This window comes from Qipengyuania sp. CAU 1752, assembly GCF_054482615.1.
Window position 1 is genome coordinate 783,674 of the sequence record NZ_JBTLRE010000001.1, and the last position, 56,101, is coordinate 839,774.

The 56,101-nt window shown below is 59.8% G+C and carries 55 protein-coding genes and 3 tRNA genes (2 of these 58 cut by a window edge); 25 read left to right on the forward strand and 33 right to left on the reverse strand.

What is annotated here, in order from left to right:
• Positions 1-460, reverse strand: the 5' portion of a protein-coding gene (locus tag ACXYL9_RS03775; RefSeq protein WP_459039852.1) for a prephenate dehydratase. It extends 434 nt beyond the left edge of the window; the window shows 460 of its 894 coding nt (coding positions 1-460); the start codon lies at positions 458-460; the stop codon falls past the left edge of the window.
• 180 nt (positions 461-640) lie between these two features.
• Here ACXYL9_RS03775 and ACXYL9_RS03780 point away from each other — a divergent pair, with 180 nt between their 5' ends.
• Positions 641-1,324 carry a c-type cytochrome gene (locus ACXYL9_RS03780; RefSeq protein WP_459038253.1) on the forward strand — a complete coding sequence of 228 codons (684 nt, stop codon included), beginning with the start codon at positions 641-643 and terminating at the stop codon, positions 1,322-1,324.
• A gap of 30 nt (positions 1,325-1,354) precedes the next feature.
• Here the strand turns inward: ACXYL9_RS03780 and ACXYL9_RS03785 are convergent, their stop codons facing one another.
• Positions 1,355-2,020 carry an RlmE family RNA methyltransferase gene (locus ACXYL9_RS03785; RefSeq protein WP_459038254.1) on the reverse strand — a complete coding sequence of 222 codons (666 nt, stop codon included), beginning with the start codon at positions 2,018-2,020 and terminating at the stop codon, positions 1,355-1,357.
• Positions 2,017-3,288: a Ppx/GppA phosphatase family protein gene (locus ACXYL9_RS03790; protein ID WP_459039853.1), complete on the reverse strand. Its 1,272-nt coding sequence runs from the start codon at positions 3,286-3,288 to the stop codon at positions 2,017-2,019. Before ACXYL9_RS03790 ends, ACXYL9_RS03785 begins: the two co-directional genes overlap by 4 nt.
• Before the next feature lie 201 nt (positions 3,289-3,489).
• On the opposite strand from ACXYL9_RS03790, the gene ACXYL9_RS03795 reads away from it, so the two are divergent.
• The 3 genes from ACXYL9_RS03795 (at position 3,490) to ACXYL9_RS03805 (ending at position 5,185) form a co-directional block, all read left to right on the forward strand.
• Positions 3,490-3,563, forward strand: a tRNA-Gln gene (locus tag ACXYL9_RS03795).
• Between the two features lie 129 nt (positions 3,564-3,692).
• A complete protein-coding gene (locus tag ACXYL9_RS03800; RefSeq protein WP_459038255.1) occupies positions 3,693-4,250 on the forward strand; it encodes a hypothetical protein in 558 nt (185 codons plus the stop codon).
• Between the two features lie 56 nt (positions 4,251-4,306).
• Positions 4,307-5,185, forward strand: coding sequence for an LOG family protein (locus tag ACXYL9_RS03805; protein ID WP_459038256.1), 879 nt, complete (start codon positions 4,307-4,309; stop codon positions 5,183-5,185).
• Between the two features lie 6 nt (positions 5,186-5,191).
• On the opposite strand, the gene thiD is transcribed toward ACXYL9_RS03805, so the two are convergent.
• The 3 genes from thiD to glmM are packed head-to-tail and all read right to left on the reverse strand — an operon-like array spanning position 5,192 to position 7,553.
• The gene (gene thiD, locus ACXYL9_RS03810; RefSeq protein WP_459038257.1) at positions 5,192-5,995 is read right to left on the reverse strand and encodes a bifunctional hydroxymethylpyrimidine kinase/phosphomethylpyrimidine kinase; all 804 of its coding nucleotides are present in this window, start codon (positions 5,993-5,995) and stop codon (positions 5,192-5,194) included.
• Entirely contained in the window at positions 5,992-6,216 is a 225-nt protein-coding gene (locus tag ACXYL9_RS03815; RefSeq protein WP_459038258.1) for a DUF1272 domain-containing protein, read from the reverse strand. Before ACXYL9_RS03815 ends, thiD begins: the two co-directional genes overlap by 4 nt.
• Complete coding sequence (gene glmM / locus ACXYL9_RS03820; RefSeq protein WP_459038259.1) at positions 6,216-7,553, reverse strand: phosphoglucosamine mutase; 1,338 nt, start codon at positions 7,551-7,553, stop codon at positions 6,216-6,218. Before glmM ends, ACXYL9_RS03815 begins: the two co-directional genes overlap by 1 nt.
• Before the next feature lie 105 nt (positions 7,554-7,658).
• Here glmM and ACXYL9_RS03825 point away from each other — a divergent pair, with 105 nt between their 5' ends.
• Complete coding sequence (locus ACXYL9_RS03825) at positions 7,659-8,948, forward strand: dicarboxylate/amino acid:cation symporter (protein WP_459038260.1); 1,290 nt, start codon at positions 7,659-7,661, stop codon at positions 8,946-8,948.
• A gap of 51 nt (positions 8,949-8,999) precedes the next feature.
• On the forward strand, positions 9,000-9,614 hold the full coding sequence (locus ACXYL9_RS03830) for a superoxide dismutase (RefSeq protein ID WP_459038261.1): 615 nt from the start codon (positions 9,000-9,002) through the stop codon (positions 9,612-9,614).
• A 92-nt stretch (positions 9,615-9,706) separates the two neighbouring features.
• On the opposite strand, the gene ACXYL9_RS03835 is transcribed toward ACXYL9_RS03830, so the two are convergent.
• Entirely contained in the window at positions 9,707-10,336 is a 630-nt protein-coding gene (locus ACXYL9_RS03835; RefSeq protein ID WP_459038262.1) for a sigma-70 family RNA polymerase sigma factor, read from the reverse strand.
• Complete coding sequence (locus ACXYL9_RS03840) at positions 10,329-10,523, reverse strand: NepR family anti-sigma factor (protein WP_459038263.1); 195 nt, start codon at positions 10,521-10,523, stop codon at positions 10,329-10,331. Before ACXYL9_RS03840 ends, ACXYL9_RS03835 begins: the two co-directional genes overlap by 8 nt.
• Positions 10,524-10,663: 140 nt before the next feature.
• Between ACXYL9_RS03840 and ACXYL9_RS03845 the strand changes: the two genes are divergently transcribed.
• Positions 10,664-12,322 carry a CHASE domain-containing protein gene (locus ACXYL9_RS03845; protein ID WP_459038264.1) on the forward strand — a complete coding sequence of 553 codons (1,659 nt, stop codon included), beginning with the start codon at positions 10,664-10,666 and terminating at the stop codon, positions 12,320-12,322.
• Between the two features lie 21 nt (positions 12,323-12,343).
• Here the strand turns inward: ACXYL9_RS03845 and ACXYL9_RS03850 are convergent, their stop codons facing one another.
• Both ACXYL9_RS03850 and ACXYL9_RS03855 read right to left on the reverse strand, forming a co-directional pair.
• Positions 12,344-13,135 carry a response regulator gene (locus ACXYL9_RS03850; RefSeq protein ID WP_459038265.1) on the reverse strand — a complete coding sequence of 264 codons (792 nt, stop codon included), beginning with the start codon at positions 13,133-13,135 and terminating at the stop codon, positions 12,344-12,346.
• A gap of 268 nt (positions 13,136-13,403) precedes the next feature.
• On the reverse strand, positions 13,404-14,558 hold the full coding sequence (locus ACXYL9_RS03855; RefSeq protein ID WP_459038266.1) for an N-acetyltransferase: 1,155 nt from the start codon (positions 14,556-14,558) through the stop codon (positions 13,404-13,406).
• A 150-nt stretch (positions 14,559-14,708) separates the two neighbouring features.
• Between ACXYL9_RS03855 and ACXYL9_RS03860 the strand changes: the two genes are divergently transcribed.
• Complete coding sequence (locus tag ACXYL9_RS03860; protein ID WP_459038267.1) at positions 14,709-15,806, forward strand: fatty acid desaturase family protein; 1,098 nt, start codon at positions 14,709-14,711, stop codon at positions 15,804-15,806.
• Positions 15,807-15,875: 69 nt separating this feature from the next.
• Here the strand turns inward: ACXYL9_RS03860 and ACXYL9_RS03865 are convergent, their stop codons facing one another.
• The 7 genes from ACXYL9_RS03865 to ACXYL9_RS03895 all read right to left on the reverse strand — a co-directional run bounded on the left by ACXYL9_RS03865 (position 15,876) and on the right by ACXYL9_RS03895 (position 22,603).
• Positions 15,876-16,127 carry a hypothetical protein gene (locus ACXYL9_RS03865; RefSeq protein ID WP_459038268.1) on the reverse strand — a complete coding sequence of 84 codons (252 nt, stop codon included), beginning with the start codon at positions 16,125-16,127 and terminating at the stop codon, positions 15,876-15,878.
• 68 nt (positions 16,128-16,195) lie between these two features.
• Complete coding sequence (locus ACXYL9_RS03870; RefSeq protein WP_459038269.1) at positions 16,196-16,714, reverse strand: GNAT family N-acetyltransferase; 519 nt, start codon at positions 16,712-16,714, stop codon at positions 16,196-16,198.
• Positions 16,711-17,808, reverse strand: coding sequence for an LPS export ABC transporter permease LptG (gene lptG / locus ACXYL9_RS03875; RefSeq protein WP_459038270.1), 1,098 nt, complete (start codon positions 17,806-17,808; stop codon positions 16,711-16,713). The genes ACXYL9_RS03870 and lptG overlap by 4 nt, the downstream gene beginning before the upstream one ends.
• Positions 17,809-17,814: 6 nt before the next feature.
• The gene (locus ACXYL9_RS03880) at positions 17,815-19,068 is read right to left on the reverse strand and encodes an LptF/LptG family permease (RefSeq protein ID WP_459038271.1); all 1,254 of its coding nucleotides are present in this window, start codon (positions 19,066-19,068) and stop codon (positions 17,815-17,817) included.
• Positions 19,069-19,187: 119 nt separating this feature from the next.
• Positions 19,188-19,520, reverse strand: a complete 333-nt coding sequence (clpS, locus tag ACXYL9_RS03885) for an ATP-dependent Clp protease adapter ClpS (protein WP_459039854.1) — start codon at positions 19,518-19,520, stop codon at positions 19,188-19,190.
• Positions 19,521-19,796: 276 nt separating this feature from the next.
• Positions 19,797-20,582, reverse strand: coding sequence for a phasin family protein (locus ACXYL9_RS03890; RefSeq protein ID WP_459038272.1), 786 nt, complete (start codon positions 20,580-20,582; stop codon positions 19,797-19,799).
• A gap of 155 nt (positions 20,583-20,737) precedes the next feature.
• Positions 20,738-22,603: a PHA/PHB synthase family protein gene (locus tag ACXYL9_RS03895; RefSeq protein WP_459038273.1), complete on the reverse strand. Its 1,866-nt coding sequence runs from the start codon at positions 22,601-22,603 to the stop codon at positions 20,738-20,740.
• 171 nt (positions 22,604-22,774) lie between these two features.
• On the opposite strand from ACXYL9_RS03895, the gene ACXYL9_RS03900 reads away from it, so the two are divergent.
• From ACXYL9_RS03900 to ACXYL9_RS03925, 6 genes are all read left to right on the forward strand, one after another.
• A complete protein-coding gene (locus ACXYL9_RS03900) occupies positions 22,775-23,953 on the forward strand; it encodes an LL-diaminopimelate aminotransferase (RefSeq protein ID WP_459038274.1) in 1,179 nt (392 codons plus the stop codon).
• A gap of 119 nt (positions 23,954-24,072) precedes the next feature.
• Positions 24,073-24,645: a helix-turn-helix transcriptional regulator gene (locus ACXYL9_RS03905; RefSeq protein ID WP_459038275.1), complete on the forward strand. Its 573-nt coding sequence runs from the start codon at positions 24,073-24,075 to the stop codon at positions 24,643-24,645.
• A 15-nt stretch (positions 24,646-24,660) separates the two neighbouring features.
• Positions 24,661-24,996, forward strand: a complete 336-nt coding sequence (locus ACXYL9_RS03910) for a hypothetical protein (protein WP_459038276.1) — start codon at positions 24,661-24,663, stop codon at positions 24,994-24,996.
• A gap of 135 nt (positions 24,997-25,131) precedes the next feature.
• Entirely contained in the window at positions 25,132-25,515 is a 384-nt protein-coding gene (locus ACXYL9_RS03915) for a hypothetical protein (protein ID WP_459038277.1), read from the forward strand.
• 68 nt (positions 25,516-25,583) lie between these two features.
• On the forward strand, positions 25,584-25,967 hold the full coding sequence (locus tag ACXYL9_RS03920; protein WP_459038278.1) for a JAB domain-containing protein: 384 nt from the start codon (positions 25,584-25,586) through the stop codon (positions 25,965-25,967).
• A gap of 82 nt (positions 25,968-26,049) precedes the next feature.
• A complete protein-coding gene (locus tag ACXYL9_RS03925) occupies positions 26,050-26,856 on the forward strand; it encodes a crotonase/enoyl-CoA hydratase family protein (protein ID WP_459038279.1) in 807 nt (268 codons plus the stop codon).
• Positions 26,857-26,889: 33 nt separating this feature from the next.
• Here ACXYL9_RS03925 and ACXYL9_RS03930 read toward each other — a convergent pair whose 3' ends face one another.
• The gene (locus ACXYL9_RS03930) at positions 26,890-27,666 is read right to left on the reverse strand and encodes an acyl-CoA thioesterase (RefSeq protein ID WP_459038280.1); all 777 of its coding nucleotides are present in this window, start codon (positions 27,664-27,666) and stop codon (positions 26,890-26,892) included.
• Between the two features lie 144 nt (positions 27,667-27,810).
• Here ACXYL9_RS03930 and ACXYL9_RS03935 point away from each other — a divergent pair.
• A tRNA-Cys gene (locus ACXYL9_RS03935) sits at positions 27,811-27,884 on the forward strand.
• A 27-nt stretch (positions 27,885-27,911) separates the two neighbouring features.
• Positions 27,912-27,987 (forward strand) — tRNA-Thr (locus ACXYL9_RS03940).
• Positions 27,988-28,302: 315 nt separating this feature from the next.
• Here the strand turns inward: ACXYL9_RS03940 and ACXYL9_RS03945 are convergent.
• Genes ACXYL9_RS03945 through ACXYL9_RS03960 form a run of 4 tightly spaced genes read right to left on the reverse strand, consistent with a single transcriptional unit; the run spans position 28,303 to position 31,349 of the window.
• Positions 28,303-29,079 carry a hypothetical protein gene (locus tag ACXYL9_RS03945; RefSeq protein ID WP_459038281.1) on the reverse strand — a complete coding sequence of 259 codons (777 nt, stop codon included), beginning with the start codon at positions 29,077-29,079 and terminating at the stop codon, positions 28,303-28,305.
• 24 nt (positions 29,080-29,103) lie between these two features.
• A complete protein-coding gene (locus ACXYL9_RS03950; RefSeq protein WP_459038282.1) occupies positions 29,104-29,928 on the reverse strand; it encodes a hypothetical protein in 825 nt (274 codons plus the stop codon).
• Position 29,929: 1 nt separating this feature from the next.
• Positions 29,930-30,559, reverse strand: a complete 630-nt coding sequence (locus tag ACXYL9_RS03955) for a hypothetical protein (RefSeq protein WP_459038283.1) — start codon at positions 30,557-30,559, stop codon at positions 29,930-29,932.
• Positions 30,560-30,575: 16 nt separating this feature from the next.
• Positions 30,576-31,349 (reverse strand): hypothetical protein, encoded by a 774-nt coding sequence (locus ACXYL9_RS03960; protein ID WP_459038284.1) that lies wholly within the window; start codon positions 31,347-31,349, stop codon positions 30,576-30,578.
• A gap of 596 nt (positions 31,350-31,945) precedes the next feature.
• Here ACXYL9_RS03960 and ACXYL9_RS03965 point away from each other — a divergent pair.
• Entirely contained in the window at positions 31,946-33,715 is a 1,770-nt protein-coding gene (locus ACXYL9_RS03965) for a bifunctional helix-turn-helix transcriptional regulator/alpha/beta hydrolase (protein WP_459038285.1), read from the forward strand.
• 711 nt (positions 33,716-34,426) lie between these two features.
• Here the strand turns inward: ACXYL9_RS03965 and ACXYL9_RS03970 are convergent.
• The 5 genes from ACXYL9_RS03970 to ACXYL9_RS03990 form a co-directional block, all read right to left on the reverse strand.
• Positions 34,427-35,068 carry a response regulator gene (locus tag ACXYL9_RS03970; RefSeq protein ID WP_459038286.1) on the reverse strand — a complete coding sequence of 214 codons (642 nt, stop codon included), beginning with the start codon at positions 35,066-35,068 and terminating at the stop codon, positions 34,427-34,429.
• Positions 35,065-36,720, reverse strand: coding sequence for a sensor histidine kinase (locus tag ACXYL9_RS03975; protein WP_459038287.1), 1,656 nt, complete (start codon positions 36,718-36,720; stop codon positions 35,065-35,067). Before ACXYL9_RS03975 ends, ACXYL9_RS03970 begins: the two co-directional genes overlap by 4 nt.
• 168 nt (positions 36,721-36,888) lie before the next feature.
• The gene (locus ACXYL9_RS03980) at positions 36,889-37,299 is read right to left on the reverse strand and encodes a TadE/TadG family type IV pilus assembly protein (protein WP_459038288.1); all 411 of its coding nucleotides are present in this window, start codon (positions 37,297-37,299) and stop codon (positions 36,889-36,891) included.
• Positions 37,296-37,748: a TadE/TadG family type IV pilus assembly protein gene (locus tag ACXYL9_RS03985; protein WP_459038289.1), complete on the reverse strand. Its 453-nt coding sequence runs from the start codon at positions 37,746-37,748 to the stop codon at positions 37,296-37,298. The genes ACXYL9_RS03980 and ACXYL9_RS03985 overlap by 4 nt, the downstream gene beginning before the upstream one ends.
• A gap of 4 nt (positions 37,749-37,752) precedes the next feature.
• Entirely contained in the window at positions 37,753-38,994 is a 1,242-nt protein-coding gene (locus tag ACXYL9_RS03990; RefSeq protein ID WP_459038290.1) for a pilus assembly protein TadG-related protein, read from the reverse strand.
• Between the two features lie 300 nt (positions 38,995-39,294).
• Here ACXYL9_RS03990 and ACXYL9_RS03995 point away from each other — a divergent pair, with 300 nt between their 5' ends.
• Complete coding sequence (locus ACXYL9_RS03995; protein WP_459038291.1) at positions 39,295-39,486, forward strand: hypothetical protein; 192 nt, start codon at positions 39,295-39,297, stop codon at positions 39,484-39,486.
• 2 nt (positions 39,487-39,488) lie between these two features.
• On the opposite strand, the gene ACXYL9_RS04000 is transcribed toward ACXYL9_RS03995, so the two are convergent.
• Positions 39,489-40,307 carry a universal stress protein gene (locus tag ACXYL9_RS04000; RefSeq protein ID WP_459038292.1) on the reverse strand — a complete coding sequence of 273 codons (819 nt, stop codon included), beginning with the start codon at positions 40,305-40,307 and terminating at the stop codon, positions 39,489-39,491.
• A 166-nt stretch (positions 40,308-40,473) separates the two neighbouring features.
• On the opposite strand from ACXYL9_RS04000, the gene ACXYL9_RS04005 reads away from it, so the two are divergent.
• Positions 40,474-40,839 (forward strand): hypothetical protein, encoded by a 366-nt coding sequence (locus ACXYL9_RS04005; RefSeq protein WP_459038293.1) that lies wholly within the window; start codon positions 40,474-40,476, stop codon positions 40,837-40,839.
• 40 nt (positions 40,840-40,879) lie between these two features.
• On the opposite strand, the gene ACXYL9_RS04010 is transcribed toward ACXYL9_RS04005, so the two are convergent.
• Both ACXYL9_RS04010 and ACXYL9_RS04015 read right to left on the reverse strand, forming a co-directional pair.
• Positions 40,880-41,497: a response regulator transcription factor gene (locus ACXYL9_RS04010; RefSeq protein ID WP_459038294.1), complete on the reverse strand. Its 618-nt coding sequence runs from the start codon at positions 41,495-41,497 to the stop codon at positions 40,880-40,882.
• Positions 41,490-42,650, reverse strand: a complete 1,161-nt coding sequence (locus ACXYL9_RS04015; protein WP_459038295.1) for a PAS domain-containing sensor histidine kinase — start codon at positions 42,648-42,650, stop codon at positions 41,490-41,492. Before ACXYL9_RS04015 ends, ACXYL9_RS04010 begins: the two co-directional genes overlap by 8 nt.
• A gap of 145 nt (positions 42,651-42,795) precedes the next feature.
• Here ACXYL9_RS04015 and ACXYL9_RS04020 point away from each other — a divergent pair, with 145 nt between their 5' ends.
• From ACXYL9_RS04020 to ACXYL9_RS04030, 3 genes are all read left to right on the forward strand, one after another.
• The gene (locus ACXYL9_RS04020) at positions 42,796-43,962 is read left to right on the forward strand and encodes a L,D-transpeptidase family protein (RefSeq protein ID WP_459038296.1); all 1,167 of its coding nucleotides are present in this window, start codon (positions 42,796-42,798) and stop codon (positions 43,960-43,962) included.
• 339 nt (positions 43,963-44,301) lie between these two features.
• Complete coding sequence (locus ACXYL9_RS04025) at positions 44,302-45,300, forward strand: 2-hydroxyacid dehydrogenase (RefSeq protein WP_459038297.1); 999 nt, start codon at positions 44,302-44,304, stop codon at positions 45,298-45,300.
• 116 nt (positions 45,301-45,416) lie between these two features.
• Positions 45,417-45,851, forward strand: a complete 435-nt coding sequence (locus ACXYL9_RS04030) for a DUF2267 domain-containing protein (protein ID WP_459038298.1) — start codon at positions 45,417-45,419, stop codon at positions 45,849-45,851.
• A 23-nt stretch (positions 45,852-45,874) separates the two neighbouring features.
• Here ACXYL9_RS04030 and ACXYL9_RS04035 read toward each other — a convergent pair whose 3' ends face one another.
• Complete coding sequence (locus ACXYL9_RS04035; RefSeq protein WP_459038299.1) at positions 45,875-47,491, reverse strand: MBL fold metallo-hydrolase; 1,617 nt, start codon at positions 47,489-47,491, stop codon at positions 45,875-45,877.
• A 319-nt stretch (positions 47,492-47,810) separates the two neighbouring features.
• On the opposite strand from ACXYL9_RS04035, the gene ACXYL9_RS04040 reads away from it, so the two are divergent.
• The 3 genes from ACXYL9_RS04040 to ACXYL9_RS04050 are packed head-to-tail and all read left to right on the forward strand — an operon-like array spanning position 47,811 to position 52,808.
• Entirely contained in the window at positions 47,811-50,429 is a 2,619-nt protein-coding gene (locus ACXYL9_RS04040; RefSeq protein ID WP_459038300.1) for a cation-translocating P-type ATPase, read from the forward strand.
• A gap of 34 nt (positions 50,430-50,463) precedes the next feature.
• The gene (locus ACXYL9_RS04045; RefSeq protein WP_459038301.1) at positions 50,464-50,679 is read left to right on the forward strand and encodes a hypothetical protein; all 216 of its coding nucleotides are present in this window, start codon (positions 50,464-50,466) and stop codon (positions 50,677-50,679) included.
• Positions 50,680-50,681: 2 nt separating this feature from the next.
• The gene (locus ACXYL9_RS04050) at positions 50,682-52,808 is read left to right on the forward strand and encodes an acetate--CoA ligase family protein (RefSeq protein ID WP_459038302.1); all 2,127 of its coding nucleotides are present in this window, start codon (positions 50,682-50,684) and stop codon (positions 52,806-52,808) included.
• A gap of 65 nt (positions 52,809-52,873) precedes the next feature.
• Here the strand turns inward: ACXYL9_RS04050 and ACXYL9_RS04055 are convergent, their stop codons facing one another.
• Both ACXYL9_RS04055 and ACXYL9_RS04060 read right to left on the reverse strand, forming a co-directional pair.
• Positions 52,874-54,040: an efflux RND transporter periplasmic adaptor subunit gene (locus ACXYL9_RS04055; RefSeq protein WP_459038303.1), complete on the reverse strand. Its 1,167-nt coding sequence runs from the start codon at positions 54,038-54,040 to the stop codon at positions 52,874-52,876.
• Positions 54,040-56,101: the 3' portion of an ABC transporter permease gene (locus ACXYL9_RS04060; RefSeq protein WP_459038304.1), read on the reverse strand. The gene runs 302 nt beyond the window's last position; 2,062 of the gene's 2,364 nt are visible here — the last part of the coding sequence; its start codon lies off the right edge, out of view — the gene reads right to left on this strand; the stop codon is at positions 54,040-54,042. Before ACXYL9_RS04060 ends, ACXYL9_RS04055 begins: the two co-directional genes overlap by 1 nt.

Sequence of the window (56,101 nt, forward strand, 5' to 3'; positions counted from 1 at the left end):
CATGGGCCGCAGCCCCCGCAGTATCGGCAAAACTCAGCGGCACCATCCCGCGCTTGCGCAGGTACTCGCGCGATTGACCGAGAGCCTGCGGGTGCGAATAGGCTGCCTCGAACGGGCCTTGCCCGAGTCCCATCAGTGCGTGTTCGATCCGCATGAAATGCTCGCCCACGATTCTCAGCCCACTGCCCGGCAGCAGGAAGTGAATATCGGCGACACGGCCATGCTGGCTGTTCTCGATCGGGATGATCGCGCTTCCCGCGGCCCCGGTCTGGACCGCTTCGATCGCGTCTTCGAAGCTGAAACAGGGCAGAGGCAAGAGCTCGGGCGCATATTCCTGCGCGGCGCGGTGCGAATTAGCGCCCGGAGCACCCTGTAAAGCGATTGCCCGCGACGGATCGAGGCTTGCGGCCTGGCGCATCTGCTCGACCATTGCGAGCGCTGGGGCGGGGAAGCTGAGCATTGTCCCTCCGGCGGGTAGCGGTGCGATCTGCACGCGGCAAGCAATTCGGGTTTCGGCTCTCGCAAGCCACACTTGGCGAGCAAGTGGGCAGCCTGCGTCAATGGCCTTGCGAAACGTCCGCAGGCTGACTAGAGCGCGGCCACGACTTCATAGATAGGCCTTGCGCGGATTCTCAATCGCATGACTGACAACAAAAACACCATTTTCGGCTGGATCCTGTTCTCGGGCATCATTGCCCTTGGGCTGTCGATCGTGAGCGGCAAGGTTTTCCATGCCGACAATCCTGAAGCGCCGGAAAAGCCGGGCCTGTTCATTGAGGCCGCCGAAGAAGGCGCGGCCGGTCCGGGCGAGATGTCGATCGAGGAAGCGCTCAACACGCTGCCGCAAGACGAATTGATCGCGGCAGGTGAAAATGTTTTCGCCAAGTGCACCGCCTGCCACACGATCGACCAGGGCGGTGCCACAGGCATTGGTCCCAATCTTTATGGCATCATGGGCAAGGGCATCGCCAGCGGCAGCTTCGCCTATTCGGGCGCACTTGCCGACAAGGGCGGCAACTGGGACTGGGCCTCGATGAGCGAGTGGCTCAAGAATCCCAAGGCTTTCGCCAACGGCACCAAGATGAGCTTCGCCGGATTGTCCAAGATCGAGGATCGCGCCGCAGTCATGATGTTCATGAACAGCAAAGGGTCGAACCTGGCTGTGCCGGAATATGTTGCACCCGAACCGACCGAAAGCGAAGACGGCGCCACCGATGGTGAAGCCGGCGTCGAAGGCGGCACTGTCGATCCGGTCGAGGCATCCGAGGCCATGGACATGGCGCAGCCGGTTCCCTCGCAGGGCGGCGGCACAACTACCAACTAAGCTATTGCGGGCAGTCTTATTCAAGGGTGGCTAGCTGCGGCCCTTGAACCCCTGCGCGACGACATACCATTCGGACGAGCCCTTGCGGCTGGCCGGGGGCTTGGCGTGTTTGACTGTCTTGAAATGGCTCTTGAGCAGCTTGAGCAATTCGTTGTCGGTCCCTCCCGCCAGCACCTTGGCGAGAAAAGTGCCACCTTGTTCCAGCGTCTCGATGGCAAACCATGCGGCCGCTTCCACCAAGCCCATCGTGCGCAGGTGATCGGTCTGCTTGTGGCCAACAGTATTGGCGGCCATGTCACTCATTACCAAGTCGGGCGGCCCGTCGAGCGCCGCTTCGAGCGCCGCGGGCGCTTCGTCGGCCATGAAATCCATTTGTAGAATGGTCACACCCTCGATCGGCTCGGTTTCGAGCAGGTCGATGCCGACGATCCCGGCCTTGGGGCGCAACTTGCGCACGACCTGTGCCCAGCCGCCCGGGGTGATGCCCAAATCGACCACGCGACTTGCGCCTTTAAGGATGCCGAATTTCTCGTCGAGCTCGATCAGCTTATAGGCAGCCCGGCTGCGATAGCCGTCGGCCTTGGCCTGCTTGACGTAAGGGTCATTGAGCTGGCGTTCGAGCCAGCGGTTTGAGGATGCTGTACGCCCCCTCGCGGTCTTCACCCGCTTGACCGGATCGCGTCCCGAGCGGCTCATCGTGCTGCGCTCCTCTCGCTACGCGTTGTGTCCATACCCTCGCGCTCGCGCGCATCGGCAAAATCGCCTGCCATCAGGCTACGCAAAATACCTTCGCGGATTCCGCGGTCGGCGACACCCAGCTTTTCGGCAGGCCAAAGGTCGAGAATCGATTCCAGGATTGCGCAGCCCGCTACCACCAGCTCCGCTCGATCCTGTCCGATGCAGGGCAGGGTGCCGCGTTCATCCATGCTCATCGAGGAAAGACGGCTGGAGATGTCGCGCATGGCGGTGGATGGCAGGATCAAGCCATCGACCGCGCGACGGTCATATTGCGGCAATTCAAGATGCAGGCTCGCCAGCGTCGTAACCGTCCCGCTGGTACCCAGAAGGCGGATATCGTCCTGCTTCGAGGCTTCGGCGACGCGATCTGCGAAGGGCGAGAAGCTTTCGCTCACGACGCGACGCATCTCGGCATAGCGTTCCATCCGGGCCTCGAGGCTACGACCCTTGCGTGCAATCGTGTCGGTCAGCGAGACGACACCCCAGGGCACGCTTTGCCAGTCGAGGATCCGCGGCACCGCACGGCCGTCGGGTTCGATCAGAACCAGCTCGGTGGAACCGCCGCCAATGTCAAAGATGACCGCGCGGCCCTGACCCTGTTCGAGCAGGACATGGCAGCCCAACACCGCCAGCCGCGCCTCTTCCTGCGCTGTGATGATATCGAGCACGATGCCGGTCTCCTCGCGCACGCGGGCGATGAATTCCTCGCCATTGGCAGCACGGCGACAGGCCTCGGTCGCCACGGAACGGGCGAGATGGACATTGCGACGACGGAGTTTGTCGGAACACACCTTCAGTGCGGCGAGGGTCCGATCCATCGCTTCATCAGACAGGCGGCCGCTATGGGCCAAGCCTTCGCCCAGCTTCACCACGCGGCTGAAGGCATCGATGACAGTGAAGTGTTCGCCCGAGGGGCGGGCGATCAGCAAGCGGCAATTGTTGGTGCCAAGGTCGAGAGCGGCATATGCCTGGCGATAGCGCGGCGCGGCGCGCGCACGCGTGCGCTGTGGCTGCCTGCTTGGGTGTGAACCCTGGGCGACCTGGCCATTTGCCTTGGCAGTATCGGGTTTGCCGCGCGCGCAATTCTTGCGGCCGGTGCGGCTGTGTTTGCCTTTGGCTTCGGGCGGCGGGGAACTCTTGTAGCGAAAATCGGCTACCTTGCCGGACTGTGCGTTCCCCTTGTGGCCGACCCTCCCTGTTCTGTCCGGCGGAACCATATCCGCCATAATATTCTGCACTTCTTTCTTCCTCTCGCGCCAAGACTGCACGAGGACCTGACGACAAAACTAGTGCAGACGGGCACGGGGGGCAAGTGCGACCCGCTTTATCGCGCAGCAGCAGCCTTGACGAGGCGTGCGCAGGGACCTAGATGGCCGGCCTCGCTGGAGCCCAGGCGGTCGTTTCCGCCCGTAGACACCAGCGCCTGATGCCCCGTCGTCTAATGGTAAGACTACGGACTCTGACTCCGTCAATTGAGGTTCGAATCCTCACGGGGCATCCAGTATTCCCAGATACGAGCCCCAGCCCGCGTGACAGCTTGCGACAATTCGACAATTGACTTGGCTGAGCCACCTCGCCATTCGCCTGTTGCAATTGATTATCATTAGTGTTGAAGCAACAGGATTCGTCGATGAGCAAGGCCAAGACACGCAATTTCCTCGTCAAGTGCCACCTGTGGGCGGCAGGCTTGCTGGCTCCACTATTCATCCTCGTTGCCTATACCGGCGGAGCCTACCTCCTCGATTTCAGGGGCGAGGTGGTCGAGCGTGAACTCGTCGTACCTAGTGCGTCCAGCCTTGATCCGGATAGTGCGACGATCGAGGATGACGTGCGCACGATATTGGCTGCCAACGATCTGGACACGAGCTTCGAATATCTACGGATGCGTCCCGGCTCGATCACCACGCGCCCGACAAGCCGTGATTTCGTCGTCTTTGCCGAAGGTGATGACGGTAGCTGGACCGCAACGCTCAACCAGCCTGACCTGCAATACAGCCTGATCGAACTGCACAAGGGGCACGGGCCCCAGCTTTATCGGTATTATCAGATCCTCGCCGCATTCACGCTGTTCCTGGTGGTATTGGGTGGCCTGACCGTCGGTATTCTTGCGCCAGGATATCGCCGGGCCACTGTGACCGCGCTTGCGGCAGGAACGGTCGTATTCCTCGCGCTCGCATTCGTGGTCTAGGATACCGGCCCGCCTCCCACTTGTGCGCACCAGCCCTTCGCCCTAGGGCGGGCGAAATGACTGACCATGATAAAGAACACGAGCTGAGCGACCGCCGCTTTTATCCTGCAGAGGAAGAAGCGCGCTTCTCCCGCAGCAGCCCCAGTGAAACCCCGCAAACGGCGCATCCCGCCTATCGCCTCGCCTTCCAGGACACCGATTTCCTGCTGCGCGAGGAGTTGCGCCCGGTGCGGTTCCAGCTTGAATTGCTCAAACCCGAAATGCTGCTCGACGAGGCCGGCGTTGGCTCCACGCTGGTGATGTATGGTTCGGCCCGCATCCCCTCGCCAGAAGAAGCTGAGGCCCGAGTCGAGGCGGCCAAGGACGAGGGTGAGTACGAGCAGAAAGTTGCCCGCAACCTGGCCGACAAGGCCAAGTACTACGCCGAGGCCTACAAGTTGGCGCGGATGGCCGGCGAGAAAGCTATTGTCGAGGACGGCAAGCGGCAATTCGTGGTGTGCTCGGGCGGTGGCCCGTCGATCATGGAGGCCGCCAATCGCGGGGCCAGCGATGCCGGCGCGGAGTCGATCGGTCTCAACATCATCCTGCCCCACGAACAGGCGCCAAACGCTTATGTGACGCCCTATCTCTCGCTCAATTTTCATTATTTCGCGCTGCGCAAGATGCATTTCCTGCTGCGGGCCAAGGCAGTTGCGGTGTTTCCCGGCGGGTTTGGCACCTTCGACGAGTTCTTCGAGCTGCTGACGCTGATCCAGACCGGCAAGATGAAGCCGATGCCGATCCTGCTGTTTGGCGAGAAGTTCTGGAAGCGAGTCGTCGACTTCGAGGCTATAGCCGAGGAAGGTACGATCTCGCGCAAGGATCTCGACCTTATCACTTGGTGCGAGACTGCCGAAGATGCATGGGGTCACATCGCCGCATTCTACGAACTCTAGCGCGTTCTAGTCCTCCAGCCGGACCGCCTGGTGTCCGAGCGGACCGGCACCCTCGCCGAACTCCGGTGCCTCGGCAATCGCCTCGCGCACGAAGCGGCGGCCCAGCCGTACCGCGTGTTCGAGGGGCTGCCCATGGCCCAGCAGCGTGGCGATGGCGCTCGACAAGGTGCAGCCGGTGCCATGGGTGTGGCGGGTATCGATCCGCGGATCGTCGAAGCTGACATAGCGTTCGCCATGCGGCACCAGCCGATCGACAATGCGATTTCCTTTGCCATGACCGCCTTTGGCGAGGACCGATGTTGAGTGCTGCTCGGCGAGTTTCTCCGCGGCTGCCACGATTGAATCTTCCGCAAGCGCAGCATTCCCGACCAGCACTTCCAGTTCGGGCAGGTTGGGGGTCACCAGGGTGGCGAGAGACATCAGCCGCTCGAAGGCGGCAATGGTTTGGGCATCAACCAGGGACGAACCGCTGGTGGCCACCATGACCGGGTCGAACACGATCGGCACCTTGAGTGTAGCGATCCTGTCGGCAACGATGTCTGCAATCCGTGCCGAGCCGAGCATGCCGATCTTCACCGCATCGACACCGATATCGGCGATGCAGCTGTCTATCTGCGCGGCGACAAGATCGGGCAGCAGCACTTCGACCGCTTGCACGCCCTGAGTGTTCTGTGCCGTTACCGCGGTGATCGCGGTCATGGCGTAGCCGCCGAGCATTGTGATGGTCTTGATATCGGCCTGGATGCCTGCGCCACCCGAGCTGTCCGACCCGGCAATGGCGAGGATACGGGGTGGGCTTGCGTCGCTCACCCAGCGAACTTCCGCTCGCTCGAAGGTGGATTCTTTGTATGCAACTTTATCGCTCGGGTGGGGCGGTCCATCAATTCGCCGCCGCAATTGGGGCAAAGATCGTCGAGTGAATCCGAGCAATCGGCGCAGAAAGTGCATTCAAAACTGCAAATGAATGCACCTGGTGCCTCGGCTGGCAAATCGGCGCCGCAGCGCTCACAATCTGGGCGCATTTCCAGCATTAACCGGCCTCGCGCACCGCGTCGCAAACCGCATCGACCACGGCTTCCACCTGACCGGCATCATCGCCTTCGGCCATTACCCGGATGACAGGTTCGGTGCCCGATGGCCGAATGACCAGCCGACCCTTGCCTGCAAGAGCGCGCTCTGCCTCGGCAATGGCAGCCTTGACGCTATCCTTTTCTAATGGGCGGCCGCCATCGAAGCGGACATTCTTGAGCAATTGTGGGACCGGCTCGAACAGGTGCAGCATTTCGCTGGCCGGCCGCTGCGCATGGACGAGGCTGGCAAGAACCCGCAGCGCCGCGACAGTGCCGTCCCCGGTCGTGGCATGGTCGAGCAGGATCATGTGCCCCGATTGCTCGCCGCCGACGTTGAAACCACCCGACTTCATGCGTTCGAGTACATAGCGATCTCCCACCTGGGTCCGCTCCAGCGTCAGGTCGCGCGATTGCAGGAATCGCTCGAGCCCGAGATTGCTCATCACCGTGGCCACCACGCCGCCCCCGCGCAGCAGTTGCTTTTCCGCCATGCGGCTGGCGATCAGCGCCATGATCTGGTCGCCATCGACCGCGCGACCTTTCTCGTCGATCACGATCAGGCGGTCGGCATCGCCGTCGAGCGCGATACCGATATCGGCACCTTCTTCGACGACCTTGGCCTTGATGGCGTCGAGCGAGGTCGAGCCGACGCCTTCGTTGATATTGGTGCCATTGGGGCTGACGCCGAGGGTGATGATTTCCGCTCCGAGTTCCCAGATAGCGGATGGCGCGACCTGGTAGGCGGCGCCGTTGGCGCAATCCACCACCACCTTGAGCCCGTCGAATCGGGTTTCCTGGCTGATCGACTGCTTGAGCGCATGGATATAACGCCCGCGCGCATCCTCGATCCGGCGGGCTCGGCCGATCTGGTCCGCCGGCACCAGCACCGGTTCGGCTTCGATGGCCGCCTCGATCTCCAGTTCGGTCTCGTCCGACAGCTTGAACCCGTCTGGACCGAACAGCTTAATGCCATTGTCGCGGTAGAGATTATGGCTGGCCGAGATCATCACCCCGAGATCAGCGCGCATTTCCTTGGCCAGTAGCGCCACCGCCGGAGTGGGCAGGGGGCCGGTCTGGATGACATCCATGCCGACGCTGGTGAACCCGGCGACCAACGCCGACTCGACCATATAGCCTGACAGCCGCGTATCCTTGCCGATAACCACGCGGTGACGATGGTCACCGCGCAGGAAATGACGCCCGGCTGCCTGGGCCACACGCATTGCGACGGCGGCGGTCATGTTGCCACGATTGGTTTCGCCGCGGATCCCGTCTGTGCCGAAGAATTTACGTACCACGTCGTGCCTGACCTTTTTTGCGGTTGCGGCCGGGGCCGCGATTTGCCACGCGCTTTAGGCGCTATGCGCCTCGATTGGAAAGAGGCGATTGGGGAAGGGGACCACTTGGCCGAAACCGCAGGAGCAGCCGCTACCGGGGATGAAGGCGGCCTGGTGACTATCCGTCTGCCGGTGTGGTGGACCTTTGGCGGGTTGGTAGCCGGACTGTTCGCGGGCCTGTTGCTGGCGGGCGGGTCGACCATCGATATGGTCTTGGATCTGACCCGGCCGGTCGGTACCTTGTGGCTTCGGGCCCTGCAGATGACGATCATCCCGCTTGTTGCGGCTCTGCTGGTTCTCGGCATCGTCAAGATGATCACCGCTGCCAGCGCCGGGCGAACGGCCGTCCTGACGATTGCATCGATTGCAGGCCTGCTGCTGTTCAGCGGCATCGTGTCGGTCGTTGCAATGCCCCTGCTGCTGGAGGTCTTTCCCCCTCCGCCCGGGGCTGCTGGGATATTCGACGCGCCCGAGGCACAGGCGCAGGAAGTGCCCACCATCGGCGATTTCATCGCTTCATTGATCGCGCCGAACATCATCCAGGCGGCGGCCGAGACCTCGACTTTGCCGCTGACGATATTCTTTGCACTGTTCGCTGTTGCCGTGGCGCGCCTGCCCGTCCGCCAGAAAGCGACCATGCTGGCTTTCTTCGAAGCGCTGGCGAACACCATGCTGACGATCATCGGCTGGGTATTGTGGGTGGCGCCAATCGGCGTGTTCGCGCTGGCCGTCGGCGTCGCCGCGCGCGCCGGTAGCGGGGCCTTCGCGACGCTCGCGCACTATATTCTGACCGTATCGGCCATGGGGGCGATCATACTGGCGACAGCCTATCTGGTAGCGATATTCGGCGGCCGGATTCCGCTCCTGCGATTCGCCCGCTCGGTACTTCCGGCCCAGGCGGTGGCAATCTCTACTCAAAGTTCGCTCGCCAGCTTGCCAGCCATGCTCGACAGCGCGCGGCGGCTACGCATCCGCGAAGAGGTGGCCGATTTCGTGCTCCCGCTGGCGGTGGCAATTTTCCGCGTCACCAGCCCGGCGATGAACCTCGCCGTGGCAATCTATGTCGCCAATCTCGCAGGCATCGAATTGACCCCGATGCTGCTGGCAGCAGGTATCGCTGTCGCGTTCATCATCAGCATCGGTTCGGTCAGCCTGCCGGGCTCGATCAGCTTCGTAATCTCGATCGGCCCGATCGCGCTGGCGATGGGTGTGCCGATTGAGCCGCTGGCGGTGCTGGTGGCTGTCGAGATGCTGCCTGATATCATGCGCACCCTTGCCAATGTGACGATGAATGTGGCGCTGACGTCGGCGATAGACCGTGAAAATTCCGACGGCATGCAACCACAGGCGGATTGATGCGTTGGGTTACCAAGGACAAATTTTGCAATCGAGAACGGGAGACCACCAATGGCTTTTAAAGTAACCCCGCTACCCTATGCGGACGATGCGCTGGCGCCGGCGATTTCGGCCGAGACGCTTTCCTACCACCATGGCAAGCACCACAAGGCTTACATCGACAAGACAAATGCCGCGATCGACGGCACAGATCACGCCGACAAATCACTCGAAGACATCATTGCCGCTGCCCGCGGCAGTGACCAAGGCTTGTTCAACAACGCGGCCCAGAGCTGGAACCATGGTTTCTACTGGCACTCGCTTGATGGCGACAGCGGTAGTCCCACGGACGAACTGAAGAGCATGATCGACGACGCTTTCGGTTCGACCGACGAACTTATCAAGAAACTGCAGGAACGCGGCGCCGGCCACTTTGCCAGTGGCTGGGTCTGGCTCGCCGAAAAGGGCGGCAAGCTGTCGATCGAAGAAACGCACGATGGCGATACGCTGGCCGACAATGACGGCGTCAATCCGCTGCTCGTGATCGACCTGTGGGAACACGCCTACTATCTCGATCATCAGAACGCTCGCCCCGCCTATCTGAAGGCCGTAACCGAGGGCAAGCTGAACTGGGGCTTCGCCTCGGAAAACCTTTCGCGCGGATCGACCTGGTCCTATCCCTGCTAGATCGCCTGATCCCTTCGGGGTCGCAAAGGAAAGCCCGCCTTGCCATGTGGCAGGGCGGGCTTTTCAAAATCTTCAAGCAAGCGAGGCTGGTGTCAACGCGTTGGTTCGGAGATTCCTTCGCCAGCGGCGACAGTGTCCAGTTCGTCCAGGATCGCGTCATGCGCGGTATCGTCGCCGAGCGATCGTTTCGGAATGGTTCCTTCATTCAGCATATCATTGAGCGCGGAACGCGCACGGCCGACACGGCTCTTGATCGTGCCGATAGCGCAGCCGCAGATTTCTGCCGCTTCTTCGTAAGAAAATCCGCCAGCGCCAACCAGTAATAGCGCCTCGCGCCGTTCGGGAGGGAGCGTAAGCAGAGCGCGGTGCATGTCCGAAAGGTGCAGGGGCTCTTCCTGTCCAGCCGGTTGCGTCAGGATGCGCTCGGCAACCCCTTCGTCATACTCTCCGCGAAAACGGTTGCGACGCATGTCGGTCAGATAGGCATTGCGCAGGATCACGAAGGTCCACGCACGCATCGAGGTGCCGGGCTCGAACCGTTCCTGCGCAGCCCACGCTTTCATCAAGGCTTCCTGCACCAGGTCATCTGCCATGTCCGGTCGGCCACACAGGCCACGGGCAAAGGCGCGAAGATGCGGGACGACTTCTTCGAGTTCGCGCTTGAAATCGGCGCGTTCTGCAGCGGTACGTTTGGGTGTGGGCTTCTTGTCCGCCTTAGTCACTATTGGAACCCCCGCCATCGGAAGGCTCGTCAAGCTTCGATAGCAGGTCCTTGAAGCTGTCCGGCAATGGCTCTTCAACGACCGAATCATAGAGCTGGCGCAGGCCGTTAGCCCATTCGGGCTGGCCTTCCTTGGCTTTCTTCGCACCCGGGTCCGGGGCATCCTTCTTGGACGATTTGGGTTGCATCGCGATTGTAACTGTCCCTCTGCCCGGGCCTGTGCGCCGAGGCGAAATTTGATCCCGTTGAAACGATGGAACGAAACTTGGACTTTATGGTTCCCATTATGCAGGGCCGCAAGCCCGACGGGATTAATAGAGGAATTACCTTGGCTTCTCCGCCATCAGCAACGGTCGGGCGATCCGGCCGGTGGTTGGTACGCTTTCCACGCGCATTTCCACTGGCGATCTTTTTCCTGATTGCAGGGATAACGGTCCTGAGCGTGTTCGCGATCGAGCGGGGCGATAATCGCCGCGAAGAAGCGCAGATTGAACAGACCGCTCGCACGGTGGGATCGAGCCTTGAGCGCAGGGCCAATACCTCGAGCGCCTACCTGCGCGCCGGCGCGGCCCTGTTTGCCACCGTGGATGCGGTTCCGCTTCGCCTGTTTCGGCGCTTTGCCCGCGAGTTGCAGATGGGCAACCAGTTCCGGGTGTCGGGCGGGATCGGCTGGGCTGAGGTCATTTCCAGCAGGAATGCCAATGAGTTCGAACGGCGGATCAGCGACCAGCTCGGGCGTGAGGTCAAGGTCTACAGGATGCCGTCAGGACCGCAGATAGACACGCAGGTCCCGGCTACTTTCAGCCTACCTGTCAGCGAAAGGTCGCAACGCGCAATCGGGTTCGATCTTTACTCCGAGAAAACGCGCCGCGCGACCATGGACCAGGCTGCCACGACCCAGAAACCGACGGCAACAAAAAAGCTGACCCTCGTCAAAGGCAGTCTCGGCGAGCGGCAGGGCTTTCTCATCTTCATGCCCGTGTTCACCTCTGAAAGGGGAGCCCGAACGCTCAAGGGCTTTATTTATAGCCCCTTCGATGCGCAGGATTTTCTCGATTCGACTTTGCAGGAAGGCCTGGTCGGTCAACGCGCGGTGCGACTGTATGACGGCCCGCGAGGTTCCGACAATTTGCTCGCCGCCCACCAGGACGAAAATGGCACGGGAATCGTCAGCACGGTTGAGATCCTTGTCGGGGAGCGTGCGATGACCCTGGAGGTACAGTCAGCCAAGGGCGGCACTCTAACGCCGCTGTCGATGATTACGTTGCTGTTTGGCTTGGCCGTCGCCAGCCTGGCGATGCTGATCGCACGGCTCCTCACGCAGCAGGCATGGGAGGACCTCGCGGCGCTGGAATATTATACCGAGCAGAATTCGATCCGCATGTCGCTGACGCGCGAGCTCAACCACCGGGTCAAGAACACGCTTGCCAATGTGCTGTCGATCATTTCGCTGACCCGGCGCAGGACCGACAATCTGGAAGATTTCGCCGACGGACTTGACGGGCGGATTCGCGCGCTATCGGCTACCCATGACCTGCTGACCCAGTCAGAGTGGGGCACCACGCCGCTGCGCAAGGTGATTGAGGCCGAATTGGCGCCCTATGTCGACCCGGAGGGGCGCGTGCTCGATCTGCAGGGCCCCGACGTTGAACTGGCGCCCAATGATGCGCTTTCCTTCGGATTGGCTTTGCATGAACTCGCCACAAACGCTGCCAAGTACGGCTCGCTTAGCCGCGATGGCGGGACCGTGACCATCCATTGGACGCTCGATGACGATGAAACCGTGTGTGTCCGCTGGCAGGAGTTTGGCGGCCCCGAAGTCCCGGCCACGCGCAAGCGCGGATTCGGTACGGAGTTGATCGAGAAGATTGTCGCGCACGAATTGCGCCACCCCGTGGACCTCGATTTTGCCGAGGACGGCGTGCGCTGCACCCTGCGTGTGCCCGTCCGCAAACCCAGCGAGTTTACGATACGGGCCCCACGCTAGGGCTGTGCAGACTGAAGCGTATTAGAGCGGGCGGCTTGAATTGAAGAACAGCGCCTGGCTGATCGCTGCACGCACGCTCGATTCCTGGAATGGCTTGGTGACGAGATAGGTCGGCTCGGGCCGGTCGCCAGTCAGCAGGCGTTCCGGATAGGCAGTGATGAAGATCACCGGCACTTCGAACTGGCCGAGAATGTCGTCAACGGCGTCGAGGCCCGACGAGCCATCGGCCAGCTGGATATCGGCCAGCACCAAGCCGGGCTTTTCCTTCTCAACAGCTTCTTGCGCCTGCGTCCGCGTAGCGGCGGTGCCGGCGATTTCGTGACCGAGCGAGCGGACAAGGTCCTCCAGTTGCATGGCGATCAGCGGTTCGTCTTCGATGATGAGGACATTGGTTGCCGATTCACGGTCGATTTCCGAGACTGCTTCGCGGACAAGCCCTTCAACATCATCGGTCGACATACCCATGATATCCGCCGCTTCCTCAACCGAGAAATCCTCGAGCGTGGTCAACAGCAAGGCTTGCCGGTTAAGCGGTGTCACGGAGTTAAGGCGATCTGCCGCGGCAGCTTCATGCTGTCCGGGCTGGTCAGGCTCACCTTCCACTTCGAGAAAGCCACTCGACCAGAGGGCATTGAAGGCCTTGTAGAGCGGAACCCGCCCTTCGCCGAGATTTTCGCGCAGCCCCTCATCGGCCACTGCGGCCTCAAGCGTTGCGCGGACGAACGCATCGCCGCTCTGCTGCGATCCCGTCAGTGCGCGGGCATAGCGGCGCAGAAACGGAAGATGAGCTGCGACCTGTTGTGATACGGACATGTGTTCCCTTCCCTAGAGGTGTGGACTCCAACGGCCATGCGCGAGGGTGGTTCCTGCAAGACGGCCGCTCGGTGCAATAAAATTATCGACTCGCCAAAAGTCGGCTTGGGAAAAATAATTTCGCTGAGGCGGGAACTGTTCCGCCCCGGGTGCATTCTCCCTGTATATCACCGCCGAGACCCCCCTCCCGTCCAAACGGCAGGTGATACGATCCCGTAAGGCCCCCGCTTCCCAGTGAAGCGGGGGCCTTCACGTTGGGGCTCCCATATCAGAGCGACTTCTCGAAAATCCAGTATTCACGGTTGACCTTGCTGTTGATCGCGTCAGCGATAGCCTTCATCCCCTGATTATCGTCCAGAATCCAGCCGATTTCGGCCCGTTCAGAGCCAAACCGGTCGAGCGCTGTCTCGCGGATATCGTTGATCATCATGAAAGCCAGCTGGCTGGCGAGACGCGAGTTCTGCACCTCCTTGACCACACCCATCAGCGGGACCCGCATCCCCGCACCTACCGGTTTTCGCATCCAGCGCAGCAGGTGGAACCACCCGAACGGCAATAACCGACCGCCAGTTTTCTTAAGCACGTCATTGATATCGGGGAAGGTCAGCATGAAAGCGACCGGTTCACCATCGAGCTCGCAGATCCGGTTCACTTCCGGGTGGATGATCTGCTTCAGCTTCTTGCCGGCATAGGCAACTTCGGCCTCGGTAAACGGTACGAAGCCCCAGTTCCTTGACCAGGCGTTGTTGAGTATCCTGAGGATGATGTCGATCTCGCGGTCGATTTGCGACAGGTCGACCGGGCGCATCGTGATGCGCGCATTGCGTTCGCCCGACTGGACGATGCGATTGATCAGCGGCGGGAACTCGTTTCGCACGACAATGTCATAGGTTAGCAGCGACTTGGCCTTGGCGTAGCCGGCCGCCTCGATCCAGCCTTTGTAATGTTCCGGATGATGTCCCATCAGGATCATTGGCGAATGGTCGTGGCCGCGCACCAGCAGGCCGGGTTCCTCCCAGATCGACATGGATATCGGGCCGAGCACCCGGGTCATGCCCTGCGCACGGTTCCACTCTTCCGCATGGGTCAGCAGCGCGGCCGCTACCTCCTCATCCTCGGCGTCGAAATAGCCGAACATGCCGGTGCCTGGCCCCATCCCCTGTTCAGGCGGTATTTCCAGCGCGAGATGATCGATATGGGCGGAGATCCGCCCTACCGGGCGATCGCCGCGATAAGCCATGAACAACGCCACCGTCGCGTGTCCGAAGAACGGGTTCTTGTTCGGGTTGATCAACTCCAGCATCTCGGAGCGCAATTGCGGTACCGAATGCGGCACTTGGCGGGCCATGGCGAGACCGAGGTCGACGAAAGCCTTGCGACCGGCCTTGTCGGTCACGGAACGAATTTCTATCTCTGCACCCATCGCTCGCGGCACCGCTCCTGTTCAGCTTGTGGCATCCCTGCGTGTGCATATTGCGCCAAGTCAAGCGATCCAGTCGATTACTCTGTTAGAGATGCCGCGTTTGTCCTTCGCACCCGTGATGGGGTAAAGGCCTTCCATAGATACGAGATCATGAACACCGAACCTTCCTTCGATGCGGCCCAGACCGCACCAATTACGCCCGAACGTGGCTGGCACGCCCAGTTGCCGGACGACAAGGCCATGCTCCGTGCGGCAAGGGACCTGGTGAAAGATCTGGGTGAAGCCAAGGGCGCGATTTACTGGCCCGATATGCTGGCTTCTGTCGGCATCGGCTATGCCGGGATTGCCGCTGCTATCGTGTTCGAGCCGCTGGCCGTCAAGATCGCAGCCGGACTTGTCGCCGCGCTGGCGCTCTATCGCGCGCTGATGTTCATTCACGAACTCACCCACATTCACAAGAAAGCGCTGCCCGGCTTCCGGCTCGGTTGGAACCTGTTGGTCGGCATCCCGCTGCTGACGCCGAGCTTCATGTACGAGGGCGTTCATACACTGCATCACAAGCGCACCCAGTACGGGACGATCGAGGATCCCGAGTATCTCCCGTTGGCGCTGATGAAACCCTGGACGTTGCCGATCTTCGTGCTGGTGGCGCTGCTGGCGCCGATTGCGCTGATGATCCGCTCGGCAATCCTGGTGCCGCTTGGCGCGGTTTTGCCGCCACTGCGCCGCTATGTGTGGGAAAGATTTTCGGCCCTGTCGATCAATCCTGATTTCCGCCGCCGTCCGCCGGAGGGTGATCTCAAGCCGAAAGTCTTCTGGCAGGAGACCGGGGTGTTTATATGGTCATGGGTGTTGATAGGCAGCGTATTCGTGCTCGGCTGGGCTCCGCTGTTGACCGCACTCGCCATTCTCAGTCTGACTGCGCTGCTCAACCAGTTGCGCACGCTGGTTGCCCATTTGTGGGAGAACGAGGGCGAGGCGATGACCGTTACCGCGCAGTTTCTCGACAGCGTCAACGTGCCGCCGCCGGGCAGGATTGCCGAAATCTGGGCTCCGGTCGGCTTGCGCTATCACGCGCTGCATCACCTGATGCCGTCGATGCCGTATCATGATCTGCCCGAAGCTCATCGCCGACTGCATTCGGAACTGGGTGGCGATTCGACCTATCATGGGGCCAATCATCCCGGGATGTTGACGCTCGTCGGGCGGATCGCCCGTAGCACGATGACTGCGGGCCGCCGCTCCTGAGATTATAGAAAAAAGGGGCCACTAGCATCATGCCAGCGGCCCCGTTTCGCACTCTGTCGGAATGCGAGCTTAATTGTTGAGGTCGACCTTGGCTTCGACACCGTCTTCGCTGATCTTGGCGTCTACATCGCCGCCATCGATCTCGACGCTCGAACCTTCGTCGGTATCGACGGGCGTTTCGACATATTGAGTTTCAGCCGCGGTCGGCTGGACAATCGTGGTGTCGCCAGCATCGCCATCGGCGGCTTCAGGCGCATTGGCTTCGGCACAGGCACCCAGGGTAAGCGCTGCGGCGAGGGCAGGAATTGCAAACTTGTTCATGTCATTGATCCTTCGTGGCGACATTGCGGCGAGCAACGGAGCTTTTCCGCATTGGTTCCCGGCTTCAGCTAATCGAGGAACCGGATCATCGCGCAGCGCCGCTCCGCGGGGAGACCATTATCGGCCTCCAGCGCCAATTCGCTCGCCAAGCGCGGATGGGCATCGAGCGCGGTGACTTCCTCGAAGCCGAGACGCTGGTAGAACGGCCCGTTCCATTCGATGTCGCGAAAGGTGGTGAGGGTGAGGGCGACGAAGCCAGAATTGCGGGCATCGACCATGCAGGCTCTTATCAGACCTGCGCCAATACCCCTGCGTTGCCCGTCGGGATGAACCGAAACCTCCCAGATATGCAGTTCCCGTCGGAACGGCTCGGTGGCGAGGAAACCAATCGGGCGTTCGCCCATATAAGCTGCAAGACAATGACCCTTGTGGATCAATGCGCGCAGGTCGCCCGCTGTCCAGGTCTCGTCGAAATTGATCTCGGAAAGATCGGGGTCGCCGCGAAACAATTCTCCTGCGGCGCGCTCGATGGCCGGCCATGCGAGTGCATCGTCCGGCCGCGCCAGACGGAGCGACCAGTCGCTCATTCCTCGGTCCGGATGAGAACAGTCTCGCCTACCAGCAGGAACAGGAAGAACGGCGCCCAGGCAGCAAGGAACGGCGGGTAGCCGCCAAAACTGCCCATGGCCAGCGCAGCATTGTCGACCACGAAATAGGCAAAGCCCAACGCCATGCCGATAACCGCGCGGACGAACAGCTGTCCAGACCGAGCAAGGCCAAAGGCGGCGACAGCGCCCAGCAATGGCATCAGGAATGCCGAAAGGGGCCCCGACAGCTTGTGCCACCACTTGGCGCGCAACTCGGCAGTGCGGCGGCCTGTCTCCTCATAGGCATCGATGGCGCCGCCCAGATCCCAAAACGGCTGGCTATCGGGATCGATGGCCTCGAGCTCGATCTGTTGCGGCGTCAGCCCCTCGCCGACGACCATGGCATCAGCGTTAGTCGTGTTGGCGGTGGCGACCTCGAACCGCTGCGGCTTGTCCAGTTCCCAACCGGGATCGACAAAACGTGCCTGCGGCGAGCGGATTTGCTCGGATATCTGTCCGCCTTGCCCGCGACCATACCAAGTGACTCCGCCCAGCACGATGCCCTTGCCGCTGCCGGTAACCGTGCGCGCAGTGAGAATATTGGTGCCGTCGGTGATGTAGACATTGGCCTTGGTGTCGGAGCCGGGGGGCAGGGCGCCGTATTCAGTCGCCTCCCAAGCCTTGAGCGTCGCGGTGGAACGGGTGACGACCCGTTCGTTGAAGGCGAAGCTTGCCGCTGCCACGAGCGCGGAGGTCAGCAGCAGCGGAGCCAGCACTTGGTGTGCGGACAGGCCCGCTGCCTTCATCGCCACGACTTCGCTGTTCTGGTTGAGGGTGATGAGCGAGATGATTGTCGCCAGCAGGACCGAGTACGGCAGGAATCGCTGGATCAACTGCGGGATGCGCAGGCCCGCATAGGTCAGCAATTCGCTCTGACCATTGCCTTCGACGGCCAGGATGTCCCCGCTCGTCGAAAGCAGGTCGAGCATGATCAACACCAGCACTAGCATCACCAGCATGGCAAGGATGCGCACGATGAACAGCTTGGCGAGATAGAGCGTCAACGTGCGCGAAGGGAAGAAATCGAGATGCATGATCGGCTACTCGGCAGGCTCAGGCACGGTGGGAGAGGCGAAGTCATCGGTCCGATGGCGCCGGCGCTTGAACAGCTTGCCGATGCGCTTGGACAGCTTGGCGAAGACGCTTTCGAGCGCCCCGATCGGCTGACCGCCCGGCTTGTGCGCAAGGGTCCAGTACATCCACACGATCAGCGCGGCGAACAGGGCGAAGGGTCCCCATAGGCCGATGATGGGATCAACCCGTCCGAGGGCGGCAATATCCTCGGCATACTGATTGATCTTGTGATAGCTGACCACCATCACGATCGAAACGAACACGCCTAGCGCGCTGGTCGAGCGCTTGGGCGGGACAGCCAGCGCGACTGCCAACAGTGGCATCAGCAGCATCATCACCACCTCCACCAGGCGGAAATTGAAACTGGCCTGGCTGGCATCGCGCTTGGCCTCGCTCTCGCGATCGCTCCAGCCGATTTTCAACAGTTCGGGTAGAATATATTCGCGCTCGGCATCGCCGCGGGCACGGAATTCCTCCATTCGGGGCAGGTCGATCGGCAAATCGTGCCGGGTGAAACTGAGCACGCGCGGGGTCTGCGCCCCGCCGTTCTTCAGACCGGTATCCTGGATGATGGTGCCATCGGTCAGGCGCAAGATAATGGTATCGACGCTATCGGTCGTGGCGAGGAAGCGTCCCTCGCGAGCGCTGATCGACAGGACCTGGCCCTTCTGGTTGGCGACCCGGGCGAAGATGCCCTTAAGCTTCCGACCGTTGTCTTCGCTTTCTTCGATCCTGAGCGCCATGCGCTCGGCCACGGTGTTGAATTCCCCGACCTTGATCGAAGCGCCCAATGCGCCCGAGCGCAGGTCGTATTCGAGTTGTTCGTAGTAATAGCGGCTCATCGGCTGGATGTAGAACACCAGCGCAATGTTCACGGCGACGAGGATGCCGGTCAGAAAATACGGTACTCGCAGCAGCCGGCCGTAGCTCAGCCCGACACCGCGCAGAACGTCGAGTTCGCTGGTGGTGGCAAGTTTTCGGAAAGCGAACAATATACCCAGCAACAGGCCAAGTGGGATGGCGAGGCTGGCATATTCGGGAATCAGCGCGCCGAGCATCTTGAACACGACGCCGATGGGGCCGCCCTCGACGGCGACGAAATCGAACAGCCGCAGCATCTTGTCGAGCAGCAGCAGCGACGCCGCCAGCACGAATACCGACATCATCGGCACGATGGTCAGCCGCAGGATGTAGCGATCAATCGAGGGAAGGAATTTCAACACCCTGGGGTCAGTCGCTCACATTGTCACCGGGCCGGTATTGTGGCCACCCGACGCGCTCTAGCGGGAAAACGGGTCTAGCGAAAGCGCGGCGAACGCTCTTGCAACTGTAATGATTGCTACGCTTTTTCGAGCGTGCATTGCAGCGGATGCTGGTGCTGCTTGGCGAAATCCATGACCTGGTTCACCTTGGTCTCGGCCACTTCGTAAGGAAAAATGCCGCATACGCCTACACCGCGCTGGTGCACGTGCAGCATTACCCGGGTTGCCTCGTCCAGGTCCATCTTGAAAAACCGCTTGAGGACCATGACGACGAATTCCATCGGTGTGTAATCGTCGTTCAGCAGCAGCACCTTGTATTGGCTTGGCTTTTTGGGCTTGCTGCGGGTTTTGGTGGCGATGCCGACCTGGCCTTCACCGTCGCCATTCTTGGAATCGTCCCCTTCCGTCATCCGCACAAGGCGGCACGGAAAGGCGTGTTCAGGGCGGATCAGGTCAGTCATCACGAGGGGCAATATCGTATCGTCCGCTTCCCATGCAAGATGGTCGATCACGCAAAAGTCTTGCGAGCACCAAATGCGAGAGGTTTCGAGGCCGCTGAACCGTCCAGGATGAACAGACACAGCTCATGAAAAAAGGGCTGGACGGCGATTGCCATCCAGCCCTTCCAGTAATCCAGCCGAGTGGGAGAGGAGAGGGTACCCGGCCTTCAAACTGTTCGCGTATGCTTACGCAGCCTTCGAGAACTTCTCGGCGGCTTCGCTGTAGCGGCTCGAAATCGGAGCGAATGCTTCGTTAGCAAGCTTCAGCCAAGCTTCGGTGTTCTTCGAGCTGTAGGCGACGACGGCGTCGAGATTGCGACGGGCCAGTTCACCCTGCAGCTTGACCAGTTCGGTCGGCGACTTGACAGCAGCGACGAGCTTGACGTCTTCGCGAGCCTGCTCGGCAGCCTTCTTGCTGTTTTCGAAACCTTCGCGGGCCATTTCCTGCACGCCGTTGGCGAGGACCTTGCCCGAAGCAACTACGGCTTCGAGATTGGCCTTGTTGAATTCGACGACATCGCCGGCGAGTTCGGTGCTCTTGGTGTAAGCGCCCTTGAGGCGGGTCTGTGCGTCGGCGGCAAAGGTCTTCGCAGCGTCAGCGATCTTGGTGGTGTCGGTAGCCATGATGGTGTCCTTCAGCTTGGAAACGGTGGAATTGGCGGGCGCGGCCTTCTTGGCAGCGACATTCTTCTTGGTGGCAATCTTCTTGGGAGCGACCTTCTTGGCCGAAACCTTGCGGGCAGCCGGCTTGCGCACGGTTGCCTTGGCAGCCTTCTTCTTGGCGGCTTTTTTCGGTGCCGCCTTCTTGGCCGGTGCCTTGACGGCTTTCGCCACGGCCTCGACCTTGGGTTCGGGCTTGGCGTCCGCTTCCACGGCCTGTTCGACCTTGGCAGCGTCTACTTTCGCGGCGGCAGCCTCGGCATAAGCCTTCTCGGCGGCGGCATCGATCTTGCTGGTGGCATTGTCGGCCATGGTGTTTCGTCCTTGATCTTCGATTGCAGGTTATGTTGCAGTGCACAAAATAGGCATTGCAACTGCGAAGTCAAGGATTTTTTGTGCACTGCAACATAACCAGAAAATCGGTGGCCAAGCAATTGAAATACATGTCTTAGCTTAGCGCCGGTAGGCTAACGGGAGGCGACATACCGCCCTGGAGCATCCTCGATAACCTTGTCGTTCTTGCCCGAACCCGGCTTGCGCTTGCCCTTGGCCTTGATAGTCTTGCTGTCCTGCGCGCGGATCCATTCGATCCAGTCCGGCCACCAGCTCCCCTTGTGCTCGGTCGCACCTTCGCGGAACTCGTCTAGCGTGGCGAGATCGTCCGCCTCGTTGATCCAGTATTGGTACTTGCCGCTTTCGGGCGGATTGACCACGCCGGCGATATGGCCCGAGCCCGCCAGCACGAAGCGGATCGGTCCGGTGAAGTGATCGCGGATCGTCCAGACGCTTTCGGCTGGCGCGATATGGTCTTCCTTGCCGGCCTGGACATAGGTCGGGACCGATACCTTGCGCAGATCTATTGGCGTGCCGTCGGCGCTGAGCGCATCGGGCTCGACCAGCCGGTTCTTGCGGTACAGTTGCTCAAGATAGTCCTTGTGCCACTTGGCCGGCAAATTGGTAACATCGCCGTTCCAGTGCAGCAGGTCGAAGGCCGGATAGTCCTCGCCCAGCAGGTAGTTGTTGACGACGTAGTTCCAGATCAGGTCGGTCCCGCGCAGCAGGTTGAATGTTGCCGCCATGTAGCGCCCGTCCAGATAGCCTTCACCTGACATGGCTTCGATTGCGGCTATTTGCTTGTCGTCGATGAAATGCAGCAATTCGCCTGCCCGCTTGAAATCGACCTGAGCGGTGAAGAAGGTCGCGCTCTTGACCTTGTCCTGTTCGCCGCGTCGAGCGAGGATTGCCAGCGTTGCCGCCAATGTCGTGCCGGCGACACAATAGCCGATGGTGTGGACATGCGGCACGTCGAGCCGCTCGCGAACGTGATCGATCGCATCGATCTGGCTGCGGATGTAGTCGTCCCAGACCACGTCCTTCATCGAGGAATCAGCGGACTTCCAGCTTACCACGAATACTGTCAGTCCCTGCTCGACCGCCCAGCGAATGAAACTCTTCTTGGGGTTGAGGTCGAGGATATAAAAGCGATTGATCCAGGGCGGGAAGATGACCAGCGGCACTGCCAACACGTCCTCGGTTGAGGGCGAGTATTGGATCAGCTGGTACATCGGTGTCTCGTGCACGACCTTGCCCGGCGTCACCGCGATGTTCTCTCCCAGCTTGAAAGCATCGGGATCGGTATGCGTCAGCTGACCGCGGCGCATATCGTTGAGCATGTGCTGCATGCCCTTGACCAGGTTCTGGCCCTTGGTTTCCAGCGTACGTTCAAGGACTACCGGATTGGTGGCGGCAAAATTTGCCGGGCTGAGCGCATCGACCAGCGCCTTGACCGCAAAGCGCAATTGCTCCCGCTTATCGTCATCCACGCCGTCAAGCCGGTCGACCATCGTTTCGAGCTGTTCGGCCATCAGCAGGTAGGTCTGGTGGATCAGGGCAAACACCGGGTTGCTGCGCCAGCGTTCGTCGCCAAACCGGCGATCATTGCGTGGCAGGTCGGGCGTTTCCTCGGAATTGTCGCCGAACTGCCCTCCGAACTTCCCCAGAACGCCCTTCCACATATCCATGGCGTCTCCCCAGAACTGTTGCTGGGCGGCGAGGTCGACCATCGGCATCCTTTTGTGGAAGCTATCGAGATAGGCCATCCAACGCGTCGGGTCGGGCATTTCCTTCGACAATTTCGATGCCTGCTCAGCCTGGAAAGTCAGCCACATCGACTGCATTGTCCCGGCATTCTTGGCCCATTCGCCCAGGTCTTCAAGTTGCGGCACCTGCGTCGGCGCGCCGGGCATCATCTGTCCGAAGATCGTCTGGGTCGCCTCGTCCTGCAGGTCGAACATCTTGGCAAATGCGGCGGTGGGGTCTTTGGTATCGCTCATCAGGTTTCCTTTACCGGGAATTCTTGCGCCAGTGTGTCATGCGACACAAGGATTAAACCCCGCCCGGACTGCGCATACGATTGCCCTGGCCGATTGCAGCCCCTGCAACTTTGGGACACTAAGGTTTTTCTGCAGGCCTGCAGAACCGAAGGTTCACTATAGACGGGACATATGGATACCGATTTCTACCGCATGAAGCGCCTGCCGCCCTATGTCATCGCCGAAGTGAATGCGATGCGGCATGCGGCGCGCAGGGCCGGCGAGGACATAATCGACCTCGGCATGGGCAACCCCGACCGCCCGCCGCCCGCTCATGTCATCGACAAGCTGTGCGAAGTGGCGCGCAAGCCCGATGCCCATGGCTATTCGCAATCACGCGGCATTCCGGGATTGCGCCGCGCCCAGGCCAATTATTACGGCAAGAGGTTCGGAGTCGACATCGATCCGGAGAGCGAAGTCGTCGTGACGCTTGGCTCGAAAGAAGGGCTGGCAAGCCTCGCCACTGCCATCACCGCACCCGGTGACGTGATCCTAGCGCCCAACCCATCCTACCCGATTCACACCTTTGGCTTCATTCTGGCGGGGGCGACCATAAGGTCGGTACCGACGACTCCGGACGAGGCCTATTGGAAGGCGCTGGAAAGCGCGATGGCCTTTACCGTGCCGCGGCCGAGCGTCCTGGTGGTGAATTACCCCTCGAACCCGACGGCCGAAGTGGTCGACCTGGCCTTTTATCAACGGTTGGTGGCCTGGGCGAAGGAGAACCGCGTCTGGGTCTTGTCCGATCTCGCCTATTCGGAGCTGTGGTACAACGACAAGCCCACGCCTTCGATCATGCAAGTGCCCGGGGCCAAGGATGTCGCGGTCGAGTTCACCACGCTGTCCAAGACCTATTCGATGGCCGGCTGGCGCATGGGCTTCGCTGTCGGCAACCGCGACCTCATCGCCGCGATGACCAGGGTCAAGAGCTACGTCGACTACGGCGCGTTCACACCGATCCAGGCGGGTGCATGCGCTGCGCTCAACGGTCCACAGGATGTGGTCGAAGAGAATCGCCGGATTTACCACAAGCGCCGCGACGTATTGGTCGAATCCTTCGGCCGGGCAGGGTGGGACATCCCGCCACCGCCTGCATCGATGTTTGCCTGGGCGCCGATTCCGCCGGCTCTGGCGCATCTGGGCAGCCTCGAATTCTCCAAACAGTTGCTGACGCAAGCCAAAGTCGCGGTCGCACCCGGAGTGGGGTATGGCGAGGAAGGCGAAGGATTCGTCCGGATTGCCATGGTCGAGAATGAGCAGCGGCTTCGCCAGGCGGCCCGCAACATCAAGCGGTATCTCGCCTCGGCCTGAGGCATTCCGGTTCCCCAGCTATCGGAACATCGCCAGATTTGGCGTATTTATACAAGCGGTCCGATTGAGTTGTATGCCATCTTGGGGTACCCGGACCGATGCAGCAGGAGCATTTACCCATGCGGTCGCCACGGTTCAGCGCGCTAACCGACCGTCAACAGGACGTCCTCGTCAGGATTGATCGGCGCATGCCGATCAAGCAGATCGCTGGCGAAATGGGTGTGTCCGACAGCCGTGTAAACCAGCATATCCGCGCCCTGAAGGATGCTTACCAGGTCGAAAACCTGAAGGATCTTGTCGATTGCTACAGGCTGGAAGTGAGGGATTCCGGCGAATCTGCACCCTACAGGAACCTTGCATCCAGAAATTCTCAAGTCCCACAACCAGAGGAAATGGACGATTCGGAAGTCCGGGTCGCACCCGGGGAATTCGTCCTTTCTGATGTAGCGCCACTTGCGATCGAGGCGCCTTGGTCGGTCAGGAACGAGCCCCGGGTCGTCCCCGGGGTGCTCGACGGCGATCATGCTGTCCTCTATCGCCTTGCCGTCATCATTGGGCTGGCTCTTGCGTTTATCGTTCTGGTCATACTGGTGGTGACGGCAGCACTCTCAATGAGTGAGGCGTCGGGAAGCAGAGAGTTCGGACCCCGCAACGGAACCACGCAGACGGAGATGAGCAATCCGGCTGCCTGATCGGAGTGCCGAACCATGTCCATTCGTATCGTCGAAGATGCCCGCCAGATCCGCAAGCAGATCCGCGAAGCCGAAGCCGTTACCGACGAAGCCATGCTGGCTTGCGCCAAGCTCAAGCAGGTGATTCTCGTCGCGCGCCAGAATCCTGAAGTCGGCGTCGATGCTTGCCAGAAGGCGATGCTGCGCCTGATGCAGGCTGAACAGCAGGCGCTGGCCATGTCGACCAATCTGCTGCGCGTCCATGAAGAACTCAACAAGGTCAGCCGCGAATATATGGGACCCGACGAAGAAGGCGAAACCCATATCACGCCGAGCGCAATCGAAGCCGCCGAGCCGGCTGTCGCGATCTGAGCGCGAGCGTCAGGCCGAGTGATGTTCCAGGAACTCATAGAAAGTAGGCTTCTGGTCCAGAACCTCGCTACGGCCCTTCTCTTCCTGATTGCGATTTGGAAAGGGAAGGGCCCTGAGCGGGCCTGCGCCGGAACCATGCTCGCGATGATCCTGGTTGATCGCGGCTACCACGCGGTTTTCGGACCGTCTCCCACCTTTGAAGTGATCGACGCTTGGCACCTGCTGCTCGATACTGGAGCCCTGTTTGCGTTCGTTCTCATAGCGCTGAGGGCGAACCGGTTTTATCCGCTGGTGCTGGCGGCGGCGCAGTTGGTGGCGTTTTCGGCGCACCTCGTGCGCATGATGGTCGAACCGGTTTCCAGCCTGTCATATTTCCTGCTGTACACCACACCGTTCTGGTTCCAGCTTTTTATCCTCGCTGGCGGTTTGGCCCATCACTATCACCGCAGTACGACCATCGGTCGATATCGCGATTGGCGTGACGCTGCCCCTGTCGATCACCGGGCAAGCTTTTCCTGATGGGCCTGCACGAGCCTCTCTCATCGAGCACCGCGCAGGCATTTCCTGCCGCTCGCGGTCTCGAGTCGATGCCGACGGCGATCGCCGACCCGCTGTTCCTCGCTTATCTTCACAGTCGTTTTGCAGATGCCAACGAGGAACGCCTGCATGTCGTCTATTGTGACGACAGGGACCGTTATCTGCATGACGAAACCCTGATTATCGGCGACGATAACTTCCTGGTACTGCGGGCGAGACCGCTCATCCATCACGCTCTGGCGATTGGGGCTGGCAGCATCGTGCTAGCTCACAACCACTTGTCCGGCCAATGCCGCCCCAGCGCGCAGGATATCGTCGCCACCCACCGCCTGCAGGATCTTGGGGCCGCAGTCGAGTTGACGCTACTCGATCACCTGATTTTCACCCGCGACCGGTTTTTCAGCATGGCGGCAGGCGGACTGTTGCGCCGATAGCGGTCCTGCCCGATGGTCCGGGCTGGACAGGCGGCTCCTGATCCGCGATTCCTGCACGCAGACAAGGTTTCAGGAGATCTCCATGAACTTCCCCAACAACGACCGCGTTTCGATCACGCTTGACGATGACGGGGTGGCGCAGGTCCGCTTCGTCCGCGCCGACAAGATGAACGCACTCGACAATGCAATGTTCGAGACGATGATCGCGGCGGGAGAAGCGCTGCAGGATGCTGCCAGCGTGCGGGTTGTAGTCCTGTCGGGTGAAGGAAAGGCTTTCTGCGCCGGGCTCGATCTGTCGAACTTCGCCAATCCCCAGGGCTCGGGAAACGGCAAGCTGACCGACAGGTCACATGGCGATTCGAACCGGCCGCAGCAGGTCGCGACCCAATGGCGCAAGCTCAAGGTCCCGGTCATCGCCGCTGTTCACGGAGTATGCTTTGGAGGCGGTCTGCAGATTGCCAGTGGGGCGGATATCCGCATCGTCCATCCCGCAACGCGGATGGCCATCATGGAGATGAAATGGGGGTTGGTGCCGGACATGGGCGGTTACCAGCTATGGCGTGGGCTGGTGCGCGACGATATCCTGCGCGAGCTGATTTACACCAATCGTGAATTCAACGGAGCCGAGGCCAAGACGCTGGGCCTAGCCACGGAACTTTCGGACGATCCGCTCAAGACTGCGACCGAACTGGCCCGCACCATTGCCGATCGCAATCCCCATGCCATGCAAGCTGCCAAGCGTATCGCCAACAAGATGTACGACCTGACCACGTCGGAAATCCTGATGGAAGAAAGCATCGAGCAGGAGGCTATCATCCGCCAGCCCAATCAGGTCGAAGCGGTCATGGCCGGGATGGAAAAGCGCAAGGCCAATTACACCGACGTTTGACCGGTCGGGGGCAGCGCGGTCGCCGCGCAATGATCAGCCGAACACTGCCACCGCTTGCAGACCGTCCATGACCAACAGCCCATCGGCGTTCCACAGCCGCAATCGCTCGCTTGAATAGCCACCGTCGGCGTGCTGGCTGGCGGTTTCGCCCAGCCACCAGCCGTCGCGCGTGCGCGCGTCTGGCTCGAGGATGTTGAACGACCAGTTGATCGAGCTGATTGGCCCCGGCCGCTGCATCGCCCGCATCGAACCCGGCGGAAGGGTGTCGCCGACCAGGATCAATTGCGATGCCGCATCCAGACCGCTGGCATCCTTGAGCCGGAACCAGCGACGTACCACCGGTGCTCCGGGGCCGCGCTCGTCCTGCCCGCGTCTCAGTTCGAAATTGTTGCGAATGAAGGGCGGCCCCTTGTCGCTCATCACCGTTTCGCACTCCTCGGGCGAACCCGGCCACGGGTCTGCCTTGGGAGCAGGGTGGACCGCATTGGGCTCGCGTGGGGTGCCGAAGAGCCAGAATGCGGTCAGGCCGACCTTGCCCTCGACCAGCAATTCGGACCGCACCTGCGCGACATTGCGTCCCTGGCGGACCATCTCCACCCGCGTTTCAATCTTCTCGCCAACCGGGGCCACGAAGCCGACTTGCCCTGCTCGCAAGGGGGGCAGGTCCGGGAATGCGCGAATGGCCGCCGTATAGGCGACCAGCGCGCTGGCCCCGCCGTAGAGCGTGCGTCCCTGGAGCCAGTCATCGGCAGGTAAGGTGACCGGGCCGCCTTCAGCGGTGATCGGCGCGAGCAATCGAGCGACAGTCATGAACTTTCACATACAAGATCGCTTCCCGCGCGCCACCCTCGAAAAAAGGTCGGGGCTGCGGCATGAAATCGGCGATTGAATTGCAGTGGGAAGGGCGCTAGGTGGCCGCTTCCCGCGCAATGCAGCGATGTGCTGTGCGGGCTCGGCCCGATGGCGGAGTGGTTACGCAGAGGACTGCAAATCCTTGCACGCCGGTTCGATTCCGGCTCGGGCCTCCACTTCTTGCGCAGACATTGCGCTGGAATGCCGCTTTAGCTCAGTTGGTAGAGCACATCATTCGTAATGATGGGGTCAGAGGTTCGAATCCTCTAAGCGGCACCATAACTTCAGCAGGTAAATCGCAGCTCCAAGCCAAAAGGACGTTCGGCTTGTAACGCGTTTGGGGCCGACTTGGGTCAGTCGTGGCTGCAAAAGCAAATTGCCCAACCAAAACCCATACCTGGGTTCTCCGCCTGTTACTGGGACGATGGCTGTCGGTCCGGTTAGCGGATCTCGCACGGCAATTCCCGCCGTTTTGCTATCAACCCAGTTGTGAACATCCTGCAACACCGCGCAGGATCAATCTGCGCAATTGGCTGATGGCAAATCTCTCCATTTCAAGCCAACCAGAGCGAACTTTCTCCGCGCGATCGGACTTCACGGCGCCAGCTTTGTGCTGGCGATGCAGATGTCGGCATTGAAGGGCATCAACCGAGGGCCGCCCTTCTTGTGCTTGGTCAGCAGCGTGAAACGCGAGAAGCCTGGTTTTGCGTATGAGAAGACAGTCGAATCCTCAATTCCGATAATCTTCAACTGATCGTCGACAGGCATCATTTTGAAGGTGTTGGAGGAATTGCATTCCGTGCTTGGCGGGACGGGGAAATCCGGGAGCGTGAACTGAATACTGACCGCACCATGGCTTCCCCTGGAGCAATTGCGGTTGCCGGCGCAGTCCCTCTCTGATGCAAAGACAGATAAGGTGATGGGGACCAGTTCTCCGGACGGCTTTCTCGTGCGTCGGCTATGTATCCATAGGTTTCTTGCGTCTGCCCTTACGGCACGTCCGGCAAAGGTGACGAAGTCATCAACCCTGATACCAACAGGGGAGGTGCCGGCACCTGAATTCGTGGTCCGGTTGAACAACGTGGTTTGGTCTTCAGTATACTGATCCTCCTGGACTCCAACGGGAGGTTCGCTTCCGGAATAGGAGGACAGCGTTACCCTGACCGTGTCCAATTCCGCTGTCCCGTCATTGTCGCCCGTCTCCAGCACCTTGAACAGGCTGAGATTGCGTATTTCGATACGGTATACGTCCGGGGCAGAGCCTAGTGTCTGGTTATCATAAGTAGTTCGCGCGGACACGGCTGGCGGCATGCCCAGGGACAGCACGGCTAGGGCACCCAGAAAACATCCAGATCTGCTGCAGAATTTCATCGCCTGTTCCTTATGGTTTGCGGGTCACCGTCCGGGGATCTTGCGGTCGCGCGGTATCCTGGGGGCTTCCGGCCTGACATCGGGAAGGTTTGGAAGCAGTCTGGTGGCTGATATGCAGATCTCGCCGCTCTGCATTGCCAAGTGCGGACCTCCCGATCCGGAGGCGATTTTTGCACCGGTGCTCGACCCGCTAAATCGCGGCGCAATCGTTTCCACGCTGCGGTCGCTGCCCTGGACAATCGGGCTCAGTCGCATGGTTGCGCCGTTGACAGCCGATATCCGATACGTGTTTTCGGGAATGCATCTCAAAGACCTGGTGGTGGGAACCGGCAGGCTGATATCGTAGGTTACGACACCCGTATTGCCACGCCCGCAGATATTGTCGCTGACGCAATCGAGTTCCCGCGCGTTCACGCTGATCTGGAATACCAGTCGGGGGCCGCCAGCACCCGGCGCGTTGCTTTGCCGCGCGTGCACCCACATGTCGTACGTATTCTCTCTGCCCGGCTCTAACCGGTCGAGATTGACGCGATCACCAATCCCCACGTCGATCACATTCCTGGTCGTGCGCGGCCCACCATTTACGCGAAAGAAGGGGTTAACCTCGGTGACGGCGTGGGACTGGCTGTCAGTTCCGGCCAGTCTGATTTCCAGCTTCTGCAGCTCGCTTACACCATCGGAATCGCCCGCCGACATCGCCAGAAAGGCGCGAAGCGTCCGCAGTTCTATTCGCCAGACGTCGGTGGCCGAACCAAGCGTGTGCACGGAACGTTTCTCCTGCGCCCAAGCATTGGGGGCAGAGAGGAGCAGTGCGCTGGCAAATACCGCGAATGTGATGTTGCGTATCATTTTACCTGACCTCCACCTTTCCGCCCTGATTTAGCTTGATGGCCTCACCAGTGACCGCTCCTTGTAGTATTCGAGAAGCTGTGAAATATTTTTCCCTACTTCTCGTCGACGAATAATCTTTCTTTACCGCGAGCGTAAAATATTCATTTTCTGAAAATCTAATACGCATCACATTTTCAAATGGACGCGTTGAATCCGGTCCCTGCGGCTCAAGTATATCAATGGAAACACCCTTTTCTATCGGAGAAACCTGAACCGCGTAGTCTGTAACAACGCGTTTGCGAAATCTCTTCAAGGGCAAGAAAAAACTGCTCCAGTCGATTTCCGTATTGACGCTTCTGGGGATCGCGAATGCAGCGAGATTTGGCTCGAACCTATTGAGTGGTCGATCAGGCCAGACGCATTGCCCAGGCTCCAATCGTCCATTGCTCTCGTTCCATCCCCTTGTCCCACTCTTGAATGGGATGAAAATGTTCATCACACCTAACTTGGCTTGCATAATCGGTCGAATATCGGACCCTCCCCTGCAGATGAGATAACCATATCCTTCGGCTGGCGCACCTGTTGCACTGGGGCTGAGTGAGGCCAGTGATATTAGTCCCGCTGCGATCAGAATATTTTTCAGTTTCATCTTGAGTAATCCCGGTTCAGTCGCTGATCCGCGACAATGCGTTTTCGAACAGAAGCCGCGCCTTTTCCTTCATGCCCGGATCATCGGATATTATGGTCAGCCCGAAGCTGCCGTTTTCCATGGGTGCGATGTACTGGGTAGCGAAGCCGAATTGGTCTTCCTTCTCGCGCAGCAAAGCCTGTTTTCCCGCCAGTTCGACCGGGGTCCAGCCTTTCGATTTGCGAAATTCATATTCATTCGGTGTCGGCTCGGAGAAGATGAAATCGAGCGAGACCTTGTTCCCCGCGTTGCTGCTGGGGAAGATGCTGGCGATGCAGGTTTTCGCGTTGCTGGCATGGCTGGAGACATTGCCTCCTTCGACTACGCCGAACAGATCACGCAGTGCAGCCTCGCTCCAGATGCCGCAAACATCGAACGCAGGACCCGCCGGGGTTGTCGCGGCTGCCGATACCGCAGGCGCGTTGGGCAGTTTTGCCGCGATCTCGTTCGCGGCAGTGCGCAGCTGGCCAACGGAGGTATAAACCCCGGTTGTCCTGATGAAGATGTAATTGTCATCGAGGTTGAAACCGAAGGCATAGGGCCGCGGATCGCGTTCCTTCCAAGTCGGATCCAGCGCCACTGCCGCATTGCGCCCTGGGCCGGATTGCGGCTCAATGACAGGCGGGTTATCGAGATTATACAGGCGTTTTGCGATCGGCGTTGCTGAAGACGCAGGCTCGACGGTTACAGCTATCTCGAAGCCGATATTGCGGTTCCAGACGCACTCTTCGTTCGAGGCTGTCCGGAGCACAAAATCATCTGCATTCTTGACCGTCGAAATCGCGGTTGCATCGCTGAGAAACGGACAGCTGTCGGCCGCTTGTCGTGGAGCTGCGGAGCTTGCGGCCAGGGCAGCCGAAAGCGAGATAGGCGCAGTTCCAAGTCCGACTGCTGTATCGCTTCCTGGACTATCTCCACCTCCGCTGCTGCTTGCTTCGCTGCAGGAACACAATGCCGCAATTGCTATCAACGACCCTGCAAGCCCAAAGCGAGAGCCTAGCCGTCCGTGGCCTTGGCGGCATACAAAATTGGATGCATGAGCTTGAGCAGTGCGATTAATCATCTCGTTTCTGGCCCCCTCGACAAAAATTCTCGCATCGAACAATGGCAGAAAAAATGGGCGGCCTGAAACTATCAATCATGCCGAAGTACGATTCCACCAGCCGCTGATATTTTTTGTCAAATTCAACAGCAGTAGAGCATGTCAGTAAATTCGGGTCATGCCCCAGATGGGGTATGCGGCGCATTTAATTTGTGTCCGGATTTTGTTTTCGATAGTTATTATACCGAGGGCTATTGCCGGTAATTGACGGTTCGGATGTCGGCTTTGTCGATTTTGGAGGTTCCATGCAGAAGGACCAGCAATCATCGGTTTCCGAAATAATCTCATCGATTTACGCGTCGGCATTGCGCCCGGAGCTTTACCTGGAGTTCTCCAAGGCATGGGAAAGGGGTGTGATCGCACCGATCCTGCAAGGGTCGCGTGAAAGTGTGCCGTCGCGCGTTGAGTTGGAGCAGCATTTCCGGCTGGCGCTAAAGATATTTGAAACCGCAAAAATGACCCGGCGCCAGTCAATCCAGGATTTTCTGGACGCTCAGAATTTCGCGTCAGCAATCGTACGGGCGGATGGGACGCTGATCGCCTCCAATGCGCAATTTCGAGATCGCTTTCAGCTACAAGCTAAGGGGTCAGTCCTCGACAGGATCGAGCGATTGGTTACGGCCGATGCCGGTGGCCTGGACAATGGGAAGAAGTCCGTTTGGCCGGCGGGGGAGGATGTCGCGGTAGCGGCACGCTATCACTTTGCAGATGGAGGGAAAGACATTGTCATTCTCGAGAAACTGCAGGACGAACAATTCACGCAACCGGCCGACGGCGAACAGTTCCTGGTCAAATCCTGCCAGGCAGGATGGACCACTGCCGGAGCGAAAATTCTCGAACGATCATTCGACCTAACTTCGGCAGAATTGGAAATCGCGAAAGAGCTCTACGCAGGACTTCAGATCAACGAGATCGCACAGCATAGGAGCCGGGCGATCGGCACTGTGCGCAAGCAGGTCAAATCTCTCCTCACGAAGGCGGATGCGCACCATCAAAGTGAGTTGATCGGTTTGATAACCGGCATAATGCATGTTGTTGCTGCCAAGCCGGATGATCACACTGTTAGCTACTCGACTGCTCAGCTCGGGGATCAATTTCAGTCGACGACCATCTTGGATCTGCCTGATACGCGAAGGTTGCAGTACGAGCACTACGGCCACGCACAAGGGCTGCCGGTGCTGTTCCTACACGGCCATACTTCGTCAGCAGAACCCACACAGCACCTCGTCGACTGCGCCGCCGAAGCACGATTGCGAATAATTGCTCCATACAAACCAGGGTTGCGGCAAACTTCGGCTGACGATGGGTTGTTTGAACCGATGGCCTTCATAGAGGACTGCCTGCGCGTCCTCGACAGCCTCGGGATAGAGCGTATTCCGATTGCAGGACATGCCATGTCAGGTGTTTACGCCATCCATGCTGCGGCCAAGTTCCCTGACCGGTTTTCATCCGTCGCGCTTCTGGACACCGGGATTCCACTCGTCAAAGAGGAGCAATTCCTACAAATGCCGGAGGGCAGCAGACGGATATTCCATACCGCCTGGCACACCCCGGAACTGCTCTATGCTCCATTTGCCTTTGCCGGCGAGACTTTTGCCCAGAGCGAGGAGCACGAACACACGGTCATGAAGTCGCAATTCGCTGAATCGAAACACGATAGCAAGTTGCTGCTTTCTCCGAGATATTACCGCCCAGCGAAGAACGCGATGGCAGATTTCTTTTCAACGCCAAGGCGATCGGTCGATGAATTGATTTATTGGGTGACTGACTGGACGAAGGCGCTGTTGAAGGTGGCAGATAGTTCGCCTGTTTTGTTCATTCACAGCCAGGAGCATGATTGGCTGCCCTATCAAGAGGTGGCGGAATTCTGCGCGAAAAATCCCAATCTAGAATGCGTTGTAGTAGAAAATACGGCGCAGCTTCTTTTCTACGAAAAAAGCGATCTGCTTTTCCAAGCAATAAGAATGTCGTGCAGCGAGCATCGTGAACCGATTGCGGCCAAGCATCTGGTTTGACCGCTTCTGGGCCGATAACGGACAGTCGAATCTTAGCTAATGATCGAGGTTCGTACTACTTCGTAACGCGCCCTGCCCGCGAGTATGCCGATGACTTCTTTCCACCCGAATTGCTGCCGTTCGGCCACCCTGCGTTGCTTCAGAAAGTCGCCGCTCGTGGTGATCTTCTCCCCGGTGTCCACAAGCTCAAAGGCGTGTGGCGCCGGTCGCTTTTGAAGTTCGTTCCTACGGAAGTGCTTTCGCTAGGAACTCGCTCAAACTGGACCTTCGTTGCGTTTGGGTCTTGCGTGGGTGAGGTGGAATTATCCTCCCACTTAGCGTCCCAAAAACTCAGGAAACCTCGCTTTTTCGGCCCATCTTCCCATGCATTCGTAATGATGGGGTCAGAGATTCGAATCCTCTAAGCGGCACCATACCCTTCAGTAGGACAATTCGAAGCTCCAAGTCGAAAGGCCGTTCGGCTGGTTGTGCGCTTGGGGCTTGCTTGGGTGGGTTTTGGCGGGTGAAAACAAACTGCCCTGAAGCTAGGCCGCCAAACTCGCTTTCTCCAAGTGGTAATGAGCCGGTCGCGGACCTCCATGCTTTCCACTCAGTTGCCGGTCGAGTGCAGGGCCCATGAGTGGGCGCGACTTCTATGCTCATCCACGGAATGGGATGGTTTGAAGCGTCAATCGATGGTTTGAAATCAGTCCAGATGCCATAATCGTCTACTTAAAGTGAGCTTCCTGGAGTCGGATCGCGCCCGTGGGCAAGAAGCGCAAGTTCAGTTCGTGTCCTAATCCCGAGTTTGCGGTAAACGTTATAAAGATAGACTTTGACAGTTCCCTCCGACATACCGAGGGTCTCGGCTATTTCCCGATTGCGGGCGCCCTGGGCGACACGATCGGCGATCTGTCGCTCGCGGCGGCTAAGGGTTTTTAGCGGGTCCGCTGGGGTCCCGTTTACCGACAATTCAAATGCGCGATGCAACAGTTCGGGCTGGATGGCTCGCTCACCCGATTGAATTGCCTCCAGTGCAACGATCAGGGAATCTTCGGCCCCCTCTTTCAGGACAATGCCGTTCACCCCATTTCTCACAGCGTCTATGAGCAGGCGGTCGTCAAGTTCGGCGGTCAGCAACACGACTGGACGCTCGTCCCCAGCGACCCGCAGATCGATCAGGCAATCGACGCCGTTTTTTCCCGGCATTCGAATATCGAAGATACAGATATCAGGATTGTGCCGCTTGACTGCGGCCATTGCATCGTCTCCCCGGGAGGCGGTGGCGACGATCTTGAAATCGGTTCCGCGAAGGACAGCGGCCACCCCCGCGCGCAAGAAAGCATGATCGTCCGCGAGAAGGATGGTCGTCATGACAAGGCAGGCCCTGGAAGAACCATCGTCAATTCCGTGCCCAGTGAGCTGCTCTCAAGGTTCAAAGTCCCTCCTATTTCCCTGACACGCTCCATCAACGAGCGGGGAGGCACGCCTATTACCTCATCGGGAAACCCGCTGCCATTATCCCTAACACTTAGAACCAACTCTCCAGATTCGAAAATCCCCCTGACAGTAACTTGGGACGCCGATCCATGGCGCACGGCATTTGCCACTGCTTCGCGGATGAGGTTGGTTACCTGGTGTCTGAAATCGCGATCTGCCGCTGCGCGTGAATCGATCTCGAGATCGAGATCGACATTCCAAGCCTGTTCGAGTTCGCCGGATAGCAGGATAAAGGGCTGGCAGTGTTCATCTGACCCTGCGAGGCTATCACGGTTGTTGCCGCGCAACTGGCTGATAAGCCGGCGGACCGTCCTCTGCTCGTTGAGCAAAGAGCGCTTGAGTGACTTGATTTCAAGATCGGGGTCACCTCCACTCGCAATATAACGGCGCAACCCTTCCAGTTGCATCCCCATGGCTGCAAATGATTGCGCCACGGTGTCGTGGAGATCGCGCGCCACGTTTTCCCGCATTCGCGCGATAATGGCGGCCTGCGAGAGTTCCATCGTCGCCTGTCGATCCAAGGCGTTGCCGATTTCGTTCCCTATGAAACCAGAGAGTTGGATATGGTCCACCGAAAGGCCTGGGGCTTGGGCTAGGAAAATCTCGCCCTTTCCGAGCAAGCTGTAACAGGGGATCGCCAATCCGCTTCGGATCCCGACACTTTCGGCGAGAACCTCTTTGCCCGATGGTTCATACCGGATTGGCCGGCCACCGACCCACATTATTCCCCGATTGCGTTCGCAGTCGAACAAGCGTGGCGAATCCCCGAACGAAGCATCGAGCGCTATATCAGGGGCATCGAGACGCTTCCTATCGGGCTCCAACCCGATTGCCTCGACTTCCAAGCCAGGCTCTTCGCAGTCTCGCCATAGCATGGCCCCCGAACCTGCATCGAACTCCGCCTTGGCATAGGTCAAGGCATTCAACAGCGTTTCCGATCGCGATGCTCTCTCAGGAAGGTTGGGCATCCGCGAATAAACTGGCGATTGCCGCTGCAAGCCGAACCAGACAAGTATGAGACCGAGCACCGCCATGTAGGTCACACGTCGACCGAAGCGATACTCGTTGAAGTCGAAGGAGAGGGCGTCCAACCCAAGCCCGACGACCAAATACAAAGTCGTGGCTACGAGGCCGGTCACGATCGTATTTCGCCAGCCCCACCGGATCGTGGAGGAAAGCATCAGGAAAGCAAAAAAGGCCAGGAAGGGACTGATAAACTCGTCAACAGAGCCTTCGGTGAAATAGATGGCTACCAGAAAGGTGATGATGTCCAGAACATGCGTTATTCGGGCGGCGCGGAAATCGAACCACCAGCTTATCCATGCAACTCCCATCAGCAGAATGGAGAGAGCAAGATAAAAACCGAGGATTAAGTAACCAAGCGTAGCGGATCGAACCGGCTGAGCAGGATCAATCCAGAGCGCAACAAAGAATGTAACTGCAAGAAGAAGGCGGCAAAGAGCCACTACCCGTCCGGAGCGGTTGCGAAAACTCAAACCGGAAGGAAGGACAAAGTCACGCGGCATAGTGGTCACACCCCCGACGGTTCGGCACCATCTCCGCCGACCGTTTCCGTTACCCCGCTTCTCCCACGGTGCCAATGATTGGTTCTTCTGGCGGAAGGATCACGAAATGCCGTTGCATTTGCTGTCAGATGAGCTCGTTTAGGCCCCACGCGGGCTGATCAAGATTTCCTAAGTAATTCCAGGCGATTGGAACACTGTCCTTTCGTAATTCATCTTCACCTGTCTCGGGGGGAGAAAAAGCAGCTGGACCTGATGGCGATAACGCATCGTAATCGTAGCTGTGGGCAACCCGCCGGAAGTCGCGCGCGCCACAGTCAGAGCTTCGATTTGTTGCTTTGCGATCCCGAAGGTCTGGCTTCTGACCCTGGCAACTATTTGTGCGTCTGTGGGGCGGGGGTAGATGGTCGCGTAGCGGGCGCCGCTTTCGACTGCCTGCCGCATGCCGGCCTGCGCCATCAGGGCCGCGCCAAACTCGAAGCTTGCGAACGCCAGCGATAGAAAAATCGGACCGATGATCGCAAATTCTATCGAGGTACCACCCCCGCGGTCGCCAGCAAGGCGGGATAGAAGTTTGATCATTGCAACCGCACCGTCGATCGGCCGGTGAAATTGATCACCTTGTATTTGCTGCCCAGCACCGGCGCGAACATCGGCCGGTAGAAATTGTCGACCTCAACTGCGGCATAGCGGGCAGTTTCCTGACCTTCCAAGCATACATCCTCGTAAGTGAACTGCTTCACACCAGAGCATTCCATCCAGAGGTTGGTTCGAACCTGAGCCCGTTGTACCGAGGCGGCAACTGCCGCCTGACTTGCCATCGCGTCACGGTTTGTGTCGTTCGCTCCGGCCTGTGTGGCAAACTCGATCGCTCTAGCGGCAGCTTGCTGGGTTTTCACTTTCGTGGAGAATCCCAAGCTGAGGTCGACCATTCCGCAGAACAATGCGAGCATGAAGGGAGCCACAAGGGCAAATTCGACGACTGACGTTCCACGCGTGTCTACGGCCAGCGAGTTCATGATTTTGAACATTGTTTTATCCTACTAAAAAAACACGGGTTCCGTCGAAGGACTTAGCGCCCGAATTGGTGGGACACTGGTTCTGGATCCTTGCGTTGCCGATGAACGTCACTCGTCTGCTCACGAGCTGTAGGCAGCGGGTATCCATCCCGGCCGTGCCGGAAAATGTGAGCCCTTGTGATGGCAGGTAGAAAGCGCCCTGTAGCCGCGAAGTAGCGTTACCGTTTACCTGGTTGTTACTTGCGTTGGTGGCGCGCCTGTCTTGATAGAGAAGAACCCCAGCGAAGGTTCCGCTGGTACTTGCGCTTAGCTGAAGCGTCGCGCCACCGTTGATGTTGACCGTAGCAATGGACGAAGGGTTGCTGGCGGCGGTGCTGCTGGTCAGGACGAATGTGACATTGTCGCCAATAACTACTCCCTGGGCCCCAACCGACAACTTTCCGCCATCGATATAATAGGTGCCCGGCGTAAATCGCACGGTCCCCTTGATGTCCATCCCACGATAGCATGCGGATCCGCCCGGGGCGTTTACGACGATCGAAGAGTTAGGGTTCACATTCAGGATTGGGTTGCATGACGTGATGGCCGGGTTGGCCAACTTCGTAAACGGATCAGACTGCGGAAGGGAATGCCGGAGGAGAACGGTATTCGGAGCGAAGCTCCCGCTTGCTGGGATGCCGCCCACCGCACTTATCGGCGAGGCCAATACGTAACTGCTCCCCCCGGCCGATACTGCCGCCGTGGCGGGCGAATTTGTCGCTAATCCGCAGCCCATATCGACACTGGCGTTACCCTGGAGGGTTATCCCGGTGGTGTTTGATCGTTCCAGCGAGACTACGCAAAACGTGCCTTCTGTAACCGCTGAAGCGGTCGCCTCAGCGGAGATGATCGGCGTTTTCTTCAGGAACATACTCGAGAGGGGCAGCGTTCGCGACGTTTGCAGACGCACTCTGACGGCACTTGAATTGCCAGCGAATGTGCCACTGGTTGGCGCGTTCTCGATCACCGGGCTGGCGCTGAGCACTACGAGATTGTCGCGCTGAATGGAGGCCAGGGCGCTATTCCTTGCGTTTGCGCCCTGCATTCTTGCCAGCGCGCCAGCCAAGGCGGCAGAATCGGCCTGCCGCTGAAGCATCCGCTGCATCAATGTCCACTGGATCATGTCGATCCCCAGTCCACCGGCCCCGAGCAAGAGTGGCGCCATCAGTGCTGTGAGGATCATCACGTTGCCATTCTGATCACGAAAAAGCTGTTTCACGGCATGTTTTCCTTTGAACAGCATTCTCTATCAGGGACATCACTGAACCCTTGCGAAAACCCCTAACCTCTAGCCATAAATTGACTAACTAAAGTTGTATCGACGCGGGGAAATGGAGCGGTGCAATATCGTGAAATCAGCCCTGCCGTCCCATGGCGAGGACCGGGATGGGCACCGCGATCGACCCGCGCTTGCCTAGCCGGATGACCGTCCCACCGCCGCAATTCTATGTTGGTTTACGTATGGAATGACGGGCGTCCTAGGGAAACTCTACGGCTTGCCTCGAAAGGACAAGCAAACATGGCCAGCACACCGCCACACGAACCCGATCGGATCGACCCGCAATCGCCGCCCGAGAGGCCGGCCGTGCCGGACGACCCGGCCCCGCCACTGACACCCGAGATTGATCCGCCGACACCGGATTTCGATCAGCCCGACATCAGTCCGGACGAGTTTCCCCCTGCGGACGGCTTTAGCGCCGTTCAGCCCTGACCCTAGTGGTAAAGAAACAACGGGACTGTCGGCGCGCTCAGCATGTCGCGTGTAACCCCGCCCAGGATCCGTTCCCGTAAACGCGAATGGCCATAGGCGCCCATCACCATGTAGGCGGCGTCGCGTTTCTCGGCTGCATCAAGAAGGGTTTCAGCGATCGATGAACCCGCGGCATGCGGCAACTCGACGATGCGTGCTTCGACCCCGTGACGGGCGAGATACTTGGCTGCGCCCATGGGCGGCATGTCGAATAAATCATCACCTTCTCGCTCGCGAACCGTGAGGATCTGGACGTTCGCAGCGCGCGTCAGCAGTGGCATGGCTGCACGCAGCGCGTGCGCCGCCTCGGGGCATCCGTTCCAGGCGACGACCGCGGTGCTGTCGGGCTGCAAGCTTTTCACTGAGTTCGGGATATTGAGGATGGGTAAACGGACTTGAGACACCAAGTCTGACACCAGCTTAGACGGCCGGTCCGGGCTTCCCAGCGGGTCAGTCGAGCCGATGACCAGCAGATCGTGGAGCGGCGCGATGCGCGGTATCTGGAACTGGGCCAAACCACTCGTACGAATCCAGTCCCATCGCACGTCTTCCTTGGCCAGCCGGGCCTCGAGGCGCTGGCAGATTGCCTTCGCATCCTGTTCGAGTTGTGAAGCGAGTTGCGCCGTGACCGGATAATAGAAATCGCCGGCGACACCCAGATCGTAGGGTGTGGCCTGCAGGCAGGATAGGTGGCCGTCCAAGGCGCGGCACAGGTCCAGCGCAACCTGCAACCTTGCTTCGAGACCAGCATCGTCATGAATGTAGAGCAGGATCGAGCGCATCGGACTTCCCTTCAGTTGACCGCAGTGATGACCGGTTAGGAGGATAGGCTCGGAGGGACGAACGCAATTACGCAAATATCCTGAAGCTGACCTGCGTAGGTTTGCGTATTTTTCTGCCCAACGTGCGATCGCACATTGCTGGGGGTCTATCTCTGCGGGGAACTCCATGAGCATCTGGAACATCGTCAAACTGGAATTGGGGCGGACTGACGAATTTCCTTCCGGTTCTGCCAGCCGGACCTATCTGATCCGCATCCCGCTGGATGATAACGACCTGATCGATGAAGCGGCGCGGGCCGAGAGTCCAGGCCGCGCAACGATCCGACGGTTCTGGCCCAACGAGGCCGATCAGTCAGGTTACCTCCTCAAGGCGAAGAACGGCTGGGTTTTCTCCTACGCGGTTGGCGAAGATGATGACGAGAACCTGTTTCATCTCGAGAACCATCCCGTCAGGCAGGGGGAGTATCTGACCGTTACCGAACCGGATGGGGATCGACTGCCGTACAGGATTGCGTCGGTTACTCCGACTTAATCACGCATTCTACAAGCGATCCTGCCAGCTTGGCCGCTCCCTAGTCAGCCTCGCCCGATTCGGCGGCGAACGCGATGCGCAACAGGTCGGACAGGTTGTGGACTTCGAGCTTGGTCATCAAGTTTGCACGGTGGATCTCAACCGTACGGGGGCTGATGCCAAGATCGTATCCGATCGTCTTGTTGGGATAGCCATCAACCAGACCCGCAAGCACATCGCGTTCTCTGGGCGTCAGGCTGTTGAGCAGCACCCGTGCCTGATTGCCGCGCGAGTGGCGCCGATCGGTTTCCTCCAACTGGTGCTGTGCGTGCTGCAGGGAATCGAGCAGGGTCGCTTTCTCGAACGGTTTTTCAATGAAATCGGATGCCCCGGCCTTCATCGCCTTTACCGCCATATCGACATCACCGTGACCGGTCATGAGCGTGACAGGATAATTCACCCCCCGTTGGTTCAGTTCAGCCTGAACTTCCAACCCGTCTTTTCCTGGCATCCTGATGTCGAGCAGAATGCAGCCAGGCTCCAGGTTCTGGACCTTGGACAGGAACTCGTCGCCCGAAACAAACATCTCGACCTGATAACCGGACGTCTTGAGCATGAAACCGATGGAGCGCCTGACGCTGTCATCGTCATCGATCAGATAGACAGGGCCCTTAGTCATCTTCCGATCGTGTCCTTGCTGTGATGAGGGAAAAGTGAAACTGCGTTCCGCCCATCGGCGAAGGCTCCGCCCAGATCTTGCCGCCATGGGCGTTGACGATGGTATGGCAGATTGACAACCCCAGCCCCATGCCGCTGGCCTTTGTGCTCACAAATGGGTGGAATAACCGTTCGGCGACGTGCTGATCCAGTCCCGGGCCACTATCACTGACCGTTACGACCATCATGTCGTCTTCGCCAATCGCGCTGGAAATTACCAACCGCTTGATGGGGCTGTCGTTCATGGCCTCCAGTGCGTTGCGGATCAGATTGACCATTACCTGTTGAATCTGGACCGCATCAACCAGCACTCGGTCCTCTTCGTCAGTCAGCAATTCCTCAAAATCGACATCGCGGGCGTCCCCGTTGATGAGCGCAAGAGCGGTTGCCTCCTTGACTAGTTTGCCAAGGCGAACAAATTTGCGGGTCGTTTCGCCGCGGGCGATAAATTCGCGCAGCCGTTGGACAATCTTGCCGGCACGAATGCTTTCTGCCGCGCTATTGTTTAGCGCCTCGCGAATGTCGGCGAGATTTTCCGTGTTTGACTCATCCAGCAAATCGCGGGCTGCCTCCACGTAATTGGTGATCGCCGTCAGCGGTTGATTGAGTTCATGCGCAATCGACGTGGCCAGCGTACCCATCGCAGAAATGCGCGAAACATGAGCGAGGTCGGCTTGAAGCGAATGGAGTTGCTGTTCGGTTTGGCGACTGTCGGTCAGATCGCGGATAAATCCTACGAAGACCCGCTGCTGGTCCATGTTGACCTCGCCAACGGACAGATCGATCGGAAACATCGAACCGTCGCGTGCTCTGGCGGTGGTCACGCGGCCAATGCCGATGATGCGCCGCTCGCCAGTCGTCAGGTAGTGCGATAAATACCCATCATGCTTTTCGCGGTCGGGTGAGGGCATGAGCACGCTTACATTCTCGCCCAGCACGTCTGTTTCGGCATAACCAAACATTCGCTCAGCGCCCTTGCTGAACGACAGGATATGTCCGGCTGTATCGATCACCACCATTGCATCGGGAACCGTATCGATCAGCGCGTGCAGATCGGTCGGGCCGCGAAAGGATTGCAGGGCATCATCGGCTCGGCGCGCCGGTTTTTCGGTCATGGTGAGGGAGTGCCAATGTAAGCGAAGATTGACAATAGGCGTCTGCCGACCGGTGATCATGGCACGAGGCCATTGGTCTTCTGTGCTCCTGATTTAAGGGGATATCCCTATTCCCCGGGGCATGAAGTATCGTGACACTGGCCTTATGCGAAGATTGCTTCTCGCCCTGACCTTGGCTCTTGCCTGGTCCAATCCATCGCTTGGGCAAGACCAGCCCCCTCCTACAATTGCACAATCGGCATGGCGTCCTGCGCAAGCCAATACCCTGCTGCACTGGGTCCTGAGGGCCGATGAGGAAGCCATCGCACTGCCCAGCGGGATCGAAGCCGACTTGCGCGCAGCGCTGAACTCTCCCGATCGCCAGCGCATCGACAAGGCCGCAAATGCGGCTGCACTGGCCTTGCTGCGGGCCTATCACGGAAGATGCTGCGGGCCGTCGCTGCCGCGCAACTGGCATATATCGCAAACAGTTTCCGACGCAGAATTGCGGGCGCAACTGGCAACTGCATTGACCGAAGGCCGGCTTGACCGGATGTTGCGCGCAAGCCGTCCGAACCACCCCCACTACCGCGCATTGGCAGCAGCCTATTCAAGCGAGCCCGATGCGCCGCGTCGCCAGCTGCTTGCTCTCAATCTGGCACGTTGGCGCAGCCTACCTCTGCCCCGAACGGGTCGCTATCTAATCGTCAATGCGGCGGCGCAGGAGCTGACGATGTGGGATGGCCAGGCGCAGGTCGACGACTGGCGGGTCATCGTTGGGAAAACCTCATCTCCCACACCGGTGTTTTCTGTCGATGTCACGGGAGTGGTGATCAACCCGTGGTGGATCATCCCGTCCAGTATCGCGGCCGAAGGGATCGGCGCCTTTGTGCGGCGCAGCCCTGCGGCCGCCCGGGCGAAGGGTTATATCTACAGCAACAGCCGTTATCGGCAGATGCCAGGGGACAATAATGCGCTGGGCCGCATGAAGCTGGTGATGCCCAATCGCTTCACGGTGTTCTTGCACGATACGTCCAATCGCGAGCTTTTCGAGAAGGCCGAGCGTACGCTGAGTCATGGCTGCGTGCGAGTGGATCGCGCGTTGCAATTTGCCGGGACCCTGCTGTCCGGAAGTGGCTGGGAGCAGGCCGAGGTAGATGCTGTCGTGGCCGCGAAGAAAACGCGCACGCTGGCCTTGGCGCGCCCAGTTCCGCTGTACATCGCCTATTTCACGGCCGAGCCCGCCGGTGAAGGGGCGATCCGCTTCTTGCCGGATATTTACCGCAGGGATGGCGTCGCTGCCCTGAAACTGCCCGCAAACCGGCCCGACTGACCAATGTCCGCCGCTGGCCTGTATTTAGGGATATATCCGTATCGCCGGCCGATTGCGGGGCACGTAACCAATCGTCCAGAGCAACCGTCAAGTCAGAGGATCGCATCGTGGCCGTATTCGAAAAGGGCGGCCAGCTCGATGCACTCCTGGATGCCGGACTGACCCTGACTGATGAAGACAAGCTACAGCAGATTTTCGGCGTTTTTGCGACCCGGCGCCGAAAACAGCCACCCCCGGCTCAACTGAGCCGGGGGTGGTATTGGACTGATCCGAGAAGGACATTTCCAATGCTCAGGTTTGGACAGTCAAGAACAGGGGGCTGAGCGCGAGGCCGGTTCGATGGATTTAGTCGTTTTCAGCACGAAATCTTACGATCGCCGGTTCTTGGAAGAGGCCAATGCGACTGCCGGATCGCCGCACCGGATCGTTTTCCACGAAGCACGGCTGGATGCCCAGAGCGCTATTCTGGCGAAAGACGCACCAGCGGTCTGCCCTTTCGTCAATGATATCGTCGATGCCGCCACCTTGCGTGTCCTGCATCAGCACGGAGCGCACCTGATTTGCCTGCGCAGCGCCGGCTTCAATCATGTCGATCTGAAAGCTGCTGGTGAGCTCGGCATGGTCGTTGCCCGTGTGCCTGCCTATTCTCCCCATGCAGTTGCCGAACACACAATCGCGATACTCCTCTCCCTCGTGCGCCAGATCCACCGTGCCTATGCCCGGGTGCGGGAGGGAAACTTTGCGCTCGACGGGCTGCTCGGCTTCGACTTGGCGGGACGGACAGTCGGCATCGTCGGAACGGGCAAGATCGGGCTCTTGGTGGCGCAAATGCTGGACAGGTTCGGCTGCAGGCTTCTGGGGTGCGATCCCGACCGGTCCAGCGCGTTTCCCGGAGAATATGTGACCCTCGACCAGCTGCTGCAACAAAGCGATATCATCAGCTTGCATTGCCCGCTCAATTCCGGAACCTATCATCTGCTCGATGCCAAAGCGATTGGGCTGATGAAAGATGGTGTGACCCTCATCAACACCAGCCGCGGGGCAGTGATCGACACCCGAGCTGTGATCGGCGCGCTGAAAACCGGCAAGATCGGACTGTTGGGGCTGGATGTTTACGAAGAAGAAGACGAGCTATTCTTCGAGGATATGTCCGAGCAGCCGATCATGGATGACGTGTTTGCGCGCCTGCTCACCTTTCCGAATGTCCTGATTACCGGCCACCAGGGCTTTTTCACATCTGATGCACTCAGCGCGATCGCCGCCACGACCATTGCCAATGTGACTGCATACGAACGCGAGGGGGCTCCGCTTCATCCGGTTGAGTTGCCGCCTGGCTGACGAGGAAGGGGAGACTTAGCCGGCTCGGAACCTGCGGTTATTCCCGTAATGCGCACGTCTTTGGCTCAGCCTAGCATTCCGGCTCCGCTCTTGGAAAGAAGGGAAAGGGAAGCGCCATGAGTACCACCGGAATGGACGTATTCGACAAGACCCTGCAGGCAACGCACATCTGGCTCGACGAGATCATGGACGACATCGGTCCTGACCGGGCGCTGGCTTGGAAGGTTCTCTCCACTGTTCTGCAAAAATTGCGCGACCGTTTGCCAATCGAGCTGGCTGCACATCTGGGCGCACAATTGCCTCTGCTCGTGCGCGGTGCCTACTATGACAAGTTCGATCCGACCAAGATGCCTGCCGACTGGCATACTGCCGATCAGTTCCTGGACGAAGTTCGTGATGGTTTGGTCGGCTCGCGCTCTATCGGTGCGCGGGTTGCTGTCGATGCCGTGTTCGGTGTGCTCGACCGCCATTTGTCAGAAGGGCAGATCGACAAGGTTTATCGTTCGATGCCCAAGGGTATTCGGGGTTTATGGCTGGAACCCGAGGCTTAGCCCAGCCGAGAGAACCTTGACCATCAAGCTTTGGCAGCATCACGACGAAACTGCTTCTTTTTCTGTTTAGAGTCCTTATAGGATTCAAGTACTTGGCGCATTTCCTCTATGGCTTTTTCGCGCTGCTTCTTGCCGCGAATTTTTGCCAGTTCCTGCTTCAGGCTGGTGCTGAATTGGGCATAGCTGTTTTGCCAGTCACGACCGATTGCCTCCTGCAATTCTGCCGAGCCTGTAGCGGTCCGCTTCGCCGGTTTACCAGGTGTCAGACCATAGCTTTCGCCGATTTCAGGAATGCGGACGGACAGGTCGGGGCTGCGCTGCTGCAACAACCGCCGCATTTCCTCTATCGCGTCGCTTTCACCGTGCGTCAGGAACACGCTTCCAGAGATCGGCTGGCGCTCCTCGATCCAGTCAAGCAATTCGCCTTGGTCGGCATGGGCGGAATAGCTGTCGATCCGCCGAATTTGGGCACGGACCCTGACGTCGTTACCCGACACGCGCACCGTCTCGGCACCATCCAGGATCACGCGGCCAAGGCTGCCTTGCGCCTGAAACCCGACAAACAGGACCGTCGAATCGCGGCGGTGCAGGTTATGGGTCAGGTGATGCCGGATGCGGCCACCTTCGCACATGCCCGACGCGGCCAGGATGATCGCGCCAGATACCGAATTGAGGCGAATGGATTGCGCCACATCGTTGACCAGATGAAACGAGGGATAATCGAAGATGTTCTCTCCGCCTGTATCCTCCAGTTCCGCGGCATAGCTCGCAAAAACGCCGGTAACCTTGTTTGCCAGCGGGGAATCCACGAAGATCGGCACCCCGGCAATCGCCCCCGAGCGAGAGAGATTGATGAGGTCGAGCAGTAATTCCTGGGTGCGCTCAAGCGCAAAGCTGGGAATGATCAGATTGCCGCCGCGCACGATCGCGCCGCGGACCTCGGCTTCCAGCAGCTTGCGCCTTTCCTCCAGAGTGATTTGCGGCCGCGCACGATCACCATAGGTAGATTCGCAAATAACATGGTCGAAACCCGCGGGTCCCGCCGGATCGTGATAGAATGCCTTGTTGTCCGGCCCCAGGTCGCCTGAACACATGATCCGCACGCCGCCGCTCTCCAGCTCGACCGATGCGGAACCCAGAATGTGGCCGGCGTTCCACAGGCGGCTACGGAAACCGGGCGCAGGTTCGAACCATTCTTCGAGATCGATCGGCTGGCATCGGCGCCAGGCATCGAGTGCGTCCTGTTCGGTATAGATCGGTTCGAACGGCAGATCGCCTGCGCGATCGCGCCGCCTGTTGTGGCGCTGCGCATCGGCTTCATGGATCCGGCCCGAATCCGCAAGCATGTGTTCGAGCAGGTCGGCGGTTTGTCTGGTGCACCAGATCTTGCCCTTGAACCCGCGCGATACGAGTTTCGGGAGCAGGCCACTATGGTCGATATGCGCATGGGTGAGAATCATCGCATCAATGCTCTTGGGGTCGAAATCAAAGTCGCTGGTGTTGAGCATTTCCAGCGACCGCGATCCCTGGAACAGGCCGCAGTCGACCAGGATTGCGGTATCGCCATAGGTAAAGCGCATGCAGGACCCTGTGACCGTGCGTGCGGCACCGTGCAGATTGAGCGACAGGGATTTTGTCATGCGTCGACTGAACTGCGGACAAGAGCCAAATCGTGCACTTCAAGCGTGTCAGACGGGGCTCTGCTCATTTTGGTTCCTCCACAAAGAACTTGTCGAACTGTCTAGGTGCGATCACCTCTCGCAAGGATAAGGGAAGGTCCGTAGCTGTCACGGGAGTCGCAACAGCACACCAGACTAGGGTAAATACGGATGGCTGGCTGTCACGTCGCAAGGCAAGTTTGCCCACTGTGGTCAGGAGTGTCTGAATGTTTGCCTTGGAAGTGCCAGCAAAGTCTGCCTCCTTAGTCAGGTCGGTTGCCGTCAAGGAGCGCCCAGCCGGATGACGTCTGATAGCCGGGCTTGGCACACGCTCAGCGCAAGCGAAGCCTTGAGCCTTGCGGGATCGACACAGGCCGGTCTCGACGAGACAGAGGCCGGCACGCGTCTCGCCACTTACGGTCCCAACCGCCTCCCGGAAACCGGCCGATCCAGTCCGCTCGGCATTTTCCTGCGCCAGTTCACCAACCCGCTGATCTATCTGCTGATGGTGGCCGGGATTTTTTCTCTGGCGATCGGCGATCGCTGGGACGCGATTTTCATCTTCGGTGTCCTCACCACCAATGCGCTTATCAGCAGTTATCAGGAGTATAAGGCCGACGAGAGCGCGCGCGCGCTGCGGGAGCTGGTGCCGCAGATAGCGCGGGTCCGGCGCGAGGGGGCCGCGCGAGAGGTTGCTTCTGCTGACCTCGTGCCGGGCGATATCGTGGAACTGGAAAGCGGGATGAAGGTGACCGCAGATATGCGTCTGCTGTCAGCCTCCGGTCTGCGCGTCGACGAGTCGTTGCTGACCGGGGAATCATCACCGGTCGTGAAGGATGCGGATGGCACCCTCGGGGAAGACACCTCGCCCGGCGATCGGCTGACGATGGTCCATGCAGGAACAACAGTGGTCGAAGGGCGCGGAATTGGCGTCACTGTTGCTACCGGCGTGACGACATTGCTTGGCGAAATCGGAACTACGCTGGCAAGCGCAACGCGCTCCGCGGTCGATACGCCGCTTGTCCGGCGCATGGCCCTGCTCGCCCGGCAGATCGCTATCGCCACAGTGATCCTGATTGCCATCCTCTCGGTCTTGCTGGTTGTTCGAGGCGAAGGCGCGCGTGACATCGTGCTGCTTGCAATCGCGCTTGCCGTGGCGGCCATACCGGAAGGATTGCCGATTGCCGTAACCGTGGGCTTGTCCGCCGCGGCTCGCCGCATGGCCCGGCACAATGTCATTGTCCGCGCGCTGCCTGCGGTCGAGGGGTTGGGCGCTTGTACGCTGATCGCCAGCGACAAGACGGGCACGCTGACGCTCAATCGGTTGACGGTGGAACGCGTAGCCCTGGCCGGAGGGAAATTCATCGATCGACGCGATTGGCTGGATGGAACGGTTCCCGACGCCCTTGCAGAACTCGGCCAGGCCGCTGCCTTGTGTAATGAAGCGCACCTGACCGATAGCGGCAGCCCGGTCGGTGACTCGGTCGATCTCGCATTCCTCGATCTGGCCCGGGAAACCGGCAACGATCCAGTACTGGCACTAAATGTCGAGCGACTGGCTATCGTGCCATACGAACCCGCCCTGCGCTTCGCTGCGGTCGAGGTCGAGATGGCCGACAGTAACCGGATAGTGGTCAAGGGTGCGCCTGAAACGGTGCTGGCGATGTGCGACGACGTCGAACCAGGCACGGCAAAGATTGTCGAGAGCATGGCCAGCGACGGCTACCGTGTTCTGGTCCTGGCCGAGGGCAGAGCATGTCCGCAGGATGGTCGGATAATGGATCATCTGCATGGCTTGCGCTTGCTCGGGTTTGTCGGTCTGACCGATCCTTTGAGATCGGGCGTGGTCGAGGCAGTCGAGCACTGCCGCGAGGCTGGGATCGAGGTGCGGATGATTACCGGCGATCACCCAGCGACCGCGCTGGCAATTGGGCGGCAAATGGGCCTGACCGTCGATCCGGACGCCGTTGTGACCGGGACCGAACTTGCCGCGTTGGGCGACGAAAGCGAGCAATTCGCGCAAGCCGTCCGGGAGGCGGTTATCTTCGCTCGTATCGAACCCGCGCAGAAGCTGGCCATCGTTCGGGCCTTGCAACAGGCCGGAGAAATCGTCGCGGTCACCGGCGACGGGGTCAATGACGGCCCGGCACTGCGCGCTGCCGACATCGGCGTGGCCATGGGTCGCGGCGGCACCGACGTTGCGCGCGGTGCCGCCGACCTGGTACTGGCTGATGACAATTTCGCCTCCATTGTTGCCGGCATCGGGGAAGGGCGTGTCACCTTCCTCAATGTGCGCAAGATCGTACTGTTCATGGTCGCCACCGGCCTTGCAGAAATCTGCATGTTTCTGGGCGCGCTGGCGACCGGCTTGCCCATGCCGCTAACCCCGGTGCAATTGCTCTGGCTCAACCTTGTCACCAATGGCGTCCAGGATGTCACACTCGGCTTTGGCAGAGGCGAAGGCGACGAACTGAAACAGCCTCCCCGGCGCAAGTTGGCCGCACTCATAGACCGCGATGCGATCTTGCTGATGCTGCCTGGCGCGGTGGTGATGACGGCGATCTCGGTGTGGATGCTCGCAAGCCATCTGGCGGCGGGAGACACCATCGACGAAGCTCGCAACGCTGTATTGCTGATGGTGGTGCTGTTCCAGAATGCCTTCCTGCTCAGTGTCAGGAGTTTGCACCTTCCGGTCTGGCGCTGGCATCCGCCCGAAAACGGCTGGATGTTCCTTGGCATGACGGCTGCGCTACTCCTGCAAATCGGGGCCATGAATTTCCCACCAATGCAGATCATGCTCGGCGTCCAGCCCGTGAGCGTCACCGTGATCATGCAATGCCTTGCCGGCGCGCTGGCGGTGCTGGCGGTGACGGAGCTGGCCAAGTGGCGGGTACGATCCCGTATCCGGACAAATGCGTAATGCACCTGAGGATTTGCCACCTTAGGCTTTCGTTATGACAGATCAGCGCATCGCTCGCCCCGACTTCCCGCCAATCCCCGACTGGATCGAAATAGCCGATTTCTGGCTTGATTTCTGGTTGCTAGGCGCCGGCAACGCCCAGAGGTTCTGGCAAGAAATATTGCCGCCGATGCACCGGCATGACGGGCACGGCCAGCTCGCAATTCCGGAGCCGATTGAGCGCGCACCGGAACAGGATCTGTTTGCCTGAAAATGAGGGGAATCGTGCCGGACGGCTTGCCGCCTCTCGATCCCAAGTGGTTGCGGCCCCGCCGGGTGGTATTGGTTGGCGCATCCGGGGAAAAAGGTTCGGTCGGGCATGCCGTCTTGACCAATCTACTGCGCGGAGCCGACCAGTTCGACCTCCACACCGTCAACCCCCGGGTGATGGATATCGAGGGTACGACTTGCCACACGAGCATCGAGGATATTCCCGATGGGCCTGCGCTCGCGGTTGTCGCAATTCCTGCACAAGCAGTGCCTGCCGCACTCACCTCGCTGGCGGGCAAGGGCATATCTCTGGTTGTCATCATCTCGGCTGGTCTTGGGGGCGAAACACAGCTTGGCCGAGAAATGCTGCAGGTGGCTGGCGAAGCAGGCATTCGCCTTATCGGGCCCAACTGCCTGGGTATCATATTGCCGCATCTGCACATCAATGCATCCTTTGCGTCGGGCGATGCGCCTGCGGGCGGACTCGCTCTTGTATCGCAAAGCGGCGCAATCGCATCTGCCATGGTGGAATGGGCAGCGCCGCGAGGGGTCGGGTTCTCCGCAATCCTTTCGATTGGCGATATGGCACAAACCGGCATCGACGAACTGATCACCCTGATGGCTGCCGATCCCCAGACACGTGCGATCCTGATCTATCTTGAGGGACTAAGGGATGGCCACGCTTTCTTGGAAGCGGCGCGGGCGGCGACTTCGATCAAGCCGGTGATCGTCTTGAAGGCAGGACGCGGCGCTGATGCCGGACGCGCGGCGTTGTCGCACACCGGGGCGCTGGCCGGACCATGGGATGTCTATCGCGCGGCCTTTCGCGAGGCGGGGGCAGTGGCGGTCGACAGTCTCGATGGCTTGTTCGATGCGGCAGCCATACTGGACGACATACCCGCAGTGGGCGGAGAACGGTTGGCTATCGTGACCAATGGCGGCGGTGCGGGTGTGCTGGCAGTGGATGCTCTGGCTGCCGTACCGGGGGAGCTGTCGATCCTCTCGGAGGAGACGATCACGCGCCTCGATATGGTGCTGCCTTCAGGTTGGTCACGCGCCAATCCGGTCGACATTATCGGCGATGCCGGGGCGGAACGCTACGTCGCTGCATTGAAAGCGATGATGGCCGATGACGCGGTCGATGCGGTGCTGGCGATAAATTGTCCGACAGGCCTGCTGGAACGCGGAGAGGCGGCCCGGGCGGTGGCCAAAGTTGCCGAGGGCACGCAATCCTGCAAGCCGATACTTGCCTGCTGGCTGGGCGATGCCAATGCGGACGCCTCGCGGGAAATATTCGCAGCTGCCGGAATTCCCGATTTTGCTACCCCGACACAGGCAATCCATGCGTTTGGCTATGCCGTGGCGGCGAGCAGGGCGCACAGACAGCCGGTGCATGCGGATCTGGCCGCACCTCCTCCTGGCGCTTGCGCCACAGGAGACGCAATCATCGAAGCCGTCCTCGCCGACGGGCGGCGCGTATTGAGCGAGATAGAGGCCAAGGCGCTGCTCAAGGCTTTCGGTGTCCCGGTCGTGCCCACACGTCCGGCGACCACGCCGGATGAGGCAGCGCGGGTCTGCTCGACCATGGAAGGGCCTTATGTACTCAAGATCGTTTCGCGCGATATCACCCATAAATCGGATTTTGGCGGCGTGGCACTTGGCCTTGCCGACGCTGCGGCTGTGAAGCAGGCGGCCGAGGGAATGGCTAAAACGATTGGCAAACGCTTTCCCGAGGCCCGTATCGAAGGATTTGCCGTCCAGCCCATGATACGGCGCAAAGCCGCGCATGAGTTGTTCGCAGGGATTGCGGTTGATCCCGCCTTCGGGCCCATCGTGCTGTTCGGAGCGGGCGGAACCGCGATCGAGGTCATCAATGACAAGGCCATCGGCCTGCCGCCGCTGAGTTTAACGCGAGCTCGGGAATTGATCGACGAAACCCGGATTTCACGACTTCTGTCAGGTTATCGCAACGTTCCGGCCATCGACCGTGTGGCGCTGGCCCAAGTGATAACCGCGCTTTCAGCCATGGCGCTGGCGCTGCCGAAGATTGCCGAGCTGGATATCAATCCGCTCATTGCCGATGCCGATGGCGTAGTCGCGCTCGACGCGAGAGTTGTCCTGGCGAATTAGCAGGCCCTCGGCCTACGCAAGGCGGCGGCCTGGCGTGCGCCGCGCCTGCGATCAAAAGGGGCAGTTTACTCGCGTTCGCGTACTCTGCTGCCATCGGCAATCGCCCCTGACGGATTGAGGATCACCATGGCTCCTTTGGCCAATCCGCCGAGAACTTCGCCGTAATCTTCATTTAGGCGACCGATTTTGACGTCGTGCAGCGCGGCGCGTCCTCCTTCCACCACCAGCGCCTGCCAGCCACCCTCCGGCCCGCGGAACAGCGCGCCGACCGGTACGCGCAACGCGCTCTTGGCGGACCACAGGATCACCGTGGCGTCGACCTGGTAGCCATGCCCCAAACGGGCAATTTGGCGCGCCGCTTCGGGCGAGAAGTCGATGATAACATTGACCCGCTGTTCCTCGATCCCGAGCGCCGAGATCTTGCGCAGGCCAAAGGGTTCGACGGTTCTGACCCGTCCGGGCAAGGTGTTCTCGCCGCCCCAGCGTGTGATTTCGACGACATTCCCCGGCCTGATCCGGGCAGCCTCGCGTGACAGCAGGTCCGCTACCACTTCGATCCGGGCCGGGTCGCCGATCTCAATGAGGGCCATGCCTTGCGGGACTACCCCTTCGCTCTCGCTCAGGCGTCGCAACACGATTCCGCTGGTGGGTGAGCGGACCGCGACCACACCGCCGGACGGTGTGCCGACCGCAGCAGGTTCGGTCAGCTGGCTTTGCAGACGCCGAGTTTCAGCCCGGCTACGGGCCAGGTCTGCACGCTGTCTCGCTGCCGATGTTCGCCTTGCATCAAGTTCTGCCCGGGACAGGAAACCGCGTTTCGCCAGCTCTTCTGCCCGGCCCAGGTCTGCTTCTGCCAATCTCAATCCGGCCTGCGCCGCGTTTTCTACCGCACGCGACGCGGCGACGGCATTGCCGATCTCGTTGCGGCTCCTCTGGTCGAGAGGCTGGGATGGAATGCCCGCCATGCGTGCAATCACCGTTTGCCCTGCCACCACCTCATCGCCCGGATCCAGCTCGATGCGGGTGACATATCCGGTTACCGGCGCGGTTACCGTGTACAGATCGCGGACACGTGTCACCCCATCATCGGTCACGCCCACAGCCATTGGCCCCTCTGTCACAGTGCCCAGATCGACCGCGTCTGGCTGTGGCCAGTAACTGTAGATGAGGCCCGCCACCAGAAAGGCGGCAATCAGGATGGCCCAGCGCCAGTTCTTGAGCTTTCTCCACATCAGTCGCGCGCCTTCAATACCCGTACCATGTCCAGCTGGGCGACCCGCCGAGCCACGATCAGCGCGGTTCCGGTGGCCGCCGCCAACACTACCATCGTGGCAAATCCGTATGAGGAGCGTTCAGGAGCGAAAGGCAGGCGAAACAGGTCCGAACTGAACATCATGACCATCAGCTGCGCGAGCCAGTAGCCTATGAAGCACCCCAGCGGCACAGCCAGCACAACCAGCAACGCCAACTCACCCAGCAATACGATCCCGACTTCGCTGCGGTGGTAACCTAGCACGCGCAAGGTGGCGAGTTCATGCGCGCGCTCCGAAAACAGGATCCGTGCGCTGTTGTAGACCACGCCGATCGCAATGGCGGAAGCAAAGACGATATAGAAACCCATCATCGACATGATGTTCTCCTCGATGAGCTGTTCGAACAATACTAATGCCGCATCGCGTTCGGTGATGCCCAGAACGATGGGCATCTGGCCAAGCCTAGTTATCAGATCGGCGCGATAGGCCGGGTCGATCAACAGGTGTGCGCTGCTGACAGGAGCGGCATCGCGGGTGAGTCCATCCAGCGCGCTGCTTTGCGAATAAGCGCGGGTACCAATCAATTCGTCGATGGTGCTGGCAACAGTCATGCTTGTCCGTGTTTGCCTCCCGCCCAACAGTTCGACCTGCACCTCGTCGCCTGGAGAAACCGCGAGCTTGTCCGCCAATGATCGGCTCAGCATCAGCCCGGCGACAGGCACCGAAACCGTGTAGCCATCGGCATCGATCCGAGCGGTCAGGCGGTCCTCACTATCGGAAGCTTCGATTGCGACCCGCTCGCTGTTCGCGCGGTAACTCATCATAACCGGGACGGCTCGGGCGGGCTCGACCCGTATCACGCCTGGAAGTGAAGCGAGTTCGGCGAGGATTTTCTCGTTACGCGGCTCAATGAAGCTGACGGTGATATCCTGGCGCTGTGCCCGGGAGAAGTAATTGTCGAGCATCGCCCTAGCGCCGTCGATAAACTGCAACACGGAGAAGAGCAGCCCGAGCGAAAGCGCAACTCCGGTCACAGTGACCGCCGAGCGTCCGGGCCAGCGGGCAATGTGGCGGACAATCATATTGCCCACTGCGCTGAGACCCGCCTTCGCTCCGATACGTTCGGTCGGCCCCGTCCGGTAGACCGGCGGCGGTGGCGGCGACATTGCCACCGCGGGCGTGAGGTTCACGGCTGCCCGCACGCCACCCAGCGCGCCAATTGCAGCAGAACCCACCGCAAGCGCTGCACCGGTCACGAAGACGTTGGCCGAAACCTGATAGAAAAGAAAGGGGAAGCGGTAATATTCGGCATACTGGGTCGTCATTGCCCGACCCATCCACCAACCCAGGCCCGACCCGATCAGGATGCCCAGAAACCCGATGGCGATTGCGAATTTGAGATAATGCCAGCCGACCGATGCATTGCTGTGTCCGAACGCCTTGAGCAGGCCGATTTCCGCGCGCTCTGTGCGGATCGTCCGGCCTAACACGACATAAACGAGGAATATCGACACCAGCAGGAATATCGGCGGGATGATCCGGGTCATCGCATCGAGCTGGTCGAGCTCGCTTTGCAGGAAGGCATTCGATAACTGGTCCTTGCGCCCGACAGCCCCGGTGCCGCCATAAGGCGCGGCGATCGCGTCCACTCGGCGGACGACTTCAGCTTCGTTGGCTCCGCGCTCCAGCGTTAACGAAAGGGCATTGATCGCCCCGATCCGGCCTGATGCGGCCTCAAGCGCTTTCTCGCCCATCCAGAATATCCCGAACCGGCTGGCGTCGGGGATCAATTCGCCGGGGGCAATTGGCCAGATATAATCCGGCGCAAGGCCGATCCCGACCACTTCCAGACTTGTGCGACTGCCATAGATAATTGCCTCGATCCGCTCGCCGACGTCCAAACCGTTCGTCTCGGCAAAGACCTTGTCGATTACGACCTCGCCCTCCTTGTCGCTTTCGGGCCCGCGTCCACGCAGCAGTACCAGTCGGTTGAGCTTGCTCTCGCCGCCATTGCCGACCGAGTTGATCAAGGCACGGATC

Bases quoted from the DNA above. Each gene is read 5' to 3' on its own strand.
- ACXYL9_RS04005 (WP_459038293.1), top strand. From the start codon at position 40,474: ATGAGCATCTGGAACATCGTCAAACTGGAATTGGGGCGGACTGACGAA.
- ACXYL9_RS03780 (WP_459038253.1), top strand. From the start codon at position 641: ATGACTGACAACAAAAACACCATTTTCGGCTGGATCCTGTTCTCGGGC.
- ACXYL9_RS03975 (WP_459038287.1), bottom strand. From the start codon at position 36,720: ATGCCGCGTGACTTTGTCCTTCCTTCCGGTTTGAGTTTTCGCAACCGC.
- ACXYL9_RS04000 (WP_459038292.1), bottom strand. From the start codon at position 40,307: ATGCGCTCGATCCTGCTCTACATTCATGACGATGCTGGTCTCGAAGCA.
- ACXYL9_RS04050 (WP_459038302.1), top strand. From the start codon at position 50,682: ATGAGGGGAATCGTGCCGGACGGCTTGCCGCCTCTCGATCCCAAGTGG.
- ACXYL9_RS04010 (WP_459038294.1), bottom strand. From the start codon at position 41,497: ATGACTAAGGGCCCTGTCTATCTGATCGATGACGATGACAGCGTCAGG.
- ACXYL9_RS03920 (WP_459038278.1), top strand. From the start codon at position 25,584: ATGCCGACGGCGATCGCCGACCCGCTGTTCCTCGCTTATCTTCACAGT.
- ACXYL9_RS03905 (WP_459038275.1), top strand. From the start codon at position 24,073: ATGCGGTCGCCACGGTTCAGCGCGCTAACCGACCGTCAACAGGACGTC.
- ACXYL9_RS03840 (WP_459038263.1), bottom strand. From the start codon at position 10,523: ATGCAACCCAAATCGTCCAAGAAGGATGCCCCGGACCCGGGTGCGAAG.
- ACXYL9_RS03980 (WP_459038288.1), bottom strand. From the start codon at position 37,299: ATGATCAAACTTCTATCCCGCCTTGCTGGCGACCGCGGGGGTGGTACC.
- ACXYL9_RS04020 (WP_459038296.1), top strand. From the start codon at position 42,796: ATGCGAAGATTGCTTCTCGCCCTGACCTTGGCTCTTGCCTGGTCCAAT.
- ACXYL9_RS03830 (WP_459038261.1), top strand. From the start codon at position 9,000: ATGGCTTTTAAAGTAACCCCGCTACCCTATGCGGACGATGCGCTGGCG.
- ACXYL9_RS03855 (WP_459038266.1), bottom strand. From the start codon at position 14,558: ATGGGTGCAGAGATAGAAATTCGTTCCGTGACCGACAAGGCCGGTCGC.
- ACXYL9_RS03805 (WP_459038256.1), top strand. From the start codon at position 4,307: ATGACTGACCATGATAAAGAACACGAGCTGAGCGACCGCCGCTTTTAT.
- ACXYL9_RS03785 (WP_459038254.1), bottom strand. From the start codon at position 2,020: ATGAGCCGCTCGGGACGCGATCCGGTCAAGCGGGTGAAGACCGCGAGG.
- ACXYL9_RS03910 (WP_459038276.1), top strand. From the start codon at position 24,661: ATGTCCATTCGTATCGTCGAAGATGCCCGCCAGATCCGCAAGCAGATC.
- ACXYL9_RS03865 (WP_459038268.1), bottom strand. From the start codon at position 16,127: ATGAACAAGTTTGCAATTCCTGCCCTCGCCGCAGCGCTTACCCTGGGT.
- lptG (WP_459038270.1), bottom strand. From the start codon at position 17,808: ATGCATCTCGATTTCTTCCCTTCGCGCACGTTGACGCTCTATCTCGCC.
- ACXYL9_RS03945 (WP_459038281.1), bottom strand. From the start codon at position 29,079: ATGAAATTCTGCAGCAGATCTGGATGTTTTCTGGGTGCCCTAGCCGTG.
- ACXYL9_RS03800 (WP_459038255.1), top strand. From the start codon at position 3,693: ATGAGCAAGGCCAAGACACGCAATTTCCTCGTCAAGTGCCACCTGTGG.
- ACXYL9_RS03930 (WP_459038280.1), bottom strand. From the start codon at position 27,666: ATGACTGTCGCTCGATTGCTCGCGCCGATCACCGCTGAAGGCGGCCCG.
- ACXYL9_RS03985 (WP_459038289.1), bottom strand. From the start codon at position 37,748: ATGTTCAAAATCATGAACTCGCTGGCCGTAGACACGCGTGGAACGTCA.
- ACXYL9_RS03815 (WP_459038258.1), bottom strand. From the start codon at position 6,216: ATGCTGGAAATGCGCCCAGATTGTGAGCGCTGCGGCGCCGATTTGCCA.
- ACXYL9_RS04045 (WP_459038301.1), top strand. From the start codon at position 50,464: ATGACAGATCAGCGCATCGCTCGCCCCGACTTCCCGCCAATCCCCGAC.
- ACXYL9_RS03850 (WP_459038265.1), bottom strand. From the start codon at position 13,135: ATGTCCGTATCACAACAGGTCGCAGCTCATCTTCCGTTTCTGCGCCGC.
- ACXYL9_RS04025 (WP_459038297.1), top strand. From the start codon at position 44,302: ATGGATTTAGTCGTTTTCAGCACGAAATCTTACGATCGCCGGTTCTTG.
- ACXYL9_RS03870 (WP_459038269.1), bottom strand. From the start codon at position 16,714: ATGAGCGACTGGTCGCTCCGTCTGGCGCGGCCGGACGATGCACTCGCA.
- ACXYL9_RS04040 (WP_459038300.1), top strand. From the start codon at position 47,811: ATGACGTCTGATAGCCGGGCTTGGCACACGCTCAGCGCAAGCGAAGCC.
- ACXYL9_RS03900 (WP_459038274.1), top strand. From the start codon at position 22,775: ATGGATACCGATTTCTACCGCATGAAGCGCCTGCCGCCCTATGTCATC.
- ACXYL9_RS04035 (WP_459038299.1), bottom strand. From the start codon at position 47,491: ATGACAAAATCCCTGTCGCTCAATCTGCACGGTGCCGCACGCACGGTC.
- ACXYL9_RS03915 (WP_459038277.1), top strand. From the start codon at position 25,132: ATGCTCGCGATGATCCTGGTTGATCGCGGCTACCACGCGGTTTTCGGA.
- ACXYL9_RS03895 (WP_459038273.1), bottom strand. From the start codon at position 22,603: ATGAGCGATACCAAAGACCCCACCGCCGCATTTGCCAAGATGTTCGAC.
- ACXYL9_RS04055 (WP_459038303.1), bottom strand. From the start codon at position 54,040: ATGTGGAGAAAGCTCAAGAACTGGCGCTGGGCCATCCTGATTGCCGCC.
- ACXYL9_RS03995 (WP_459038291.1), top strand. From the start codon at position 39,295: ATGGCCAGCACACCGCCACACGAACCCGATCGGATCGACCCGCAATCG.
- ACXYL9_RS03790 (WP_459039853.1), bottom strand. From the start codon at position 3,288: ATGGCGGATATGGTTCCGCCGGACAGAACAGGGAGGGTCGGCCACAAG.
- ACXYL9_RS03890 (WP_459038272.1), bottom strand. From the start codon at position 20,582: ATGGCCGACAATGCCACCAGCAAGATCGATGCCGCCGCCGAGAAGGCT.
- clpS (WP_459039854.1), bottom strand. From the start codon at position 19,520: ATGACGGAAGGGGACGATTCCAAGAATGGCGACGGTGAAGGCCAGGTC.
- ACXYL9_RS03925 (WP_459038279.1), top strand. From the start codon at position 26,050: ATGAACTTCCCCAACAACGACCGCGTTTCGATCACGCTTGACGATGAC.
- ACXYL9_RS03955 (WP_459038283.1), bottom strand. From the start codon at position 30,559: ATGAAACTGAAAAATATTCTGATCGCAGCGGGACTAATATCACTGGCC.
- ACXYL9_RS03965 (WP_459038285.1), top strand. From the start codon at position 31,946: ATGCAGAAGGACCAGCAATCATCGGTTTCCGAAATAATCTCATCGATT.
- ACXYL9_RS04030 (WP_459038298.1), top strand. From the start codon at position 45,417: ATGAGTACCACCGGAATGGACGTATTCGACAAGACCCTGCAGGCAACG.
- ACXYL9_RS03970 (WP_459038286.1), bottom strand. From the start codon at position 35,068: ATGACGACCATCCTTCTCGCGGACGATCATGCTTTCTTGCGCGCGGGG.
- ACXYL9_RS04015 (WP_459038295.1), bottom strand. From the start codon at position 42,650: ATGACCGAAAAACCGGCGCGCCGAGCCGATGATGCCCTGCAATCCTTT.
- ACXYL9_RS03950 (WP_459038282.1), bottom strand. From the start codon at position 29,928: ATGATACGCAACATCACATTCGCGGTATTTGCCAGCGCACTGCTCCTC.
- ACXYL9_RS03860 (WP_459038267.1), top strand. From the start codon at position 14,709: ATGAACACCGAACCTTCCTTCGATGCGGCCCAGACCGCACCAATTACG.